Here is a 56,535-nt window from a genome sequence, read left to right as displayed (position 1 = left end):
GCCCATGTTCTGGAACATGTGCGGGGTGTCGACGAACTGGCTCACCGAGACCCAGGGCGAGCCCTCATGACCCATGGGCATGAACTGCATGGTCTGGCGATCCATGACCACGGCGGCCAGGCCGTGGCAACCGATGCCGCCCATGGCGCGCGAGCCTTCCGGCAGACGCGTGCTGGTGTTGTGCGGGCAGCCCGAGCAGAAATAGGCGGGGCGCACGGTGCCGGAGCCCAGGCTCAGCGCGCGCGACTCCAGCTCGCGATACTGCGCCAGCTGCGCGGCCACGCGCGCGTCGTGCAGGCCCAGCTGATCGAGCAGGGTGGCGATGGCGCGACGCGCCTGCGGCACGCTCAGCTCGCCGACGCTGGACAGCAGCGGCGCGCCCTGCAGGTCCTGCTTGCCGGCCAGGGCCGGGCGCTCGGCGGCATCGAGCGTGTACAGCGCGCGCGCGATCTGGTCTTCCATCACCGGACGCTTTTCTTCGATCACCAGCACCGCCTGGCTGCCGCGCGCGAAGTTGCGGATGCCCTGCGGGTCCATGGGCCAGATCAGGCCGGGCTTGTGCAGGCGCAGGCCCAGACGCGCGCAGGTGTCTTCATCCAGGCCCAGGTCGGAGAGTGCCTGGCGCACGTCGAGATAAGCCTTGCCGGCGCTGATGATGCTCAGCGTGCGGCGCTCGCCGTCGAAGATCGTGCGGTCGATGCCGTTGGCGCGCGCGAACGCGGTGGCGGCCGGCAGGCGCTTGTTGACCAGCCAGTCCTCTTCCACCAGCGGCGGCAGATTCGGACGCAGGTTCAAACCTTCCGGCGGCAGTTCGATGTCGGCGGGATTCACGTAGCGGCGGTAAGGGTCCGGCAGTTCCACCGTGCCCGAGAGGTCCAGGGTGTCGGTGATGGTCTTCAGACCCACGTAGCAGCCGCTGTAGCGCGACATCGCCCAGCCCAACAGGCCGAACTCGATGATCTCGCCGATGGTCGCCGGATACAGCACCGGCAGCATCGCGGCAATCAGGGTGTGCTCGGACTGATGCGCGCTGTCCGAGGACTTGCCGCCGTGATCGTCGCCGGCCACCGCCAGGAAGCCGCCCTTGGCCGAAGCGCCTTCGAAGTTGCCGAGCTTGAGCGATTCGCAGGCGCGGTCCACGCCGATGCCCTTGCCGTACCAGAGGCCGAACACGCCTTCGAATTCGGACTTGCCGAACCACTGCAGTTCCTGCGTGCCGCGGATGGCGCTCACCGCCAGTTCTTCATTGAGGCCGGCGCGGAAGCGGATGTTGTGCTCGTCCAGCAGCTTCTGTGCGCCCCAGAGATTGGAGTCGTACACGCCCAGCGGCGAGCCGCGGTAGCCGGAGATGTAGCCGGCAGTTTTCAGGCCGGCGGCGCGGTCGCGGCGTGCCTGATCCAGGGGCAGACGCACCAGCGCCTGGTTGGAATTCATGAAGACCCGTCCGCCGGCCTGCAGGTATTTGTCGTCGAGGGTGGTTACGGACTTGGTCATCGGGAAAATCGCTGTACAGAAATGGAGCCGGTGGACACGAGCCTCCGGCCTCGCCGGAAAAGCGAGCGCTGGACAGTCTGCCACGCGTGCCGGCGCGCAGATCGCGCGCTGGGGGTGCGATCAAAACCGCTGTCCGGTGCAGACAAACGCAGAAGACCGGCTCGGGCAGCCGAGCCGGTCTGGTCCTGGTGCGGCGCCGGCCTGAAGCGCCTTGTTCAGCGTGCGCGCGGCGGCAGCTTTTCCATGCCGAACTCGCAGTGCGGCGCGGTCTGCTGCACTTCGATCAGATTGCCTTCCGGATCGCGGCCGTAGATCGACTTCACATGGCCCACGTCGATCGGCGCCGGCTGGCTGAAACTCATGCCCAGGCCCTTGAGCCGGGTGTACTCGTGTTCGATGTCGGTGGCGTCCACGCAAAAATGCGTATAGCCCTTGTCGTAGGGATTCAGCGGCCTGGTGACATCCGGCGCCGGCGCCTTGTACTGGAACATCTCCAGGTAGCAGGTGCCGGCGCGCAGCATGGCGCCCCGCGCCGCCGAGCCCGGCACATCGACGATCTTGTCGATGAACTCGCTGTTCTCCCATTCGAAGGGTTCGCCCACCACTTCGAAGCCGAAGGCTTCCCTGTAGAACTTCACCATCTTGTTCATGTCGCGCACGTGGATGGCGACGTGATGAATGCCTCTGATCATATTTTTCTCCTCCGCCGGGATGAAAATCATCGAGTTACAGAATCAGCCCGGAGTCTAGCCAGCCGCCTTCGCGAGGCAGAAGGCCCTAGCCAGGGGAGGCAAGATGGCATGCCTGTGTGGTCATTCGGGGGCGCGGGAGCGCTGGGCATAATTCCGGTCATCGCCAGCGAAAGAACTGGAGGAGCCTGCTCCCATGTCGAAAATTCTGATTTCCCAAGCCCGCGTCTTCGACGGTAGCGGCGCTGCGCCCTTCGAAGCCGATGTGCTGGTCGAAGGCAATCGCATCCGCACCGTGTCGCGCAGCCGCCTCAATGCCGAGGGCGCGCAACTGATCGACGGCAGGAACAAGTTCCTCATGCCGGGCATGACCGAGGGTCACGCGCATCTGTCCTTCGAAGCGGTCACCGCCACCGAAGACCTCATCACGCCGCCGCCGGAAGAGCACACCCTGCTCACCGCGCGCGTCGCCAAGTCCCTGCTCGATGCCGGCTTCACCAGCGCCTGGGGCGCTTCGGAAGCCAAGCTGCGCCTGGGCGTGGCGGTGCGCAATGAAGTGGACGCCGGCCGCCTGCCGGGTCCGCGCATCCGCGCCGGCTCGCTGGAGATTTCCGTCACCGGCGGCATGGGCGACGAGAGCAAGCTGCACAATCCGCGCAAGGGGCCTTCGATCATCGTCGACGGCCCGGAAGAGATGCGCAAGGCCGTGCGCCTGTGCTGCCGCGAAGGCTGCGACAACATCAAGCTCGACGTCTCCGGCGATCCCTTCTATCCCAACACGCCGGCCCACACCACGCCGATGGCCTATGAGGAGATCCTCATGGCCGTGGAAACCGCGCACGCCTACGGACGCAAGGTCAACGCGCACACACGCAGCATCGCCGGCACCCAGGCCTGCCTCAAGGCCGGCGTCGATATGCTGTTCCACTGCGAGTACAGCGACGAGAAAACCCTCGACCTGTTCGAGGAAGCCAAGGACCGCGTGTTCGTGGTGCCCACGGTCAGCCTGTTCCACACCATCGTCAAGAACGAGGCGGCGGCCATCGGCCTCACGGCCGAAGTCGGCGGCTACATGGGCATTCCGGCGCTGCTGGAAGCCTCGGTGCAGACCCACACGGCGCTGCGCAAGCGCGGCATCCGGCATCTGATCGGCGGTGACTACGGCTTTGCCTGGAGCAAGAACGGCACCAATGCCCGCGATCTGCAGTTCTTCGTGGACTACTACGGCTACACCCCGGCCGAAGCCCTGCGCTGCGCCACCTACAACGGCGGTCTGGCGATGAGCCGCGGCGAAGACCGGCTGGGCCTGATCAAGGACGGCTATCTGGCCGACCTGCTGCTGATCGACGGCGATCCGCTCAGCGATCTGTCGATCCTGCTCAAGCCCGAGCGCATGCCGCTGATCATGAAGGACGGCCAGCTGTACAAGAACCAGGGCAGCGCTCGCTGAGCACGCGCGGCCCCGCAAGACTTTCAAGCATACGAATCGAGCTGGAGAAACGCCCATGAGCACCGACACTCTCGACAAAGGCCAGGCCCGCTGCCCGGGCGCGCCGAGCACCCAGGACATCATCGCCGCCGACAAGGTGACGGCGCCCGGCTGGGTCCGTTCCGAGTCCTACCAGTTCCTCGGCGACGCGGACATTCCCAAGAACCGCTACATCGATCCGGCGTTCGCCAAGCTGGAGTTCGAGACGCTGTGGAAGAAGACCTGGCAGTTCGCCTGCCGCGAAGAGCACATCCCCAATGTCGGCGACTACCACGTCTACGACCTGGGGCCGTACTCCTTCATCATCACCCGCGTCACCGACACCGAGATCCGCGCCTACTACAACGCCTGTCTGCATCGCGGCACCAAGCTGCGCGCCTCGGGCACCGAGGGCAGCACCGATGAATTCCGCTGCAGCTTCCACGGCTGGAGCTGGAACCTCGACGGCTCGCACAAGGAAACCGTCTGCCACTGGGACTTCCCGCATGTGAAGTCCAAGGACTTCGCGCTGCCGCAGGCGCGCGTGGAAACCCTGGGCGGCTTCGTGTTCATCAACATGGACGCCAAGGCGCCAAGCCTGGCCGAGTACCTGGGCCCCGAGGCGCTGGCGCACATCAAGGCCTGGAAGCTGGAAAACCGCTACGTGTACCTGCACGTCGCCAAGCGTCTGCCCTGCAACTGGAAGCTCGCCATCGAGGCCTTCCAGGAGGCGTATCACGTCATCGAGACGCACCCGCAGGTGGCGCCGTCCAATGGCGATGCCAACTCGCAGTACGACGTCTACGGCGAGCACGTGGACCGCTTCATCTCCACGCTGGGCGTGGTCAGCCCGCATCTGTACGGCAAGATCAGCGAGCAGGACATCCTCAACCAGTTCACGCTCGGCGACAGCAGCGCCCTGGGCGACACCAAGCTCACGGTCAAGGACGGCGGCAGCGCGCGCGCGGTGATGGCCGAGATGTTCCGCGGCATGTTCGAGAAGGCCACCAACACCGACCTGTCCAAGGTTTCGGATTCGGAGCTGCTGGACTGCTTCTCGTACACGGTGTTCCCCAACACCTTCCTGTTCCCCGGCATCTCGCTGCCGATGGTCTACCGCTTCCGTCCGGACCCGCGCGATCATCGCAAATGCCTTTACGAGGTGCTGTTCCTGCGTCCGGTGCCGGTGGACGGCAGCCGTCCGATGCCGGCCGAGGCGATCCGTCTGGAAGACCATCAGTCCTTCAAGGAAGCGGCGGGCATGGACCCGGGCTTCGGCGGCATTCTCGATCAGGACACCGACAATCTGGTGCTGCAGCAGGAAGGTCTGGAAGCCAGCGCCAAGAACGGTCTCACCCTGGGCAACTACCAGGAAATCCGCATCCGTCACTTCGAGCAGACGGTGGACAAGTACGTCGGCCGCAAGGCCTGAAGTTTTCAGAAGTGTGTTGCGGCGGACGCCGCAGCCGATGCGCAATGCTGCCGAGGCTGCGGTGCCCGTCCGTTGTTTGAGTGCTGAGCAGGCCGCCTGCGTGCGGTGTCGGCCAGGGACGAAAAATGCCGGAAGAGTCTGAGGCCAGCGACTTGTCGCCGGACATCAATTCTTGCCGCCGGCTTTCCTCCCATACTGCTTCAGCGCAGATCATCCGCAAAACGGGTCAGCAATCGTGTCGAGTTCCTACGCGCGTGTGGTGAAGAGCACCGAGATTCCCTCGGGTGGCAGGAAGGTGGTGGAGGTGGAAGGCAAGGCGATCGTGATCTGCCATGTCAACAACAACTTCTACGCCATTGCCAACCGTTGCTCGCACGCCGAGCGGCCGCTGGAGCGCGGGCGCCTGGGGCAGGGCTGGATCGCCTGTCCTTTCCACGGTGCGCGCTTCGAACTCGCCACCGGCAAGGCCATGAATCTGCCCGCCACCGAGCCGGTGGTGACGTATCCGCTGCGCATTGTCGAAGATTGGATCGAGGTGCTGGTCGAGGCCGCGCCGCCGTCCGGTGGCTGAGCAGAACACGGAGACAGGGATGAAGCCTGACAACACCGCGGACGCGCTGCGCATGGAGGTCCGCTCCTGGCTGCACGAGCATCTGCCGCGCCAGTGGCGCAAGGCCATGACCGGCTGCGATCAGGAAGCTTTCGTGCGCGCACAGCGCGAATGGTTCTACAAGCTGGCGGCCGCCGGCTACGCCACGCCGCACTGGCCGCAGGGCTGGCCCGGCGGCGGACGCCCGCTGGCCGAGCAGAAAATCATTTATGAAGAAGTGGCCCGCGCCGACGCGCCGCGCCTGATTCTGTATTTTGTCTCGCTGTATCACGCCGCCTGCACCATTCTCGAATGGGGCACGCAGGAGCAGAAGCAGCTGTACCTGCCGCGCATCCTCAAGGGCGAGGTCTGGTGCCAGGGCTTTTCCGAACCCAATGCCGGCTCGGATCTGGCTTCACTCAAGACCCGCGCGGAGCGCAAGGGCGACCGCTACGTGATCAATGGCCAGAAGACCTGGTCGACGATGGCGCAGTACGCCGACCGCTGCCTGCTACTGGCGCGCAGCGGCAAGTCCGATCCGCCGCAGGGCGGTTTGTCGTACTTCCTGCTCGATCTGCGCAGCAAGGGTGTTTCGGTGCGGCCCATCGCACAGATCACCGGCGACGACGAGTTTGCGGAAATCTTCTTCGACGATGTCGAGATTCCGGTGGAGAACCGCATCGGTGCCGATGGTGAAGGCTGGGCGGTGGCGCAGTCCACGCTGTCCTCCGAGCGCGGCCTGACGCTGGTGGAGCTGACGCAGCGCATGCGCTACGCGCTGCCGCGCATCGTCGCCACCATGCGCGAGCAGGGCCTGATCGACGATGGCGCGCGCCGTCGCGAACTCGGCGAGCTGATTCCCAAGGTGCACGCGGCCTGCGCGCTGGCCGACCGCTATCTGCTCAAGCGCATTTCCGGTGAGGAAGCGCCGGGCGATGCCTCCGTGGTCAAGCTCTACTACTCGCGCGTGTTGCGCGAGTTCGTGTCGCTGGGCATGCGCTGCGGCGGACTGTCGGCGCAGTTTCAGGAAGACTTCACGCGCGGCGGCGGACAGGAAACCGGCAACTGGCCGGTGGACTTCATGAACTCCTACAACTGGTCGATCGCCGGTGGTAGCGATGAAGTCCAGCGCAACATCATTTCCGAGCGTCTGCTGCGCATGCCGCGCGAGCCGCGCAACTGGCAACTGAGCGGTGAACGCTCATGAGCCAGGCGTTGAACGAGCTGCGCGATAGCGCGCGGCAGGTGCTGGGCAAGCTGGGCCTGGCTGCTGATGAGAACCAGACCTGGCCGCTGCTGGTGGAACTCGGCTGGCTGCTGGTGGCGCTGCCCGAGGACGACGGTGGACTGGAGCAGGGCCTGGCCGGCGCGGTGGCCTTCCATACCGAGCTGGGTCGTGGTCTTGCCGCCGCACCGTACGCCAGCGCGCTGCTGGCCATCGACGCCGTACAGCATGCCGAGTTCGCGCAGCGCCAGAGCTTTCTGGAACGTTTCACTGCTGCCGAGTATGTGGCCGCGCCCATGGCGGCTTCGCATCTGGACCTGCGCCGCGACGGCAGCCGTCTGCTGCTGACCGGCGGCGTCGCCGCGCTGGAGTCGGCGGATCGTGCCACGCATCTGCTGCTGAGCAGCCAGGACGACCGCTGTGTGGCGCTGGTGCCCACGCGGCAGCCGGGCCTGAGCCTGCGCGCGCGCAACACCTGGGATCCCAGCCGGCGTCTGTTCGAGGCGCAGTTGCAGGACGTGCCGCTGGACCCGGCGCTGCTGCTGGCGCAGGGCGAGGCAGCGCAGCTGCTGTGCCGTCGTCTGCGCAGCCTGCGCGAGCTGAGCCTGGCCGCCGACGCCGTGGGTGGCGCCGCCGCCGCCTTGACGATGACGGTCGAGTATCTGCAGACGCGTCGTCAGTTCGGCCGTCCGCTGGCGCTGTTCCAGGCGCTCAAGCATCGCTGCGCGGATCTCTGCGCACTCAGTGTCGCCGCCGAAGCGCAGCTGGCCGATACCGTGAGCCGCTACGAGACGCGGCTGGCCGAGCCCGATGGCGAGCTTGCCGCCAAGACCGCCAGGCAGCTGGCTTGCAGCGTCTACGCGCGCGTGGCCGAAGAGGCACTGCAGCTGCATGGCGGCATCGGCATGACCTCCGAGCACGCCTGCCATCGTTTCCTGAAGCGCGCCCTGCTCGATGAGCAGCTGGGTCTGCCGGCGGCGCAGGCGGCATGCGATATCGCCGGGGCTTTCATCGCCGCCTGCTGAAGAAGGGCGCCGGGTGAGGTTTCGCCCGGCGCCCGCCGCTGACAGCAGCCTGCATCATCACGCCGGTCATCGCCGGCAGGGCTTCTGATGCAACTTGCCGCTACGCGAAATCTCACTTGATTGCGGGGCTTTGAGCGCATCGCAGCGTGCTGCAGTGCATTGTCGCCCGCGCGGCGCTCTGTCTAACCTTGATTCCAACAGCGTCGGCTGCGCAATGCGCAGCGACAGACGCAACAAAAAACGCGAAACGCCGTTTCCGGCGTGGCGACGAAGGAAGAGGAGAGACGATGAGCAAGCGATACGCATCCTTGCCTGTGCTGGCAGTGGCCTTGCTGCTGCAGGCCGCACCCTTGCGCGCACAGACTGAAACAGCCGCCGAGACGCCCGCCGCTGCGGCTGAAACGCCTACTTCTCCCTGGCTGGAGGAGGTCGTGGTGACCGCCCGAAAGCGACAGGAGTCGATTCTCAAGGTGCCGGTGGTGGCCACCGCACTCTCCGAGGATCAGCTCACGCAGTTCGCCACCAACAGCCTCTATTCGGTGTCCGAGCGCGTGCCCGGCCTGCTGCTGGGCACCAACACTGCCTCGATCGGCACCCAGGTCTCGCTGCGCGGCATCGGCACCGGCACGCTCAATCCGACCATCGATCAGTCGGTGTCGCTGAACATGGATGGCGTGCAGATGACGCAGGGCACTGCCTACAAGTCGGCGATGTTCGATGCGCAGCAGATCGAAGTGCTGAAGGGCCCGCAGGCCTTGTTCTATGGCAAGAGCAGCCCCGGCGGCGTGATCTCGGTGCGCAGCGCCAATCCCGGCAATGCCTTCGAGATGCTGCTGCGTGGCGGCTATGAATTCGAAGCGCAGGACAAGCGCGGCGAGCTGATCCTCTCCGGTCCGGTGAGCGAGACCCTGGGCCTGCGTCTGGCTTCGATGTTCTCGCGCTCGCAGGGTTTCTTCCGCAATGATGCCGAGGCTGTTCCGGGCCTGGGCGGGCGCGATCCCCGATATCGCGACTTCGCGCCGAAGCAGGAATGGCTGCTGCGCGGCACGGCGGTGTGGAAGCCGCTGGACAGGTTCCAGGCGCAGCTCAAGGCCAACCTGACCGGCCTGGATATCGAGGGCGACGGCGGCGGGCAGCAGTACAAGTCCTGCCCCGATGGCACCGGCGCGCCGGCTGGCGTGCCGTTTCTGGGCGGTGAGGATTGCCGCTGGAACCGGCATCTGCGGCTGGTGGACATGGACCCGGCGGCCTTCATCGGCATCCGCAACAACGGCGTGCCTTTCAGCCATGTCTCGCAGCAGTTCGGTTCGCTGCAGCTGGACTACGATCTGACGAACGAGCTGCGTCTGAGCTCGGTGAGCGGCCTGTTCTCCACCTTCCAGTCGGTGATGATCAACGGCACCGACGCCACGGCCGCCGGCCCTGCCGTGGTGGCCGACACCGACTTCACGCGCGAGGACTTCACGCAGGAACTGCGTCTGAGCTCGTCCTTCTCGGGGCCGCTCAATTTCATGCTGGGCGGCTTCTATCAGGACGGCCGCATGAAGAACACCAATAACCTGCTGGGCAATACCGCGATCTTCGGCTCCGCTTACGCGCAGCTGCAGAAGGGCTATCACCTGATCGACATCGAATCCACCTCGGCCTTCGGTCAGTTGCTGTGGCGCGCGATTCCCACGCTGGAGCTGGCCGGCGGTCTGCGCTGGACCCAGGAGACGCGCAAGCAGACGCAGGTCAACCAGATCACCGGCAGCCCGGTGCGTACTGCGCTCGGCGATCCGAAGCTGGATTCCAACAACGTCTCGCCGGAATTCACCGCCACCTACACGCCGACGGATACCTTCACGCTGTTCGGCTCCTACAAGCAGGCCTACAAGTCCGGCTCCTTCGACACCGTGCAGATGATCGCAGCGGGTGGCAAGAGTTCGTTCGGCGACGAAGAGGTCAAGGGCGTGGAGGCCGGCATCAAGTCGCGCTTCTTCGACCACCGCCTGAGCCTGAATGTCGCGGCCTATCAGTATCGCTACAGCGATCTGCAGGTCGGTGCCAACGAGACCGACACCACCACCGGCCAGATTGCCATCCGCACGCTGAATGCGGCGTCCGCCAAGGTCTATGGCCTGGACATGGACGCCAGCTATGTGCCGCTGCTGATCAGCGGCCTGCGCCTCAACGCAGCGCTGAACTACAACCACGCGCGCTACGACCGCTTCGACAATGCGCAGTGCTGGGGCGGACAGACCATTTCCGAAGGCTGCAATCTGATTCCGGATCCCGATCCCACGCATATCGATCCAGGCACAGGTGCGCCGCTGTTTACCGCGCAGGATCTGTCCGGCCGCGAGCTGCTGCGCGCGCCGGACTGGTCGGCCAATTTCGGCTTCGAGTACGAGCGTCCGCTGAGCCGCGGCACCACGCTGAGCGTCGCCACCAGCACGCTGTATTCCTCGAAGTACTACACCAATGCCCTGCTGCGCCGCGACATGATTCAGGATGCCTATTTCAAGACCAGCGCCAGCCTCGCGCTGCGCGGTCCGAACGAAGGCTGGGAGCTGGCGCTGATCGGCAACAATCTGGGCAACAAGATCGTCACCGGTGCCTGCATCAACGGCAATCTCGCCAATGGCGTGCTGCTCGGCGGCCAGAACACCGGCGGTGCCAACCACGGTTCGGCGGGTGTCGACGAGCTGGCCTGCACCCCGGAACCGGGTCGCGAAGTCTGGCTGCGCCTGACCCTGCGGCCGAAGGCGCCGTAAGCAGGTGGCGGCGTGCAGCGTCGGCATCTACCGCCGGCGCTGCACGGATGCGCCAAATGTCGAAGGGCTCGCAGATGATGCCGGGATAGGCTGGGGTGGCGGGGGCTAGAATTTTTAAAAGCGGTATGCTGCGGCGGCCTTGCGCGTGTCACGGCCGCAGGCGCTCAAGAAGAGGAATGCGGCGTTCAATCCCCTGAATGGATCTGAGGGCTGCGACCGCAAGGTATTTCGGGGGCTTGATCAAAAAGTCCTGCTCCGCTCAACACCCATTTCGTATTTCGAGTCTTTCTCAAGGACCATGCCCATGTTCTCTGCAGTGTTGATCTCCAAGGATGAAAAAGGCCAGACCGTCGCGCTTTCCCAGATCGACGAGGCGCAGCTGCCGGAAGGCGATGTCAGCATCGACGTCGAATACTCGACGCTGAACTACAAGGACGGCCTGGCCATCACCGGCAAGTCGCCGGTGGTGCGCAAGTTCCCGATGGTGCCCGGCATCGACCTCGCCGGCGTGGTCACGCAGAGCAGCCACGCCGAGTTCGCCGTGGGTGATCGCGTGGTGCTCAATGGCTGGGGCGTGGGTGAGGGTCACTGGGGCGGTCTGGCGCAGAAGGCGCGTCTGAAGGGCGACTGGCTGGTGAAGCTGCCCAGCGCCTTCACCGCGCGACAGGCCATGGCCATCGGCACCGCCGGTTACACCGCCGCGCTGTGCGTGGAAGCGCTGGTCAACTTCGGCGTCAAGCCGGAAGCCGGCGAGGTGCTGGTCACCGGCGCCACCGGCGGCGTGGGCAGCGTGGCCGTGGCGCTGCTGGCCAAGGCCGGCTTCAAGGTGGCGGCCGCCACCGGCAAGGCCAGCGAAGGCGAGTACCTGCAGAAGCTGGGCGCCAGCACCATCATCGACCGCAACGAACTCTCGGCCGCCGGCAAGCCGCTGCAGAAGGAACGCTGGGCCGGCGTGGTCGATTCCGTGGGCAGCCACACCCTGGTCAATGCCTGCGCGCAGACCCGTTACGGCGGCGCCGTGGCGGCCTGCGGTCTGGCGCAGGGCATGGATTTCCCGGCCTCGGTGGCGCCCTTCATCCTGCGCGGCGTGGCGCTGCTGGGCATCGACTCGGTGATGGCGCCGCGCGCGCGTCGCCTGCCGGCCTGGGCGCGTCTGGCCAAGGATCTGGATCCGGCGGCGCTGGCGTTGATCGCCGGCACCGAGATCGGTCTGCAGGAAGCCATCGGCGTGGCCGGTGAGCTGATCGCCGGCAGGATCCGCGGTCGCGTCGTGGTCAACGTCAACCGTTAAACGCAGCACGCGGCCGCCTGCGGGCGGCCGCGGATTTTTCACGGCCCGCGCTCGCGACCGTTCATACACGTAGAGGAACGCTTGTTCATGTCCAACACCAAAACCTCGGATGCGGCCGTGCAGCTCGACCTGAGCGATCTCGACAAATGGGTCGGCAAGCCGGTGATCTTTGCCGAGCTCTGGGACCCGTGTAATGCCACCGACATCCGTCGCTGGGTGATGGCGATGGACTACGCCAATCCGATCCACTGGGATCAGGAGTTCGCGGCCCGCTCGCAGTTCGGCGGCATCGTCGCCCCGCAGTCCTTCGCGGTGGCCATGGACTATGGCCACGGCTGCCATCCGGCCTGCGTCGGCAAGATTCCCGGCTCGCATCTGATCTTCGGTGGCGAGGAATGGTGGTTCTTCGGCGCGCCGATCCGTCCCGGCGACAAGCTGTTCCAGAAGCGTCGCTTCGACGGCTATGACGTCAAGGACACCAGCTTCGCCGGTCCCACCATCTTCACGCGCGGTGACACCGAGCATCGCAACCAGAACGGCGTGCTGGTCGCGCGCGAACGCGCCACGGCCATCCGTTATCTGCGCGAGGAAGCCGCCAAGCGCGCGGTCTATGGCAAGGAAAAGGCCAATCCCAAGCGTTGGACCAAGGAAGAACTCGCCGAGATCCAGAAGCTGCGCTACCAGTGGATTCTGTCCAACCGTGAAGGCAAGTCGCCGGCCTATGGCGATGTGAAGGTGGGCGACAAGCTGCCGCGCCGCGTGATCGGCCCGCATACCATCACCACCTTCGTCACTGAATACCGCGCCTTCCGCCAGAACATCTGGGGCACCTGGCGCTGGAATGTGCCGGAAGGTGTTTACGATCCGGCCAAGGAAGACGCCGGCTTTGCCTCCGACATGACCTATGACCACGACGCGCGCAAGGTCGATCCGCGCATGGGTGACGGCCTGTATCACGGCCCCTCCAGCGGGCATCTGAATCTGGAGAAGGCCGAGAACATCGCCATGGGCGGCATGTACGGCTACGGCGCTTCGATGAACGCCTGGCATGTGGACTATGTCGCCTACTGGGCCGGCCACAACGGTTTCATCTGGCATTCCACCACGCAGTTCCGCAGCCCGGCCTTCGAAGGTGACATCACCTACATCGACGGCGAAGTGGTGGACAAGCAGGACCGCAGCGCCTACGGCTGCCCGGTGGCGGTGGTGCAGGTGAAGATGAGCACGCAGACCGGCGAGACCATTCTCAAGGGCACGGCGGAAGTGCAGCTGCCGTACTGAGATGAGCATGCAAGCCACGCCCTCCCTGTCCCTGGTGCACGGCATTGCGCTGAGCGAAGAGCCGGGCATCGGCGCCCTGACCATTCCCGCTTATCTGCGCGAGGTGGTGCAGCGCTACGGCGCGCGCGAGGCGCTGGTGATGCATCAGCACGGCGGCGTCGAGCGCTGGAGCTACGACACGCTGATGGCGAAGTCGATGGAAGTGGCCAAGGCCCTGATCGCCAGCGGCGTGGGCAAGGACAGCCGCGTCGGCATCCTGATGACCAACCGTCTGGAGTTTCTCTCCATGCTGTTCGGCACCGCGCTGGCCGGCGGTGTGGCGGTGGCGCTGAGCACCTTCTCCACCACAGCGGAGCTGGAATACCTGGTGCGCGCCTCCGGCGTCTCGGTGCTGGCCTTCGACGGCCGCGTGCTGAAGAAGGATTTCGGCGCGGCCCTGGCCGAGATCGAGCCGGCGCTGTTGCAGGCCAGGCCCGGCGAGATCCGCTCCGCGAAGTTTCCCTTCCTGCGTCATCTGCTGCGTCTGCCCTCGGTCACCAATCCGCTCAGCGATGAGGTGATCGCCGGCGAGGTGTTCGAGCCCTGGGCGGCGTTTCTCGCGCGCGGCCGCGACATCCCCGATGCGGTGGTCGAGGCGCGCGCCGATCTGGTCAAGCCTTCGGACGCCGGCGGTCTGTTCTTCTCCTCCGGCACCACCAGCCTGCCCAAGGGCATCCTGCATGCGCAGCGCGCCTTCGCCATCCAGTGGTGGCGCTGGCCGCGCGTGATGTCGGTCAAGGGCGCGGTGCGCAGCTGGACCGGCAATGGTTTTTTCTGGTCCGGCAATATCTCGATGATCGTCGGCGTGGCGCTGTCCACCGGCGGTGCGGCGGTGCTGCAGCCTTACTTCGAGCCGGATCAGGCGCTGCACCTGATGGAAGTGGAGAAGGTGAACTTCCTCTCCGGCCGTCCGCATCAGTGGGCGCGTCTGCAGGAGTGCCCGGGCTGGGCCACGGCTGATCTGTCCAGCCTGCACTACGTCACCAACTCGGAGCTGATGAAAGAGCATCCGACGGTGAACACCGACTGGCGCCTGCCGATGTCCTTCGGCACCAGCGAGACCATGACCATCAACACCTCGTACTCCGCCGACACCCCGGCCGAGCAGTACGCGGGCAGTGCCGGCGTGCCGCTGCCGGGCAACACGCTCAAGATCATCGATCCGGACAGCGGTGCGCTGCGTCCGCGCGGCGAGCGCGGCGAAATCTGCATCAAGGGCCCGACGCTGATGCTCGGCTATCTGGGCAAGGGCGCCGAGGACTGCTTCGACGAGGAAGGTTATTACCGCACCGGCGACGGCGGTTATGTCGATGCAGAGGGCCGCCTGTACTGGGAAGGCCGCCTCACCGAAATCATCCGCACCGGCGGCGCCAATGTCTCGCCGCTGGAAATCGACGCGCTGCTGTCCAGCTATCCCGGCGTGCGGCGCGCGCAGACCGTGGGCGTGCCGGACAGACTGCTCGGCGAGCTGGTGGTGTCCTGCGTGGTGCCGCAGGACGATGCGCGCCTGGAAGAAAGCACCATCCGCGACTTTCTGAAAGACAAGCTGGCCAGCTTCAAGGTGCCGCGTCGCGTGCTGATTCTGCGCGACGAAGAGGTGCAGGTCACCGGCAACGGCAAGGTCAAGCTCGCCGAGCTGAGAGCCCTGGCCGCGCAGCGCCTCGCCGGCTGAGGCGCGCCTCCCGGCCTTCAAAAAAGCGGCCGTATTTCCCGGGAGCGGCGCATGCGCGACTTCGACGAAACCTTCGACTTTGTCGTCGTCGGCAGTGGTGGCGGCTCGATGTGTGCGGCGCTGCTGATGCGTCAGGCCGGACAGCGCGTGGCGATACTGGAAAAGACCGAGCTGATCGGCGGCACCACGGCGCGTTCCGGCGGGGTGATGTGGATTCCGGACAACCCGTTCATGAAGCGCGACGGCGTGCCCGACAGCTTCGCGCAGGCCAGCCGCTACCTGGATGCGGTACTGGGCGAGCAGGCCGATGCGCCCGGCGCCTCGCCGCTGCGGCGCCGCGTGTATCTGCAGCAGGCGCCGCGCATGGTGGCGTTTCTGCTGCAGCAGGGCGTGAAGCTGGATCGCGTGCGCGAATGGCCGGATTACTACGACGAGCTGCCCGGCGGCTCGGTGCCGGGGCGCGCGGTGGTGGCGCAGCTGTTCGATCTCAATGAACTGGGCGAGTGGAAACATCGCCTGCGCGCCACCTTCATCCAGGCGCCGGTGCCGGCCTCGCTGGAGGAGATGCTGGAGCTGCCGGCTTACAAGCAATCCTGGCGGGTGAAGGCGCTGCTGCTCAAGCTGATCCTGCGCGCGGTCTGGGCGCGGCTCAGCGGCAAGCAGTGGGTGGCCGGCGGCGCGGCGCTGCAGGGCCGCATGCTGCAGGCGGCGCTGCGTGCCGGCGTGGAGATCCGCAGCAGCGCGCCGGTGAGCGAGCTGCTGCTCGATGCGCACGGCGCGGTCTGCGGCGTGCAGACGCTGAAGGACGGCCAACCCTGGCGCATCGGCGCGCGTCTGGGCGTGCTGGTCAATGCCGGCGGCTTTGCCCACAACCAGGCGATGCGCGACCAGTACACGCCCGGCACCTCGGTGCAATGGACCATGGCCGCGCCCGGTGACACCGGCGAGATGATCCGCGAGATGATGCGGCACGGCGCCGCCATCGCGCAGATGCAGGCGCGCGTCGGCAATCAGCAGACGCATCCACCCGGCAGCGAGCAGCAGGAATTCAAACCAGGCGCGCAGGCGCTCACCGCCGCGCCGCACGCGATCCTCGTCGATCAAAGCGGTCAGCGCTACATGAACGAAGGCGGCTCCTACATGGCCTATTGCCAGGGCATGCTGGCGCGCCACCGCCAGGTGCCGGCGGTGCCCAGCTGGGCGATCTTCGACAGTCAGTACCTGCGCAAATACATGCTCGCCGGCACCATGCCCGGCAGCAGGAAGCCGCAGCAGTGGTATGACACGGGCTATCTGAAAAAAGCCGACACGCTGGCCGCACTGGCCGCGCAGCTCAACCTGGACGCCGCCATGCTGGAAGCCACGGTGAGCCGTTTCAACGGCTTTGTCGCGAACAACCGCGACGAGGACTTCCATCGCGGCGAGCGCGCGTACGACCGCTGGCTGGGCGATCCCTTTCATCGTCCTTCGGAAACCCTGGGCCGCATCGCGCAGGCGCCGTTCTACGCGGTGCCGGTGCTGCCGGGTGATGTCGGTACTTACGGCGGCGTGGTCTGCGATGAGCATTCGCGCGTGCTGCGCGAGGACGGTTCGGTGATCGCAGGGCTTTATGCCACCGGCGTGTCCACGGCCTCGGTGATGGGGCTTGCTTATCCCGGCCCGGGTGCCAGCGTCGGGCCGTCCTTCGTCTGGGGCTATGTCGCGGCGCTGGATGCGCTGCAGCGGGCCCGCGAAGCCGGGCACACGCCATGAATACCGAGCAAAGCCCGCCGGCGCTGCCCGGCATCCGCCTGCTGATGACACTGACGATCCAGACGCATCCGCTGTGCAGGCTGGCGCAGACGCCGCTGGGGGATCGCGCGGTGTTCGAGGTTGGCGGCGGCTGCTTCAGCGGGCCGCAGCTGCGCGGCCGCGTCCTGCCCGCCGGTGGTGACTGGCTGATCCGCAGCGGCACGCGTGCGCTGCTGGACGTGCGCCTGGTGCTGGAAACCGAGGATGGCGTGCACATTCTCTGCCAGTACAGCGGCTGTGGTGCGCCGCGTGATGGCGCGCCGCGCGTGGAAGTGGGTGCGCGCTTCATCGCCCCCGGCCGGCGCCTACGACTGGCTCAATGCGCTTCAGGCCTTCGGTCTCGGGCAGGCGACGAGCGAAGGCGTGCGGTATCACCTTTACCGATTCGAATAGGACGGCATCATGCAAAAGCGCCATGTCGGACGCTCGGGTCTGCGCGTCGGCACCGTGGGCCTGGGCTGCAACAACTTCGGCTGGAAGATCGATCAGGCCGCCTCCAATGCGGTGGTGGCCCAGGCGCTCGATCTGGGTGTGGACCTGTTCGACGTCGCGGATCGTTACGGCACTTGCGGCGGCGAATCCGAGATCGTGCTGGGCAGGGCCCTGGGCGCGCGGCGCAAGGACATCGTGCTGCTGAGCAAGTTCGGGCTCGATCTCAACGACTACCGCGTGCGGCATGGCTCGCGCCGCTACGTGCTCAGCGCCGTGGAAGGCAGCCTGCAGCGGCTGAACACCGACTACCTGGACGTGTACATGGTCCACTGGCCGGACTACGACACGCCCATGGACGAGACCCTGCGCGCGCTCGATGATCTGGTGCGCAGCGGCAAGGTGCGCTACATCGCGGTGTCGAACCTGGAACCCTGGCGCATCGCCGATGCGGTGTGGATTTCCCGTCATGGCCGCCTGGAAACCTTCATCGCCGCGCAGCATGAGTACAACCTGCTCAAGCGCGATGCCGAAGCCGAGCTGATTCCGGCGCTGCAGCACTACGGCCTGGGCTTCATTCCCTATTACCCGCTGGCCAGCGGCCTGCTCAGCGGCAAGTACACCGATGGCAGCGGCGGCAAGGGCCGCTTGAGCGAGAACTTCCTGCGTACTGGCGATGTGTTTCTCACCGAGCGCAATCTGCGCATCGCCGGCGCGCTGCAGACCTTCTGCAGCGCGCGCGGCCGCAGCCTGCTGGAACTGGCAATCAGCTGGCTGGCCACGCGGCCCACGGTGGCCAGCGTGATCTGCGGCGCGACGCTGCCCGAGCAGGTGGCACAGAACGTCAAGGCCGCCGGCTGGCAGCTCAGTGCCGAGGAACTGGCCGAGGTGGATCGCATCAGCAAGCCTTGAACCGGAGCTGCGCCATGATTCGTGTGCTGCATCATGTTTCGCTGTCCACCACCGACATGGACCGCTTCGTGCGTTTCTACCGCGATCTGCTGGGCCTCAGGCTGGATCGCATCTCGCCGCCGCAGCACATCGCGCCGGGCCGCTGCACCTCCTGCTACTTCTACGATCCGGACGGCAATCTGCTGGAGCTGCAGCAGATTCATGCCGGCAGCCCGATCCGTCCGGCCTTGGGTCTGGCGGGCGGCAATTGAAGCTCTCGCGCCTCGGCTTGACGCTCTCCGGCTTTTGGCGTCACCATTCTGACGCAAAATAAAACCAGAGCCAGATCCCTGTGAACATCCTGTCCCCGATGTGCCGCCGCTGCGGTCTTTTCCTCTTGCTCGCGGTCTTGAGCCTTGCGGCCGGCGCCGCCGATACCGACACGCATCAGCTCGGCACCAAGTATTCGCCGCTGGCGCAGATCAATACGCAGAACGTGGCGCGGCTGCAGAAGGCCTGGGAGTTCCACACTGGCGAGGCGCCGCCCAAGGACGTGAAGGACGCGCTGATCGCCTTCGAAGACCAGCCGAGTCTGATCGAAGGCAATCTGGTGGTCTGCACCACTTCACGCCGCCTGATTGCGCTGGATCCGCAGACCGGCAAGCAGCGCTGGGTGTTCGATCCCAAGAGCCAGAAGGTGGGCATGCAGAAATGCCGCGGCATCACGCACTGGCAGGACCGGCGTGCCGAAGCAGGTGCGGCCTGCGCCTCGCGCATTTTCCTGGGCACCACCGACTACAGCCTGATCGCCCTCGACGCCAGAACCGGGCGCCGCTGCGAGGGCTTCGGCGAGCAGGGCGTGGTGAAGATGCAGATGGACAAGCCGGAGCTTTTCCGTGGCGAAGTGGTGGCCGCGTCCAATCCGGCGGTAGTGGGTGATGTGGTGGTGGTGGGCTCGGCGGTGGCCGACAACCAGCGCGTGGCCGCACCCAGCGGTCGCGTGCAGGCTTTCGATGCGCGCAGCGGCGCGCTGCGCTGGCGTTTCGATCCGGTGCCGCGTGAAGCCAGCGATCCGGCATCCGGCAGCTGGGCGCCGGGCTCGGCGGCGCAGCACGGCGCCGGCAATGTCTGGTCTTCGATGGCGGTGGATCAGGCGCTCGACATGGTGTACCTGCCCACCACCAGCCCTTCCGGTGATTTCTATGGCGGTGATCGCCTCGGCGACAACCGCTACACCTCGTCCATCGTTGCCTTGCAGGGCAGCACCGGCAAGGTGGTCTGGCATTTCCAGTTCGTGCATCACAATATCTTCGATTACGACACGCCGTCCGAGCCGCTGCTGATCGATCTGCCGCAGCCCGACGGCCGCGTGGTGCCGGCGCTGGTGCAGAACAACAAGACCGGCCTGATCTTCATGTTCAACCGCGCCACCGGCGAACCGCTGCAGCCGATCGCCGAACGCAGCGTGCCGCAGAGCACCATGAGCGGCGAAAAGGCAGCGCCCACGCAGCCATTTCCGGTGGGCATGCCCACGCTGACGCCGCAGAGTTTTTCGCCGGAGGATGTCTGGGGCTTCACGCCCATCGACAAATGGTTGTGCAAGCGCAAGGCACAGGGCTATCGCTACGGCACCATCTTCACCCCGCCCAGCGAGCAGGGCACCATCTTCTCGCCCTCGGTGGGCGGCGGTCCCAACTGGGGCGGCGGCGCCTATGACCCGGCCAGCCACATCATGGTGGTGCCTTCCAATCGCGTGCCCACCATCGTCACGCTGATTCCGCGCGCCAAGGCCAAGCTCGGCGCCTCGCAGGCGATTGAAAGCGGCGGTGCGATGAACTTCGCCGTGGCGGGCGCACCCTATGTCACGCGCGTGGAGCCGCTGCTCTCGGTGCTGGGTGCGCCCTGTTCGGCGCCGCCCTGGGCCGCGCTCACCGCCGTGGACCTGGTGAAACGCAAGATCGTCTGGGAAGTGCCGCTGGGCAGCATCGAAGCCATGATGCCCATGAAGCCGCCCAAGAGCCTGTTCGACGCCAATCTCGGCACACCCGGCGCGGGCGGCCCGCTGCTCACCGCCGGCGGTCTGGTGTTCATCGGCTACACGCTGGACAACCAGCTGCGCGCCTTCGATCTGAAAACCGGCAAGGTGCTCTGGCAGAGCGAGCTGCCGGCCGCGGGCACGGCGGTGCCGGTCAGCTATGAAGCCGGCGGCGAGCAGTACGTGGTGATCACGGCCGGTGGCCACACCATGTACCGCTCCAAGACCAGCGACGCGGTGGTGGCGTACAAGCTCAAGCGCTGAGCTTGTTCAAGGCCTCCAGTCTGGTGATCAGGTGAGGGCGCATGAAGTCGAGAAAGGCGCGCAGCTTCAGAGGCAGTGGCTTTTGCTGGCCGTGAATCAGGTGCACGGGTAACGGTGCTGCCTCGAACTTGCGCAGCACTACGGTCAGGGACTTGTCGAGCACCGGCGCTTGCACCTGATACGACAGCAAGCGCGCAAGACCCACGCCTGCAATGGCGGCATCGACAGCCGCCTCCGCAGTATTGACACTCAGGCGCGACTGCACCGGCACGCTGATCGCGGCTTTGCCGCCGCCGAACACCCAGTGGTCCTGTGGCGCTGAAAACAGCGTGAAGCTGATGCAGCTGTGTCGTGTCAGATCGCTCGGGCGTCTTGGTGTGCCGCGAGTCCTGAGATAAGCGGGGCTTGCGCAGACCACGCTGCGCACACTACCCACCCGCGTCGCCACCAGCGTGCTGTCGGGTAGCGCGCCGATGCGCACCGCCGCGTCCACGTGCTCGTCCCAGAAGCTGACGACGCGATCGCTGAGCATCAGGCGCACATTTACCTCGGGATAGGCACACAGAAACTCGCTGATCAGCGGCAGAACGTGCAGCCGCCCGAACACCAGCGGCGCGGCCACGATCAGTTCACCCCTGGGTGCCTGGTATTCGCCTGCCGCCGCGCGTTCGGCTTCGCCCACTTGTTCGAGGATATGACGGCAGGCTGCCAGATAGGCCTGACCGCTGTCGGTCAGATCGAGCTTGCGTGTGGACCGCGTCAGCAGGCGCGCGCCGATGTGCTTCTCCAGCTCCGAGAGCTTGCGGCTTACCGTCGCCAGCGGCATGTGCAGCCTGCGGCCCGCAGCGGACAGGCTGCCGGCTTCCACCACGGCGGTGAACACCGACATCGCTTCCAGGCGATTCATGAATTATTCCGAAAAATGGATGGATGCCTGTCGATATTGCGGTCTACTCGATGTTAATGAAAGGGCCTAATTTCACCGAGGTCGGCACCGGTGCCGCCGCTGCCAACACCCACAACCCGATCAGGAGTCGTCCATGAACAGCAGTACCTCCCAGCGCCTCGGTGCCGGCCTGGCGCTCGCCGCCAGCGCCTTGCTGCCCGTCGCCATGAGTGCCGCGCCAACGTCAGCTTCGGCGCCGGTGCACTACCGTCAGCTGGAGGTCGATGGCATCCGGATCGCCTATCGTGAAGCCGGCGATGCCAAGGCCCCCACGATCCTGCTGCTGCACGGGTTCCCCACCTCCTCCCACATGTTCCGCGAGCTGATCCCGCAGCTGGCGCTGCGCTATCACGTGGTGGCGCCTGATCTGCCGGGTTTCGGTTTCACGCAGGTGCCGGCGCAGCTGCATTTTGCGTATCGCTTCGACAATCTGGCGAAGGTGATCGATGGCTTCACCGAGCGCGCCGGGCTCACGCGCTACGCGATCTATGTCTTCGACTACGGCGCGCCGGTGGGCCTGCGTCTGGCGCTGGCGCATCCAGAGCGCATCAGCGCCATCATCTCGCAGAACGGTAATGCCTACGAGGAAGGCTTGAGCGAAGGTTGGAATCCGATTCAGGCTTACTGGCGTGAGCCCACGGCAGCGCATCGCGCGGCTTTGCGCGACTTCCTCAAGCCGGAATCCGTGCAGTGGCAGTACAGCTATGGTGTGTCGGATGCGAGTCTGCTGGCGCCCGAATCCTACGCACTGGACTCGGCCCTGCTGGCGCGTCCGGGCAATGACGAGGTGCAGCTCGATCTGTTCCTGGACTACGCCAGCAATGTGGCGCTGTATCCACGCTTCCAGGCTTACTTTCGCGAACACCAGCCGCCGCTGCTGGCGGTGTGGGGTCTGCACGATCCCTTCTTTCTGCCGCCGGGTGCGGAAGCCTTCAAGCGCGACAACCCCAAAGCCGAAGTGCATTTCTATGATACGGGCCACTTCGCGCTGGAAACCCATGGCCGCGAGATCGGCGCGGTGATCCTGGAGTTTCTGGGGCGACGTCTGCAGCCGCGCTGAGCGGGTTGCTCGTAGCGTAGCGCCGGCATGATTCGGCGCTACGCCGGGCTGACGGCATACCTCGCGCGCAGCGCTTTCTTGTCCGGCTTGCCTACCGCCGTCTGCGGAATGCTGTCCAGGAACTCCACCCGCTTCGGCGCCTGGAATGCGCCCTTGCGTGCCGCGACCAGGGCGCTGAGTTCATCGCCGCTCACGCTTTGGCCTGAGCGCAGCACCACCAGCGCCGTCACCGCCTCGCCCCATTTGGCATGCGGCACGCCGATCACGGCGGCCTGCGATACCGCCGGATGCTCGCAGAGGATGTCTTCCAGCTCGCGCGGATAAATGTTGAAGCCGCCGCTGACGATCATGTCCTTCACGCGATCCACGATGCGCAGGAAGCCGCCCGGATCGCGCACCGCCACATCGCCCGAATGCAGCCAGCCGCCGGCGAAGGCCTGCGCGCTCAGTTCGGGATTGTCGCGGTAACCATCCATCACCAGCGGCCCGCGCACGCAGATCTCGCCGGGCTCGCCATCGGGCACCGGCTGATGATCCGCATCCAGCAGCGCCACCTGTACCCAGGGCACCGGCCGTCCGCAGCTGGCCAGACGGCGCAGATCGTTCACATCGTGTTCGGCCTTGCGCAGCACGGTGACGCACATCGGCGCCTCGGCCTGGCCGTAGAACTGCGAGAACACCGGGCCGATTTTCTCGATGGCTTCCTTCAGGCGTGCCGGTGCAATCGCCGAGGCGCCGTAGAACACCGTCTCCAGGCTGGAGAGATCGAACTCGCCGAAGCGCGGATGATCCAGCAGCGCATAGATCATGGTCGGCACCAGCATCATGCAGTTGAGGCGGTGATCCTGGATGGCCTGCATCACCGCCACCGGCTCGAAGCCCGGCAGCACCAGCATGCTGCCGCCGCGCATCAGCGTGGGCAGAAACATCGCCGCGCCGGCGTGCGACAGCGGTGTGCAGGACAGCACGCGCGGCGGCGAGGGCCATTCCCATTCCGCCATCATGATCGACACCGTGGCCAGCCCGGTGCGCTGCGAACTGGCCAGGCTCTTGGGCTTGCCCGTGGTGCCGCCGGAATAACCCAGGCGGATCCAGTCCGTGGCCTGCACCTGTGGTGCCAGCAGCGGCCGCGGCGCAAAGCCATCGGCCAGCGCGCAGAGATCGATGGCCGGCGGCGAAGCGCCGAAACTCAGCAGCCGCATCTGCGGCGCCTGCTGCGCGAGTTCCGCCGCGCGCTGGCCATAGCGCTGCGCATCGAAGATCAGCACGTCCACCTGCGCATCCGTGATCACATGCGCATGATCGGCCAGGCCACCGAGCGGATGCAGGGGCACGTAGACGGCCGCCAGCAGCTGCACGGCATTGTTCGCCAGCAGTACCTCCGGCCGGTTGCTGGACAGCAGGCCCACGCGCGTGCCGCGTCCCACGCCCAGGCTGCGCAGGGCCTGCACATAACGGCTGCTGGCCTCACGCACCTCGCCGACGCTGAGGCTGCGGCCGTCGAGCAGATGCAGCAGCGGCCGGTCCGGCGTCTGGTTCAGGGCATTGACCAGCAGTTCCGGGACGTAGAGCGGGCGGTGCAGGTCGGGATGCATGCGGCTTTGACCGTAGGGAGATTGGGCGCCAGACGCTGTCTGATGGCGGGTGCGAGGCGGATGCAATGCGCCGGGATTGTAGCGCTGGCGCGCCTCGTCGCCCGGCGCGGCCTGCTATCGTGAAGCGTCGAGGCAAGGCAGTCTGCAGATGCCGACAAATTCCAGAGGAAGCCGAGCATGAGCATCGTCATCACCGCCTTCGAGCGTTCCCCCGACGGCGGCAAGGGACTGGCGCGCGACACGCGCCTGCGCTGGGCTCTGGAGGAGGTGGGCTGTCCGTATGAGGTGCGCCTGCTGTCATTCCAGGCGATGAAGGAACCGGCGCATCTGGCCCTGCATCCCTTCGGCCAGATTCCCACCTACGAGGAAGGCGGGCTGGTCTTGTTCGAGAGCGGCGCCATCGTGCTGCACCTCGCCGAGCAGCACGCCGGTCTGCTGCCCGCCGAAGCCAAGGCGCGCGCCCGCGCCATCAGCTGGATGTTCGCTGCACTCAACACCGTGGAGCCGCCGATTCTGGAACTGGCGAACGCGCGACTGCTGGAGCGCGACGCGCCCTGGCAGCAGGCACGTCTGCCGCTGGTGGCCGAGCGCGTGCGCGTCCGTCTGCGGCAGCTGAGCGCAAGCCTGGGCGATGGCGAGTGGCTGGATGCGGACTTCAGCGCCGGTGATCTGCTGATGGTCTCGGTGCTGCTGAGACTGCGAGCCTCCGGCCTGCTCGACGAGTTTCCGGCCCTGGCCGCTTACGTCGCGCGCGGCGAAGCGCGGCCTGCTTACCAGCGGGCTTTTGCGGCGCAGTTGGCGGTCGCGACAGGCCATTGAGAGGCCATGGCGCGTGCAATCCCGGCGCAGCCGTCCACGTTCAGCAGTTGCGGAATCGCGGCCGGCGTGGAGGAGAAGGGCGTCTTGAGCTTGACCGCGACACTGCGCTCGCAGCCGGCCGCGCTCCTCATCCTGTGCCTGCGCGAACACGATGATGCCGGCGACAGGGCACAGCGCATGCAGTCTGCCGAACTCGCCGACTGCGGCCATGGCCTGCATCGGGCTTGCGCTGGGCGTGGATGCTCGCTCCAGGATGCATCAGTCGTAGGAAAGCCCCTTGGCGACGCGTTCGGCCATCTGCAGCACCGTGGTCTGCATCACCGAGGCCTTGGGCCAGCCGCCGTGTATGGCGTACTGGAAAACGAATTCGTTCATTTCCGCCACGCTGGCATTGCCGCTGGCCATGGCTGCCCAGCTGTGGGTGCGGATCGGCGCCGTGGAAGCGGAATCTGCCGCTGCCACCAGGGTGATCCAGCGTCGCGCGCGCTGGTCCAGGCCAGGCCGCGACCAGATCTCGCCGAACAAGAAGCCGACGATGCCGATCTCGAAAAAGGGCACGCCCGGTGGCGGCGCATTGAAACGCATCGCTTCGATGAAGCTCGCGCTGCCGGCGGCATGGCGCGCCTCGGCACTGCAGGGCTGCGTCTGGATCGGCGCGTACCCGGCGGGCGTCAGGCCCAGCTGCCCGGCCACACGCGTCAGCGCCGCGTCCAGGCTCATGCCGCGTGACCAGCCGGCATAGGCGGCGAAGTGCAGCGCCGCTTCGCGCAGCTCGGCGAGCGTGAGCGCCTGCGACTGCAGCGCGCCGCGCAGATACTGTTCGATGATCTCGGCAGAGGCCGGCTCGCAGGCGGCGCTGCAGATCGCAATCAGATAGCGCGCGCGCCGGTCCAGGCCGGGCCGCGACCAGATCTCGCCGAACACGAAGTCGCGCGTCGCGGCCTGCAGCGGTGTGGCCGGCGCCGTCGCCGGCGTGGCGAGCAGCTGTGCCTGCAGGGCGGCGCCTTGCTGCGCGCGCTGCTGCGGATCGAGTGGGCCGCTCACTTTGCGCCCTGCAGCTGGTCGGCCCAGCCGCCGCAACGGCGGAATTTCTGCGCGGCATCGATCAGCACATGACGCAGCCCGGTGCTGATCTCGCCGCTGGCGGGGTGGACATGCGCGTGCGGCGCGCCGCTGCCCAGGCCATCACAGCGGCTGCCGGCGATGACGCTGTGACGCGGAATCAGTTCCCGGCCTTGCAAAGGGAAACTCATGGGCAGCTCCTGGCTGAGGGCTCTGGCATTTGCCGGCGCGCGATGCTTGCCTCGGCATTCTAGGCGGCGGCGCCGGCGCTGCCGTGCCGCAATGACCCGCGTTCGACACAAGGTCCGTTTCGCGACGCGTGCCGCGCTTTTGCCGCACCGGCGCCTGCGCCAAGCTGGGGGCTTGAAGACGGAGAGACGCAATGCTGGAAGGCGAGCATTTTCAAAACGGCTACATCACCCGCGACATCGACAAGGCCATCGCGGCGTTTCAAACGCGCGCCGGTATCGGCAGCGTGCGCAGCTTCGAGGCGTCGGTGCAGGTGCGCACGCCGCAGGGCGAGGGTGCGCTGGTTTCGCGCCTGGCCTTCATCTGGGTGGGCAAGCTGCAGTACGAGCTGATCCAGCCGGTCTGCGGACCGAATTCGGTTTATTGCGAGGCGCTGCCCGCCGACCACAGCCTGCGCCTTCATCACATCTGCATGCGCGTGCCGGACTGGGAAGGTTTTCGCGCGCGCGTGGCCCGGGCGCGCTATCCGGTGGTGCTGGAAGGCGGCAGCGAGCTGCTCAAATTCCTCTATCTGGATGCCCGCGAGTTTCTCGGTCACTACCTGGAATACACCTGGATGGTGCCGGAGCGCTGGAAAGCGATGGGTGGCCCTTAGCAGGGTGAGGCAAAGCGGGTGTTGTCTCATCCTGGCAGCCGTCACCTCGCGGTGACGGCTGCCAGGGTGCCGGCCAGGGCGAGCGCCGCTTCAGGCGTCCGCCCCGTCGCTGCTCAGAAGCTCAGGCGCACGCGGCCGCCGAGCATGCGCGGCTCGCCGAGAATCTGCGTGGAAATGCCCTGCTGCCAGGAATCGATCACGGAGGCGCGGTAGTACTGGTCGAGCAGGTTGGTGGCAAAGAAGGCGATATCCACCGGCTTGCCGCCCACGCCGTCCCAGGACAGATTCAGATTGAACAGACCATAGCTGGGCACCGTGCCATTGGGGCCGTTGGTGCTGGAGCTCACGAACATGTCGCTCTGATAGGTGTAGGTGGTGCTGGCAGTGACCGCGCCCAGGCTGGCATCCAGCGGCAGGGTGTAGGCCGCGGTGGCGCTGAGCTTGTGTTTGGTGGTGTAGGGCAGGGGCTCACCTTCCGCAGCGGGAGGCTGCGCGACGAAGCCGGGCGCCGTGAAGTCGTCGATCTTTTCCAGCTTGGTGTTGAGATAAGCGTAGCTCAGCGACAGGCGCAGGGCCTTGACCGGCAGCAGCACGGATTCCACTTCCGCGCCATAGGTGCGCGAGGCACCGGCGTTGATGATGGAGGCATTGCCGGCCACGGAGTTGTCCACGCTTCTGAAGCCGTACTGCAGCTGCTGATCCTTCAGCTTGTTGTAGAACAGCGAGACGTTGAAATTGCCGCGGATCGCGCCGTCGAACGAGGTCTTGGAACCGAGTTCGAAGGAGTCGACCTGCTCCGGATCGAAGGTGCGATAGCCGGGCACGGCATAGGGAATGACGCTGCCCATGCGATAGCCGCGCGCATACTTGCCGTACAGCATCCAGTCCGGCTGCAGCTTGTAGTCCGCGCCCAGCAGCCAGGTCGGTGCGCTGCTGTCCTTTTTCTGGTCATTGCGGCACACGGAGGTGCTGCTGACGATCGTGCCTTGCCGGTCGGTGCAGTCCAGGGTCGGCGTGTCGTTGCTGCCCGCGAAGCGCCAGCGTGCCATCTCCGCCCAGCCGGTGGACTGGTCCTTGGTGTAGCGCAGGCCGGCGGTGAGTTTCAGCGCCTCGCTCAGCTTGAAGTCGGCCTGGCCGTAGATGCCGATGTTGCGGTACTCGATGCCGCCGACCTGCCAGCCCAGACTGCCGACCAGTGTGGTTCCCGGCTGCTGTCTTTGCAGCTGGCTGACAAAGTCGCCAATCGGATCGGAGCAGACCTGGTTCTGGTAGTCGCTGCAGTTGTTGAGCAGCGAAGAGGACGAACCATTGGGATGGAGTTCGCGGCTGGCCTCGTAATAGAAGCCGGTCTGCCAGTTGATGCGATTGTCGCTGGTGTGGCCCAGCAGCTGGACTTCCTCGGTGGCCGTCCACTGGTCGATGGAGTGCAGGCCCTTGGGCGTGTTGTTCGGAAACAGCGAGAACGGGATGCCGGCGTAGGCGCCGGTCGGCACGGTGACGGTGCCGCCCTGACCATTGGACACCGTGACGGTGCTGGGGATCAGCAGATTGGTGCCGTAGGTATTGTTGTTGTTGTCGATCTTGAGCTGCGCGTAGCTGGCGATGTTCTTCAGCGTCAGGCCGTCGTTGATCGTCCAGGTGGTGGTGTTGATGCCCTGCAGGCTGCGATTGGTCACCCGCGCATTGGGATCGTCGTTTTCCACCGCATACTTGTCTGCGGCCTGCTCGCGCGCCAGCTGGTCGCTGACCGCACCATTGAAGACCGGAATGACGGACAGTCCGCTGGCGGGATTGAATGCGAAGATCCGCGGCAGCTGGCCGTTGGTGTCGGACAGGCTGGCCGAGAGAATCGTGTAGTTCTCCAGCCTGGGTGCGAGGTCCACCACCAGGCTGGCGCGGCCGGCGGTGTAGTCGAGGTCGGCGAAGTCCTTGGGACCGACCCCGGAGATATTCTTCAGATAGCCGTCACGGCGATTGCGGTCCACGCCCAGGCGCAAGCGGATGCGGTCATTGACCGGCACGTTCACGATCGCCGTGGTGTGCGCCAGGTTGTCATCACCCAGCGACTGCTCGACATAGCCTTCGAACTGCGCGCCCGGTTTCCTGGGCACCAGCAGCACCGCGCCGCCGGTGGTGTTGCGGCCGAACAGCGTGCCCTGCGGGCCTTTGAGCACCTGCACGTTCTGCAGGTCGAAGAAAGCACCGGGACCGGCGCCATCGCCGCCAGGGGTGTTGCCGCCGCCGCGAGGCGAGACCACATCGGCGAAGTACATGCCCACGGAGGCAGTGGTGCGCAGCTCCTGGCTGAAGCCGCGGATCGCCAGCGAGGTGCTGTCGGTGCCGAAGCGCGGGTTGGCCTGCAGGGAAGGCGTGTAGCCGGCGAGGTCGCGGGCGCTGCTCACGTTGCGGTCGGTCAGCTGGCTCTGATCGAAAACCGTCATGGAGATCGGCACGTCCTGCAGCCGCTCCTGAATGCGGCGGGCGGTCACCAGAACCTCTTCAATTTCCGCGCCCGCCACCGGCGCCGCTTCGGCTGCGGCTGGCGCTTGCGCCGCGGCCTCGGCAGCATCCTGCGCGTGAGCCGGCAAGGCCGATCCCGATCCCAGCACCATCGCGGTACAAAAAGTGGACCGATACAGTTTCTGCTTCATCACTTTCATCCTCCGTTATAGTCGAACTTGCATGTCGTTCGTGATGCATCGCGACCGCGGTCCTTTGCGGGACGCGGAAGGGCATTGCTTCGGAGCGGGGCCGGTGCCGCGCTTCGCGGCTTCTCTCTCTGGCCGGCAGCTTGGCCGAGCCGGCTGTCTTTTCAAAAGCGAATTCGATGTCGAAATCAAGACATCCAGGCGGCGCCATGGCCAGATTCAGCGGGTGAAACGCCGGGCCCTTGCCGCTGTCATCAGCGGGATGTTTTTTGTCGCGGGAAGTTAAATTTTTCCGCTGCTGCTAGCCGGGAAATGTGGCGGCGCGCGCGGCTGGGCCAGCGCTGCTGCCGGGCTGCGGCCCGGAAACCGGCGGGGACCGCCGCAGGGTGGCGCGCCGCGCCGGCCTCAGCCTTCGCGCGGCGGCGTCAGCTTCTTCGAGGCGGCGGTGAGCTGGGCAAACTTTTCCGGACGCATGATGCCGTTGAGGCTCATGCGCAGCATTTCCGCGGAGAAACGCTTGGCCATCTGCTGACGATCCTTGGCGCTGCGCGCGTGGGCGCGCACCCACACCGGCCAGAGCAGGGTGCTGGTCAGGATCAGTACCGAATGGACTTCGCAATCGATGCCGGGCTGGGCGTACTCGGACTTGGCGAAATCTTCCAGGCGGGTGTTGAACTGCTTCCAGAAGGCATCGTTGGCGGGGCGGTTGGAGGTGAGCATCTCGAACAGCCAGACGCGGCCGAGTTCGGGATTCTCCATCGCAAAGCCGACCAGGTGATCGATCACGTCCTGTGCGGCCAGCAGGCCGCTCTGCTCGGCGCGGCTGCCGAACACTTCCTCGGTCAGGCGCTGGCTGACCCAGGCGGTGGTGGCGTCGAGCAGCTGCTCGCGGGTCTGGAAATGCTGGTAGGCGGTGCCGCGGTTGACCTTGGCCAGCTTGGCCACCTGGGATACGCTGACGCCCTCGGGACCATCCTTGGCCAGCAGGATGCCGGCGGCTTCCAGGATGGCGATCCGCGTGCCGTCCGGATCGCGTTTGCGACGACCCTTTTTCTTGCTCGCGAACTTGTCACCTTCCAAGGCGCCTTCCCCTAAGCCGATCAGCGGCGAAGTGTAATCCATCCCAGGCGCAGCTGCGCAACATTGTTGATCAGTAACGGCGCCGGCGAAGCAGACCGGGGAATCCTGGCGCGATGTCACGGTGGCCGGTATTGACCTGGATCAATGCCCTGACCGCCAGGCATTCGGCAGGGTATGGCCTTCATGCGCCTAGAACACCCTGACAGCGTTGCAAGCGACCCCATGAACGGCCTTGCCAGAAACAGCGAGGAGCACCAGCAGTTGCTCTCGTTCATCGATCACTATGCGCTGGCCGTCGGGCAGGGCAATTCGCGCCGGGAGCTGATTGCGCTGCTCAAGCAGGTTTCCGACTACGAGCGCGTGCACCGCAAGGAAGAGGAAGCCCTGATGGAGCGCCTGCAGTACCCGGGGCTGGCCGCGCATCGTCAGGAGCACGACCGCCTCATGGCGCGCATCGCCGAGCTGCTGCTGCGCGTGCGCAATGCGGACGAACCCGCCGTCCGTGAGACCGAAGGTCTGCTCAAGACCAGCTTCATGGAACATCTGGCCGGTCCGGACGCCGAATTCCACCTCTTTTTGAGCCAGCGGCGCGGCGGCGCCCTGCGCGATTGATCCTCATGCCGCACCGTTCGGCAGTCCATCCGCAAAGGGGTGGAAACAAGCTGACCGGTGCGGCTGTTGGGGTGGCAATCGTGTTACCGCAGGCCGGCAGGAGCAGCGCCGGCGTCCATTCTCTTTCTGAAAAGAAAACATCAACTTATATCGATATTCCGGGGCTCCGAGAGGCTGGCCTGTTAATTGCCATTGTTGGCCCGGGAAGTGTCATTGGCAGTCCACCCGGCCAACGACAGTAGGCCAAAACAAACCAACCGAGGAGAAGCACGTTGGAAACCTTTTATGAGGTAATGCGTCGCCAGGGCATCACGCGGCGCAGCTTTCTGAAATTCTGCTCCCTGACCGCCACCTCGCTCGGCCTTGGACCGAGTTTTGTGCCGCAGATTGCCAACGCCATGGAAACCAAGCCGCGCACGCCGGTGCTCTGGCTGCATGGCCTGGAATGCACCTGCTGCTCGGAATCCTTCATCCGCTCCGCCCACCCGCTGGCCAAGGATGCGGTGCTGTCGATGATCTCGCTGGACTATGACGACACGCTGATGGCCGCCGCCGGTCACCAGGCCGAGGCGATCCTCGACGAGATCATGACCAAGTACAAGGGCAACTACATCCTGGCGGTCGAGGGCAACCCGCCGCTCAACCAGGATGGCATGAGCTGCATCATCGGCGGCAAGCCCTTCGTCGATCAGCTCAAGCGTGTCGCCGCCGACTGCAAGGCGATCATTTCCTGGGGCTCCTGCGCCTCCTGGGGCTGCGTGCAGGCCGCGCGCCCGAATCCCACGCAGGCCACGCCGGTGCACAAGGTGATCAGCGACAAGCCGATCATCAAGGTGCCGGGCTGCCCGCCGATCGCCGAAGTGATGACCGGCGTGATCACCTACATGCTGACCTTCGACCGCATCCCCGAGCTGGACCGCCAGGGCCGTCCGAAGATGTTCTACAGCCAGCGCATTCACGACAAGTGCTACCGCCGTCCGCATTTCGACGCCGGCCAGTTCGTCGAGAGTTTCGACGACGAGAACGCGCGCAAGGGTTACTGCCTGTACAAGGTCGGCTGCAAGGGCCCGACCACTTACAACGCCTGCTCGACCACGCGCTGGAACGAGGGCACGAGTTTCCCGATTCAGGCCGGTCACGGCTGCATCGGCTGTTCCGAGGAAGGTTTCTGGGACAAGGGTTCGTTCTACGACCGTCTCACCGACATCCACCAGTTCGGCATCGAAAGCAATGCCGACAAGGTGGGCGGCGCTGCCGTCGGTGCGGTGGGTGCCGCGGTTGCGGCGCATGCCGCCGTTAGCGCGCTCAAGCGTGCGGCCGAGCGCTCGGACAAGCCCAAGGCTTGAAGCGCGCCTACTTCCTACTCTTAGAGAGAACAGATAAGTCATGGGATACGAAACACAGGGTTTCAAACTCGACGACAGCGGTCGTCGCATCGTGGTGGATCCGGTCACGCGCATCGAAGGTCATATGCGCTGCGAGGTGAACGTTGATTCCAACAATGTGATCCGCAACGCGGTGTCCACCGGCACCATGTGGCGCGGCCTGGAAGTGATTCTCAAGGGTCGCGATCCGCGCGACGCCTGGGCCTTCGTCGAACGCATCTGCGGCGTGTGCACGGGTTGCCACGCGCTGACCTCGGTGCGTGCGGTGGAGGATGCGCTCGGCATCAAGATTCCGAAGAATGCGCATCTGATCCGCGAGATGATGGCCAAGACGCTGCAGGTGCACGACCACGCGGTGCACTTCTACCACCTGCACGCCCTGGACTGGGTCGACGTGGTTTCCGCGCTGAAGGCCGATCCGAAGAAGACCTCCGAGCTGCAGCAGCTGGTCTCGCCCAGCCATCCGCTGTCCTCGCCGGGCTATTTCCGCGATGTGCAGAACCGCCTGAAGAAGTTCGTGGAAAGCGGTCAGCTGGGTCCGTTCATGAACGGCTACTGGGGCAGCAAGGCTTATGTGCTGCCGCCCGAAGCCAATCTGATGGCGGTGACGCACTATCTGGAAGCCCTGGACCTGCAGAAGGACTGGGTGAAGATCCACACCATCTTCGGCGGCAAGAACCCGCATCCGAATTATCTGGTCGGCGGTGTGCCGTGCGCCATCAATCTCGACGGCGACATGGCAGCGGGCGCGCCGATCAACATGGAGCGCCTGAATTTCGTCAAGGCGCGCATCGACGAGATCATCGAGTTCAACAAGAACGTCTACATTCCGGACGTGCTGGCGATCGGCACCCTGTACAAGCAGGCCGGCTGGCTGTACGGCGGCGGCCTGTCGGCCACCAACGTCAGCGACTACGGCACCTATGAGAAGGTCGCCTACGATCACAGCACCTGCCAGCTGCCCGGCGGCGCCATCATCGATGGCAACTGGGACGAGATCCATCCGATCGATCCGCGTGATCCGGAACAGGTGCAGGAGTTCGTGGCGCATAGCTGGTACAAATACGCCGACGAATCCAAGGGCCTGCATCCCTGGGATGGCGTCACCGAGCCGAACTACGAGCTGGGTTCCAAGACCAAGGGTTCGCGCACCAACATCGAGAACATCGACGAAAGCGCGAAGTACTCCTGGATCAAGTCGCCGCGCTGGCGCGGTCATGCCATGGAAGTGGGGCCGCTGTCCCGCTACATCCTGGGCTATGCACACGCCACGAAGGGCAACAAGTACTGCCAGCGCGTCAAGGAGCAGGTCGATTTCTCGGCGATGATGATCAACAGCGCGATTCCCAAGGCGCTGGGCATTCCCGAGACCTCCTACACCGTCAAGCAGCTGCTGCCGACCACCATCGGCCGCACGCTCGCCCGCGCGCTGGAAGGCCAGTATTGCGGCGAGATGATGCTGGACGACTGGAACGAACTGGTCGCCAACATCCGCGCCGGAGACCGCGCCACCGCCAATGTCGAGAAGTGGGACCCGAGCACCTGGCCGTCCGAGGCCAAGGGCGTGGGTACCGTGGCGGCGCCGCGCGGCATGCTCGGACATTGGGTCAAGATCAAGGACGGCAAGATCGAAAACTACCAGTGCGTGGTGCCCACCACCTGGAACGGCAGCCCGCGTGACACCAAGGGTCAGATCGGTGCTTTCGAGGCCTCGCTGATGAACACGCCGATGGTCAATCCGGAACAGCCGGTGGAGATTCTGCGCACCCTGCACTCCTTCGATCCCTGCCTGGCTTGTTCCACGCACGTCATGAGCGAAGACGGCAAGGAATTGACCACGGTCAAGGTACGCTGAGGCGCGTGCTGTTGATATCCAAAACAATGGGGAGAAACGCATGAACGCTACCTCTTCGGCATCGCTGGCTGATGCCACTGGTACTGACGAGTCGGCCGTTGAACACGGCCGAAGCGTCAAGTCGGTGTACGTGTACGAGGCGCCGGTGCGGTTGTGGCACTGGCTCAATGCCCTGGCCATCGTCGTGCTGTGCATCACCGGCTATCTGATCGGCTCGCCGCTGCCCTCCGTGGGCGGCGAGGCCAGCAGCCACTTCATCATGGGTTACATCCGCTTCGCGCACTTCGCTTCGGCGTATGTGTTCGCGGTGGGCTTGCTGGGTCGCATCTACTGGGCCTTTGCCGGCAATCATCACGCTCGCGAGCTGTTCACGGTGCCGGTGTTCACCGGTGCTTACTGGCGCGAACTGGGCCTGATGCTGCGCTGGTATCTGTTCCTGGCGCCGCGACCGAGCCGTTATGTGGGCCACAACCCGCTGGCGCGCTTCGTGATGTTCTTCGTGTTCTTCCTCACTGCGCTGGTGATGGTGTTCACCGGCTTCGCGCTATACGGCGAAGGCCTGCAGGCCGGCTCCTGGGCCGACCGCCTGTTCGGCTGGGTGGTGCCGCTGCTGGGCCAGCCTCAGGACGTGCACACCGTGCATCACCTGGGCATGTGGGTGATCGGCTGCTTCGTGATCTTCCACGTCTACGCTGCGGTGCGTGAAGACATCATGGGGCGTCAAAGCATCATCAGCACCATGGTTTCGGGTTACCGCACCTTCAAGGACTGAGCTGTCATCATGATGAAGCCGCAACTTCCCCAACGTCATCACCGGACCGGCGTGCCCACGCGTACGCCGGTTCATCCGGGCCATCTGCTGGAGAAGTTGTTTCTGGTGCCTTTGGGAATGAACCAGACCGAGGCGGCGAGCCGCCTCGGTGTTTCCCGGCGCCGACTGCATGAGGTGGTGCGCGGTCGTCGCGCACTCACGCCGGACACCGCCGCGCGCTGCGCGCTGCATTTCGGTGCCGACGCGCAGTTCTGGCTGGTGCTGCAGGCGCAACACGACGCTTTTCTGGCGACCCGCCGTCTGCAGTCCGCGCGCAGCTGATCGCTGCGCTATCTCCTTAGCCTGAAGTCGAGAACATGTCCGAGACTATCCCGAATCAGCGCCAAAACGACTGTAACGAGGCCCGTGGCGATGATGACATCATCGTGCTGGGCATTGGCAATTTGCTGTGGGCCGACGAGGGCTTTGGCGTGCGCTGCGTCGAAGCCCTGCAACGCGATTATGAGTTTTCGCCGTCGGTGCAGATCATCGATGGCGGCACGCAAGGCCTGTATCTGATTCATCACGTGCAGGCCGCGCGTCGTCTGCTGATCTTTGATGCCATCGACTATGGCCTGGAGCCCGGCACGCTGCGGCTGATCCGTGATGAGGAAGTGCCGCAGTATCTGGGCGCCAAGAAGATGAGCCTGCATCAGACCGGTTTTCAGGAGGTGCTGGCGCTGGCCCAGCTCACCGGCCATTTCCCGGAGAGCGTGGTGCTGGTCGGCTGTCAGCCTGAAGAACTGGAGGACTACGGCGGCAGCCTGCGCGATGTGGTGCGTGCGGCGATGCCGCGAGCGCTGGCCATGGGCGTGGAGGCATTGCAGCAATGGGGCTGCAAGGTCACGCCGCGACAGACGCCGCTGGCCCTGGAGGAGGCGGTGACGCCGCCGTATCTGGCCATGACGCGCTACGAGCAGGAGCGTCCCAGCGCCGAGGTGGCCTGTCGCGTGGGCGATGACCGCTTTCTGGTCAGTCCCGAGGAGAGCCGCTGATGTGCGTCGGTATTCCCATGCGCGTGCTCAGCAGCGCCGATGGCATGGCCGAGTGCGAAGGTCGCGGCGAACGTCGTCGCGTGCGGATGGCGCTCGTCGGCGAGGTGCCGGTCGGCGAGCAGGTGCTGGTGTTTCTCGATTCGGCCATCGAGCGGCTGGATGCGGCGCGCGCCGCTGAAATCGAGGCGGCGCTGGATCTGCTGCAGGCGGCCCTGCATGGCGAGCACTCGTCAGCCGCGCCACCCTTTTCCTTGCCTTCGGCCATGGACGCCGGCTCGCTGGCTGCGCTGACCGGTGCGGCGGAATCCGCCAAACACTAAATACACAGGAGAGAGAAATTTATGAACCTCAATGACAACTCCGCGATGTTTGCATCGACGGCCAACCACCAGGCCCCGCTGTTGCCGGCGGCGATGCAACGTCTGGCCGAAAGTGAGAACTGCTGCTGGGTCAGCACCGCCACGCTCGCCGAGTTTCTCGCACAGCCCGGCGATGCCGCGCTGCTGATCTGGAGTGATCCGGTGAAGTTTCCGGAGTGCATCGATGTCGCGGTGGTGCTGCCGGAGTTGCGCAGTGCATTGAGCGAAGGCGGAACGTCGCGCTTCCGTGTCGGCGTCGTGGCGCGTGGCGACGAGTTCGCCGTGGGGGATCGCTTCGGCGCGCTGCGTCGTCCTTCGCTGGTCTTTCTGCGCGACGGCCAGTACGTCGCCACCATTCCCGGCATGCGCGACTGGGACGTGTTCCTGAACGAGGCGCGCGCCGCCTTGCAGGCGCCGCCCACGCGCCCGCCCTCCATTGCCATGCCCGCCCGCGCCGCGACGGTGAACTGAGTCTCCAGCCGTAATCAAGGACCCTAATACGCATGAACAGCAACAGCCCTGGCACCAAGCCCTTTCCGATTCCTGTCCGCACCATTGGTCCGGGCAGCCAGTCCGAGGAGGAAGAGCTGCAGTACATGAGCATGCCCAAGGGCATGAACACCTATCAGTCACCGATCCTGCCCGAGCGTGAGCAGATCGGTGAACTGCATCAGGCACAGGCAGCGCTACGTGCTGTGGCCGCCGCAGTGCAGCGTGCCCTGGCGGTGCCGCCCGAAGCCATGGCTTCGGTCTGCGAGCGCGTTGATCTGAGCGATCTGGATGAAGCCAACCGGCGCCTGGTCAACCAGGTGCTCGGTGAGGGCGAGGTCGGTGCCCGTATCGACGGCGAGGCGCCGGTGAAGGTGCAGGAATCGCTGTTCGCCGGCATCTGGCGCGTGGCGGAATTCGATGCGCAGCAGCGCCTGCTGCGCGACTACGTGGAGATCGCCGCCGCGCCGGCCCTGCTGGCAGAGCGCGCGCGACCGACCCAGGATCTGAGCCTGACGCCGCCCTCGGCGCAGAATCTGCCGCCGATGGTCATGAACGCACCGGCGATTCTCACCGAGGTTCTGGAGAAGTCGCAGCGCTGGCAGCCCGGCATGCCGGTGCATGTCATCAATCTCACGCTGCTGCCGCTGTCGCCGCAGGACATCGCGTATCTGGATGAGCGCCTGGGCGTTGCCGGCGTCAACATCCTTTCGCGCGGTTACGGCAACTGCCGTGTCAGCAGCACGCAACTGCCGCAGTGCTGGCGCGTGGTGTACTACAACTCGCAGGACGCGGTGATTCTCGACACCATCGAAATCACCTCGATGCCGGAAGCGGTGCGTGCGGCGCCCGAGGATCTGAGCGATTCCGCCGAGCGCTTCGCCGAGGTGCTGGAGTGGGTTGCGGGCAGCACGCACTGAACGCTTCGACATGAGCACGCCGCAAGCACGCTTCGAAGGCTCCTATCTGGGCGACGCCGCCCGCCTGCCGGATGACGCGCGGCTGGAGTGCAAGATCTGCTGGTGGGTCTACGATCCGCAGCAGGGCGATCCGGTCTGGCAGATCCAGCCGGGCACGCCGTTCACTGCGCTGCCATCGCACTGGCGTTGTCCGCAGTGCGATGGCGACGCGGCGCAGTTCATGGTGCTGGACGAGCCCGCCGCATGAATCGTCCAGGGCCTGCTGAGCTGGCGCGGCGCGGCGAGGAACTGGCGAACGTGTTTCGCGAGATCGCCGCGACGCGCATGGCCGGCATGCCCCTGCTCAATCCGGCCCTGCAGGTCGAGGCCATCGGCTTCGCGCCATGCTCCGGCGCTGACGAGGATGCTGTGCTGGGCATCCTGCTCACGCCCTGGTGCATGAATCTGATCTATCTGGCACAGGACGAGTCCGTTCTGGCCGCGCCGGGCGCCTCGCGCCTGCATGAGCTGGGCGCTGAGCACTACAGCTTCATCGGCGCGCATGAGCCGGCGTTCGGCGCTTACGAGATGTGCTCGCTGTATTCACCGGTTTTCGAATTCTCCGCGCAGGAAGTGGCGCGTGCGGTGGCGCTGGAAGTGCTGCGTTGTCTGCGCCAGCCGCAGGAAGAGATCGAACAGCCATCGCGTCGCCGCCTGCTGCTCGGCGGTGGCGTGGCGACACGGCCATGACCGCCGCGCAGCCCCTGCTGCCGCTGGCCGGACGCCTGCGGCTGCGCGCGGGCGTGGCCCCGGAGCGGATCGATGCGCGGCCGCTGTTTGCACAGGCCTTGTTCCAGGGCATGCCCGCGGATTCGGTGCCCAAGCTGGCGGGTCGGCTCTATGCGCTGTGCGGTGGCGCGCATGAAATGGCCGCGCGTCTGGCGCTGGCGGCGGCGCGCGGCGAGACGCCGCGCCGCAGCGACGCGGCCGCGCTGCGCGAGCTGCAGCAGCAGGCGCTGAGCGAGCATCTTCGGCATCTCTGGCTGGACTGGCCGCGGCATCTGCTGGGGCATCACGCTGCGCCCGAAGAGCTGCGCGTGCTGGCACAGCTGCGTCAGCACGGCGTCGCGGGGCTGCAGGAAGTGCTGCCGCACGAGCTGTACGGCATGCCGGCGCGCGAGTGGGTGCAGCGTCGTCGCGAGCACCAGCTGGATCAATGGCTGGCGCAGGCCGCCAGTCTGCCGGCGCGCTGTCTGCGGGCGGTGGCCGACCTCGCGCAAACCCTGCAGCTGACGCGGGTGCCCAGCCTGGAGGCGCTGCGTTCGCCTGCGGACCTGCGGCGCATTGCCGAGGCCGCGCTGGCGCGCGCCGATTTCGTGCTGACACCGGAGTTTGCCGGGCGCGCCCGCGAGACCGGCTGTTCGCCGCGTCTGCAGCGCATCGGCCGGCCACGCGCCGGTGATGTCCACGCGCGCCTGCTGGATCGCCTGGAGGAAATCGCGCTGCTGTTGCTCGACGAGCCGCTGCTGCGGGTGCGCGCCCTGAATCTCGGCGCCGGACGCGGCATGGCCTGCGTGGACACCGCACGCGGCATGCTGATTCACGCGCTGACTCTGGACGGTGCCGAACGGGTCGGGCTGTACCGCGTGATTGCGCCCACGGAATGGAATTTTCATCCGCGCGGCGCCTTCACGGCCGCCTTCGCGCGGCAGGGCGCCGCCAGCGATCGGCGTGGCGGAACCCTGCTGGCGCTGGCGTATGATCCCTGCATCGAGTTCGAAGTGCAGACGCAAAAGGACGCGGCATGAGCAAGGCCTTGTCAGCCGGCGCATGGAGAGCAGAGCATGCATGAGATGAGTCTGGCGGGCGGAGTGCTGCAGCTGGTTGAAGACACCTTGCGCGCGCAGCCGCCCGTGCGCCTGCGGGCCATCACCGTGGATGTGGGCGCGCTCGCGGGCGTGGACCTGGCGGCGCTGCGCTTCGCGCTGGAGGCGCTGCGTGCGGGTACGGTGCTGCAGGACGCGCAGATCGAGATCCAGGAGCTGCCGGCCAGTGCCTGGTGTCTGGATTGCGCGCAGTCGGTTGAAATCAGCTCGCGTCTGGATGACTGTCCGCGCTGTGGCGGCCGGCATCTGCAGCCGCTGGCGGGCAGCGAGCTGCGGCTGCGTGAATTGATAGTCGATGATCTGGTGAGCGAGTCGCTCTGAGCGGCTGCTGTTCGCCGCCTCGCGGCGACGTGAGCGGCGGCGCGTGAAATCCCGGCCCTGGCTGGCGGATCATCGCGGTCGCCTGTGCTGGCGTGAATTGCGGTGCGTCGTTCCGGATTGATTGCGGGACGGGGGATAAGGAAAACAGGAGAGAGAGCTATGTGTGTCGTCTGTGGTTGCTCCGGTGACGGTAATGCGCGTCTGGCTCCGCCGCCTCATCTTCAAGCGCAGGAGCCCGTGCGCAGCGCGAGTCCTGCGGTATCCGCCTGCGGTGATCTGCATTACGGTGCCGGCAGCGCGCGCGTCTCGGTGCCGGGCATGAGCGCCTCGCGTGCGATCCGTATCGAAGCCGATGTGCTGGGCGCCAATCAGAAGCTTGCCGACCGCAATCGCGCGCAGCTGGCGGCGCAGCGCGTGCTGGCGCTGAACCTGGTGTCCAGCCCCGGCTCGGGCAAGACCACGCTGCTGTGCGCCACCATCAATGCCCTGCGCGAACGCGCGCCGCAGCTGCCGGTGGCGGTGATCGAAGGCGATCAGCAGACCAGCCACGACGCGGATCGTATCCGTGCCACCGGTGCGCCGGCGATTCAGGTCAACACCGGCAAGGGCTGCCATCTGGACGCCGAGATGGTGGGGCAGGCCTTGGCGCGCCTGCCGGCGCTGGACGAGGGCGTCCTGTTCGTGGAGAACGTGGGCAATCTGGTCTGCCCCGCGATGTGGGATCTGGGCGAGGCCGCCAAGGTCGCCATCCTTTCGGTCACCGAAGGCGAGGACAAGCCGCTCAAGTATCCGGACATGTTCGCCGCCGCCAGGCTGATGATCATCAACAAGGTGGATCTGCTGCCGCATCTGGATTTCGATGTCGAGCGCTGCATCGCCTACGCGCGGCAGGTGAATCCGCGCATTCAGGTGCTGCGGGTGTCGGCGCGCAGCCGCGAAGGCTTCGAGGGCTGGCTGGACTGGCTGGCACAGGAGCGTGAACGCGCCGCGGCCCAGGCCCGGCAACAGGCCGCCGCTTCGGCACAGGACTTCACGAACCTGCAATGGCAGGCGATCTGAAGCCCGCAGGCACCGCCATGCCCTCCGTGCTGGTGGTGGACGACGAACCCCATTCCGTGGACGCGCTGCGGCGCGCCCTGGAGGAGGATTTCGACGTCTACACCGCCTGCTCGGTGGACGCGGCGCTGAGCCTGCTCGACCAGCGCGAGACCCAGACCGGCAACGATGCGCCGGTGGACGTGATTCTCTGCGACCAGCGCATGCCCGGCGGCAGCGGCATCGAGTTCTTCAAGCGCGTGCGGCAGACCTGGCCCGACGTGGTGCGGGTGCTGATCTCCGGCTACACCGACGCCGAGGACATCATCGCCGGCATCAATGACGCCGGCATCTACCAGTACGTGCTCAAGCCCTGGCTGCCCGAGCAGCTGCTCAAGCTGGTGGGCGAGGCGGTGGAGGCGCGGCATCTGCAGAACGATGTGCGGCGCATCGAGCTGGAGCTGCGCGCCGGCAGCGAGCCGCTGCGCCGCCGCGCGCGACAGCGGCAGGCCGAGGTCAAGCTGCATCACGAGTTCTCGCGACTGGTGCGCGCGCCGGACAGCCCGCTGGCCGAAGTCTGCCGTCTGGCGCAGCTGGTGGCGCGCTATGACCTCGCGGTGCTGCTGCAGGGCGAGTCCGGCACCGGCAAGGAACTGCTGGCGCGCGCCATTCACTACGCCAGCCCGCGCACCACCGGCCCGTTCGTGATGGAAAACTGCGCGGCGCTGCCCGACAACCTGCTGGAGTCGGAACTGTTCGGCCACAAGCGCGGTTCCTTCACCGGCGCGTTTCAGGATCACATCGGTCTGTTCCAGCGCGCCAACGGCGGCACCATCTTCCTGGACGAGATCGGCGACACCTCGCCGACCTTCCAGGTCAAGCTGCTGCGCGTGCTGCAGGAGGGCGAGCTGCGGCCGGTAGGCGGCAGTCAGGCGATTGCGGTCGATGTCCGCGTGATCGCCGCCACGCATCGTGATCTGGAAGCCGAGGTGCGCGCCGGCCGTTTCCGCGAAGACCTCTACTACCGGCTCGCGGCGTTTCCGCTGGTGGTGCCGGCGCTGCGCGAGCGCAGCATGGATCTGCCGGTGCTGGCCGAATCGATTCTGCAGCAGGCCGCGCAGGATCTGGCCAAGCCGGCCAAGGGCTTCAGCGAGGAGGCCATGGCCTGTCTGCTGGCCTATCCCTGGCCGGGCAACATCCGCGAGCTGCGCAATGAAATCTATCGCGCGCTGACGCTGGGCCAGGAACTGGTCATCGGCGCCGAAGTCTTGTCACCGCGCGTGCTGCGCGGCCGGCTCAGCACCGACTCGGCGGAACCGGTGGCCCTGAATCTGCCGCAGGGCGGCAGCCTGCAGGAGCGGCTCAGCGCCATGGAGGCGGTGATTCTCAAGGAAACCCTGCTGCGCTGCCGCTGGAACAAGACGCAGGCGGCCGCCGAGCTGGGCCTGTCGCGCGTGGGCCTGCGCCAGAAGCTGCAGCGGCTGGGACTGGAACGCCGCTGATTTTCCCCGGGGTGGGGCGGCAGGCTGACGCGATTGACTTCATGCGTCGGCGTGCTAGTGTGCTAAGCAAATATACAAACTGAAAAGGCAAGCATCGTGAACGCGCATCCTGGCCTGGGGGGATTGCTGCTCGTCGTCGATGACGAGCCACAGGTGCGGGCCGCGCTGGTGCGCTGTCTCCAGGAGCAATACGAAGTCCTTTCCGCTGCCTCCGGCAGCGAGGCCCTGAGTCTGCTGGGCAAGCATCCGGTCGATCTGATTCTCAGTGACCAGCGCATGCCGGACATGAGCGGCGTGGACTTCTTCGCACGCACCCGCATCTCCCATCCCGAGGTGCTGCGCATCCTCATCACCGGCTATTCCGAGCCGGAAGACATGATCCGCTCGATCAACGAGGCGGCGGTCTACCAGTTCGTGGCCAAGCCCTGGCAGCCCGATCATCTGCTGCTGATCGTCAAGCGTGCGCTGGAAGGCCGCGAGCTGGCGCGGCGCCATCGCCTGCTGAGCCGCGAGCTGAAGTTTGCCGACGATGTGCTGCGCCGCGAAACCGAGGGCATCGTCAAGCTGCTGCAGGAAACCTATCGCTTCGACCGCCTGATTTTCGCCAGCGACGGCATGGCGCAGGCCTGCAATCTGGCGCGCAAGGCGGCGGTCACCGATCTGCCGGTGCTGATTCACGGCGAGACCGGCACCGGCAAGGAACTGATGGCGCGCGCCGTGCATTTCTTCAGCCAGCGCAGCGACTATCCCTTCCTGGCGCAGAACTGCGGCGCGCTGCCGGACGAGCTGCTGCACTCGGAGCTGTTCGGACACAAGCGCGGCTCCTTCACCGGCGCCATCGGTGATCGCCTCGGCCTGTTTCCGGCTGCCGACGGCGGCACGGTGTTCCTGGATGAAATCTCCGAGGTCTCGCCGTCCTTCCAGGTCAGCCTGCTGCGCTTCCTGCAGGAAGGCGAGGTCAAGCCGCTGGGCACCAACGACACCCGCCACTGCAATGTGCGCATCATCGCCGCCTCCAACCGGCCGCTGAAAGAGCTGGTCCAGCAGGGCAAGTTCCGCCAGGACCTGTATTTCCGCCTGCGTGGTTTCGAGGTGGACATTCCGCCGCTGCGTGAACGTCCCGATGACATCCCGGTGCTGGCCGAATACGCCGCCGAAAAATATGCCGAAGCCATCGGTCGCAAGATCGCCGGCATCTCGCAGGAAGTGATGCGGCGGCTCAAGGCGCATCCTTTTCCCGGCAATGTGCGCGAGCTGGAGAACGAGGTGCGGCGCATGGTGGCGCTGGCGGAAGAGGGGGAGTTTCTGTCGGTGCGGCATATGTCGCCGGAGTTCGTGCGTCTGGCGCCGAACAAGGAAACCTCCGCCGCAGTATTTCTGCGCGGCAAGGAGACGCTCAAGCAGAAGGTCGAGTCGCTGGAAGCGGAGCTGGTGACGCAATCGCTGTTGCGGCACAAGTGGAACCACAGCCGCGCCGCGCGCGAGCTGGGCCTGTCGCGCGTGGGCCTGGCCAACAAGATCAAGCGCTATCAGCTCGATGAACGGCAGATGGAAGGCGGTGGCTCATGACTCGCGACGATCCGCAGCAGGACGGCAACAAGGTAAGGACGTTTCCGCAGTCGCGGACCCGGCCGCCGGCCACGCCCGGTGGCTTCAAGGATCTGGGCATCACGCCTCTGGCGCGGCAGCTGGGTTTGAGCGCCGAGCAGACCAATGGCCACTGGTGCAGCCGCTGCCAGGGCATCTGGTTTGGCTACACCCTCGAAGCGCAATGTCCGGTCTGCGGCAACCGCAACGGCTGAGCTGGCAGGCTGATGCAAACGCTCGGTGCTGAGTGTTTGCTTCGATAAAGACGCGGCTTTCCGCACTCCCGAAAAACCAGGCGCGTAGAAGCGTCTGATCTGTGCTCGCACGTCCATGTGCCGGGCGTGCGCGACCGTGTCTGCGCTGCGGATCTTGATCCCGTGAAGCTTACAAAACCTGCAAGCTTGCTTTGCAGGTCCGAGCATTTGCTAAGCAGCTTTACATGCCGATCGTCGAATTTCTGCGAAGCGATTCGCTACGCAGCTGAAATCGCTAAATAAAAAAGAACGACTCGCATTGGCATTGGCCTTGCTCCTCTCCTGGCCAGGTACCCGGCTGCATTGCTCGCAAGAAGCGGCGTCGAGTCTGCAGATCGGGATGCGCGGTCGATAAAGACATCACGATGTGAGGAGAAATACGCAATGGCAAATCTGCTCTGGCTGCAGGGCGGTGCTTGTTCCGGCAACACCATGTCGTTCCTCAATGCCGAAGAACCCAGCGCCTGCGATCTGGTCACTGACTTCGGTATCAACATTCTCTGGCATCCCTCGCTGGGTGTGGAACTCGGCGACAATCTTCAGAAGCTGCTGCGCGACTGCGTATCCGGCGCGATTGCGCTGGATATCTTTGTCTTCGAAGGTACGGTGGTGAACGCGCCCAATGGCACCGGCGAGTGGAACCGCTTCGCCGGCCGGCCGATGAAGCAGTGGGTGAAAGAGCTGTCCGCCGCCGCCGGCTATACCGTGGCGATCGGCGATTGCGCCACCTGGGGCGGCATTCCTGCCACCGCACCGAATCCTTCCGACTCGCAAGGCCTGCAGTTTCTCAAGCGCGCGCAAGGCGGCTTCCTGGGCGCCGGCTACAAGTCCAAGGCCGGTCTGCCGGTGATCAATGTGCCGGGCTGCCCTGCGCATCCGGACTGGATCAGCCAGATCGTGGTGGCGGTGGCGACGGGACGCGGCGGCGATCTGGCGCTGGATGATCTGCAGCGGCCGAAGACCTTCTTCCAGAGCTTCACGCAGACCGGCTGCACCCGCAACATGCACTTCGCCTACAAGGTCTCCGCCACGGAATTCGGACAGCGCAAAGGCTGCCTGTTCTACGACCTGGGCTGCCGCGGACCGATGACGCACTCGCCCTGCAATCGCATTCTCTGGAACCGTCAATCCTCCAAGACCCGCGCCGGCATGCCCTGCATGGGCTGCACGGAGCCGGAGTTCCCGTTCTTCGATCTGGCGCCGGGCACGGTGTTCAAGACCCAGACCGTGATGGGCGTGCCCAAGGACTTGCCCAAGGGCGTGGACAAGAAGGGCTACATCGCCCTGACCGGTGCGGCGAAGAACGCGGCACCGAAGTGGGCGGAAGAAGATCTGTTCGTGGTTTGAAGCCGCATCACAAAACGATTACTCGGGATAGCGTGAGGAGAATGACATGGCAGTGCAAACCCTGGACATCTCGCCCGTCGGGCGTGTGGAAGGCGATCTGGATGTTCGTGTCGATATCGAGAACGGCGTCGTCACCAACGCCTGGACGCAGGCGGAACTGTTCCGTGGCTTTGAAATCATCCTGCGTGACAAGGACCCGCAGGCCGGACTGGTGGTCACGCCGCGCGCCTGCGGCATCTGCGGGGCTTCGCATCTGACTTGCGCGGCCTGGGCTCTGGATACCGCCTGGCAGACCGAGGTGCCGCGCAATGCGATTCTGGCGCGCAATCTCGGGCAGCTGGTGGAATCGATCCAGAGCCAGCCGCGCTACTTCTACGGTCTGTATGCGATCGACCTCACCAACAAGAAGTATCGCAACAGCCCGTTCTACGAAGAAGCGGTGAAGCGCTTCGCGCCGTTCACCGGCAGTTCTTACGAGGCCGGCGTCACCATCTCCGGCAAGCCGGTGGAGATCTACGCGCTGCTGGGCGGACAGTGGCCGCATTCCTCGTACATGGTGCCGGGCGGCGTGATGTGCGCGCCGACGCTCACCGACATCACGCGCGCCTGGTCGCTGCTGGAGTACTTCAAGAAGAACTGGCTGGAGTCGATCTGGCTGGGCTGCAGCCTGGAGCGCTACGAGCAGATCAAGACCTACGATGACTTCATGGTCTGGCTCGATGAACGTCCCGAGCATGCCAATTCCGATCTGGGCTTCTACTGGCGCATGGGCCTGGATGTCGGTCTGCACCAGTACGGCGGCGGCGTCGGCAAGTACGTGTCCTGGGGTTATCTGCCGCACGAGGACAAGTACCAGAAGCCGACCATCGACAGCCGCAACGCCGCGCTGATCATGAAGAGCGGTGTCTACGACGGTGCCACCGACACCCACGTGCTGATGGATCAGAAGTTCCTGCGCGAGAACACCACGCATGCCTGGTATGACGAGGGCGGCGCCGATGTGCATCCCTTCGACCGTACCACGCGGCCGGTGCAGAAGAACGACATCGATCACGCCGGCAAGTATTCCTGGGCCACCAGCGTGCGCCACACCGATGTCGGCCGACTGGAGGCGGGGCCGTTCGCGCGCCAGCTGATCGCCGGTGGCCGCCATGGCGAATCCTGGCAGCACTACGACGGTCTGGTGCTGGACATGTACAAGAAGATGGGCGGGCCCAACCTGCACCTGCGGCAGATCGCGCGCATGCACGAAACCATCAAGCTCTACCGTCAGGCCGAGCACTGCCTGCGCGAATTCCGCCTCAACGATCCCTGGTACATCAAGCCCAAGGAGCGCGATGGCCGCGGCTGGGGTGCGACGGAAGCGATCCGCGGTGCACTCTGTCACTGGATCGATGTGCAGAACGGCAAGATCAAGAACTACCAGATCATCGCGCCGACCACCTGGAACGTCGGACCGCGCGACGGCGCGCAGGCGCGCGGTCCCATCGAGGAAGCGCTGGTCGGCACCCCCATCGCCGATACCAGCGACCCGGTCGAAGTGGGCCATGTCGCGCGCTCCTTCGACTCCTGTCTGGTGTGCACGGTGCATGCACACGACCGCAAGACCGGCAAGGAGCTGGCGCGCTTTCGCACCGCCTGAGTCGGGTCTGATGCGACAGCCGCGGCGCCTGCGGGCGCTGCGGTTGTCGCCCGTTTTTGAGCGCGCGGGACAAAGGATTCAGGCATGCACAGCGATCAGGAGCAGAAGTTGCGCGAGAAGATCGGCCGGATGCTGGCCGACGGTCTGCAAACCCAGACGGAGCCCTTTCCGGAAAACGACACACAGTTTGGCCAGTTGCTCACCCAGCTGCGCGATATCGATGCCAAGGATCTGAAAGCCAAGCTGGTGCTTTCAGGGTTTACCAACAGTCCCTATGGCGAGGACCGCATGCGTTGCCAGGAGTGCATGTATTACCTGGTGCATCGCAAGTGGTGCGATCTGCCGGAGCTGGCCTTGCCGGTCGAGCCCGACTGGTGGTGCCGGCTCTGGCGAATCTGAAACAGGGCTAGTGTCGTGAGTCAGAAGTTCCTTGATGAAGTCGCCGAGGATTTTTCGTGGCTGGCAAGGCACGCCGACGAGGCATAGTGGTGACTATGGCGAGGAGGCGCAACGCCGCCAGACGCGAAAAAGACCGGCGAATTCGCATGCGAATTTCTGACTCACGACACTAGAAGCCTCACGCGCCTCGCATGGCGCGGCGCAAAAACACATCGAAGAGGAGAGTCAGTGAACATACAGCACAAGTGCAGGACGGGTCTGGTGGCGGCGCTGGCAACGCTGGCGCTGGGCGGCGGCGGGCTGGCGCAGGCGGCGGATTCCCATCTGCTGCTGCACGCCGGGATCGGCTACCTGGTGTCGGATGCCAAGTCCGATGGTCCGCTGGATCTGGACGTGGGCGATCAGCCGGCGCTGGAAATGGACGCCACTTACTTCGTGACGCCGGCCATCGGTGTGAACCTGCTGGCGGCCTTCGTGACGCCGGAAGTGAAGTCTGCGGGCGCATCCTTGGGGTCGATCGGGCTGGTGCCGCCGATGCTGGTGGGGCAGTTCCATTTTGGTTCCGCCGGCAGTCCGATCCGTCCCTACCTGGGCGCCGGCATCAACTACAACCTTTTCCACGACAAGACCGGCAGCCTCGACTCGCTGCGCGTGAAGGTCGATGACAGCATCGGTCTCGTGGGGCAGGTCGGCGCCAACATGAATCTGTCCCGAGGCCTGACGCTGAACGCCGATGTGCGCTATCTGAAGTTCGACAGCGACGTGACGGTGGGGGCCAATCAGGCGCTGAACGACAAGCTCAAGTATCAGGGCTTCCTGATCAACCTGGGCCTGGGTTTCTGGTTGTAAGGTGTTGAGACGGGCGATGCTGACCATCATCGGTTGCGGCAATCTCAATCGCTGTGATGACGGCATCGGCGTTCTGGTCGCGCAGGCGCTGCAAACGCGCCTGCGCGACGATTTTCGCCAACGGGTGCGGATCTTCGATGCCGGCACCGGCGGTATGGACGTGATGTTCCAGGCCCGTGGTGCGCATCGCCTGATCATCGTCGATGCCGCGCGCAGCGGCGCCGAGCCGGGTGCGGTGTTCCAGGTGCCGGGCGAGGAGTTGAGCGGGCATCCGGAGCCTGGTTACAGCCTGCACGACTTTCGCTGGGACCATGCCTTGTACGCGGGCCGGCGCATCTTCCGTGAAGCCTTCCCGCAGGAAGTCAGCGTCTATCTGATCGAGTCCGCCTGTCTGGAGCTGGGCGTGCAGATTTCAGAACCCGTGAAGGTGGCGGGCTTGAAAGTGGTGGCGATGATCGAGCGGGAGATCGCGGCGTATGCCGGCGCCTGAGATGCTGCAGGTGCTGGTGCGCGCCGGCAATCTCTATCTGAGCGCCGCCTTGTGCCAGCGTTATCTGCCGCAGCTCGGCGCGGTGGCCCTGCTGCGCCGCGAACCTTATGTGCTGCTCCTGCCTTTGCTGCCGGAAGCGGGCGGGCTGCTGCTCAAGCAGCGCAACGCCGCCGGTGATCGCGTGCTGCATGCTCAGGAATTCTTTCGCGAGCACGGCTATGCCGAGCGCGACGAGCCGCAATCCTTGCCGGTGCATTGGGATTCGACGCAGGCCGCCTTGTGCATGCCGGAGCCCGCACGTCGCGCGGCCTGAAGCGCGCGGACCTCACGCTGCAGTCCTCGTTGCTGCAAGCCTGCTTTGCGCAGCGCCGTCGCTGACGCAAAGCCGGTTTCCGCCTGATGGCGCACACGCCATCGGCCTTGAGACGTATCCGGCTGAATTTGCTTCATAAAGAAATTTCGATGGCGATGGCATCGGCCTTGCTCATACAGGCCGCGCGGCGCGCGCAAGGCGCAGTCCGCGAGCCATAAATCCAAATCGAACGATGGAGAGAGAGCGCATGCTTGAGCACAAGCGGCTGTGTGCGGGAATTTTCGGGGCGGTGACCATGATCGGTGCAGGCGCGGTGCAGGCAGCGGACTCCAAGCTGTTGCTGCATGCCGGTGTCGCTTATCTGGTATCGGATGCCAAGTCCGATGGTCCGCTGGATCTCGATGTGGGCGATCAGCCGGCGGTGGAAGTGGATGCCACTTACTTCGTGACGCCGGCCATCGGCGTGAATCTGCTGGCGGCCTTCGTGACGCCGGAAGTGAAGTCGGCCGGGGCGTCCCTGGGTTCGGTCGGCCTGGTGCCGCCGATGCTGGTGGGGCAGTTTCATTTTGGCTCGGCCGGCAGCGCGATCCGTCCCTACGTGGGCGCGGGCCTCAACTACAATTTTTTCCACGACGAGACCGGCAGCCTCGACTCGCTGCACGTGAAGGTGGATAACAGCGTGGGCCTCGTGGGGCAGGTCGGTGCCAACATGAATCTGGCCGGTGGCCAGACGCTCAATGCCGACGTGCGGTATCTGAAATTCGACAGCGACGTCTCGGTGGGCGCCAACCACGCCCTGGACGACAAGCTGAAGTATCAGGGCTTCCTGATCAATCTGGGTCTGGGTTTCTGGCTGTAGCGGGGTCTGCAGGGCCTGTCCGCAGCGGGGCAGGCCCTGCCGTTTTATTCCGCGGAAAAATCCACCAGCTGTGTGCCCTCGGCGACCTGCTCGCCCAGCGCGCAGTGAAAGCCACGCAAGAGCCCGCGCGCCGGTGCCTTGAGCGTGTGCTCCATCTTCATCGCTTCCATCACCAGCAGCGGCGCACCGGCCTCGACCGTGGCGCCCGGCTCGCAGAGCAGGGCGATGATCTTGCCGGGCATGGGCGCCGCCAGGCCACCCTGATCCTGTTCGTGCTCGCCGGCGTGGCGCAGCGGATCGTTCAACTTCAATTGCAGGCTGCGGCCATCGGCGAACAGATGAATCTGTTCCTGATGTTCCAGCAGCTGCGCCGAGCCGGTGCGCGTGCCGATGCGGTAACTCAGCGCCTGTTCGCCGTCGTCGCGAAGCTGCGCGTCCAGACCGTCGATGCGCAGCCCCTGCGCGTATTGCAGGCGCACAGGCTGTTCCTGCTCACCGATGAGGAAGCGCAGTTCGCGCTGCAGCGTGGCATTGAGCCGCCAGCCGTCGCCCAGCGCCCAGGGGCTGTGCGGGTCCAGCGTTGCGGCGGCTTGCGCGCGCAGCTGGGCGGCTTCGCGGGTCTGCTGCCAGAGCGCGGCCAGCTGCGCACCGGCTTGCGCATCGAACGCATCCCGCTGCAAGAGCACGGGCAGCTCGCGTTCGATCAGGCCGGTGTCCACCGTGCCGGCGTGGAACTGCGCATGATCGATCAGGCGCGCGAGAAAGTGCAGATTGTGCTGCAGACCCACGATCTGCGTCTGGCCCAGGGCCGCGAGCATGCGCTCGACGGCCTGCGCGCGATCCTCGCCCCAGACGATCAGCTTGGCCAGCATCGGATCGTAGTGCGGGCTGATTTCATCGCCCTGCTCGATGCCGCTGTCCAGACGCACGGCCTCGGTCTGCGGCGGCGTGGCGAAGTGCTGCAGGCGGCCGATGCTGGGCAGGAAGTTCTTGACCGGGTCTTCGGCGTAGATGCGCACTTCGATGGCATGGCCGCGCAGGGGAATCTGTTCCTGCGTGAGCGGCAAGGGTTCGCCTGCCGCGACGCGCAGCTGCCATTCCACCAGGTCCTGCCCGGTGATCATCTCGGTGACCGGATGCTCCACCTGCAGGCGCGTGTTCATCTCCATGAAGTAGAACGCGCTGCTGCCGGCCTCCGCGATGAACTCCACGGTGCCGGCGCCGACATAGTTCACGGCGCGCGCGGCCTCGCAGGCGGCGCGGCCCATGGCGGCGCGCTGCTCGGCACTCATGTGCGGAGCCGGGGCTTCTTCCACCACCTTCTGGTGGCGGCGCTGCGCCGAGCAGTCACGCTCGTGCAGATGCACGATATGGCCCTGGGTGTCGCCGAACACCTGGATCTCGATGTGACGCGGCTGCTGCAGGTATTTCTCCAGCAGCACGCGCGCATCGCCGAAGCTGGCCTGCGCCTCGCGCTGGCAGGAGGCGAGCAGGGCGGCGAAGTCTTCGTCGCGCGTCACTACGCGCATGCCCTTGCCGCCGCCGCCGGCCGAGGCCTTGATCAGCACCGGATAGCCGATCTGCCGTGCTTGTGCCTGCAGGAAGGCCGCGTCCTGTTCATCGCCGTGATAGCCCGGCACCAGGGGAACGCCGGAAGCCTGCATCAGCTGCTTGGCCGCCGACTTGCTGCCCATGGCGCGGATCGCCGCAACCGGCGGGCCGATGAAGACGATGCCGGCTTCGGCGCAGGCCTGCGCGAAGGCCTCGTTCTCGGAAAGAAAACCGTAGCCCGGATGAATCGCCTGGGCGCCGCTGGCCTTGGCCGCCGCGATCACCTTGGCGATGTGGAGATAACTCTCGCGCGTCGGCGCGGGGCCCACGCAATGCGCCTCGTCGGCCAGGCGCACGTGGCGCGCGCCGGCATCGGCTTCGGAATAGATGGCAATGCTGCGGATGCCCAGACGGCGGCAGGTCTTGATCACGCGACAGGCGATCTCGCCGCGATTGGCGATGAGCACGCTGGAGAAAAGCGTCATGGCGGCGTCTCTTACATGCGGAACAGGCCGAAGCGCGTGGGCGCAATCGGCGCATTGAGGGCGGCGGACAGGCCCAGGGCCAGGGTGCGGCGGGTCTGTGCCGGATCGACGATGCCGTCGTCCCAGAGGCGCGCAGTGGCGTAGTAAGGGCTGCCCTGCTGTTCGAACTGTGTGCGGATCGGTGCCTTGAAGGCGTCCTCGTCCTCGGCGCTCCAGGTTTTCTTCTGCGCTTCCAGGCCGTCGCGGCGGATGGTGGCCAGCACATTGGCAGCCTGCTCGCCGCCCATCACCGAGATCTTCGAGTTCGGCCAGCTCCACAGGAAGCGCGGCGAGTAGGCGCGGCCGCACATGCCGTAGTTGCCGGCCCCGTAGGAGCCGCCGATCAGCACCGTGAACTTAGGCACCTGCACGGTGGCCACCGCCGTCACCAGCTTGGCGCCGTCCTTGGCGATGCCGCCGTTTTCATACTTGCGGCCGACCATGAAGCCGGAGATGTTCTGCAGGAACAGCAGCGGAATGCCGCGCTGTCCGCAGAGCTGCACGAAGTGCGCACCCTTCTGCGCCGACTCGGAGAACAGGATGCCGTTGTTGGCGACGATACCGACCGGATAACCATGGATATGCGCAAAGCCGCAGACCAGGGTGCTGCCGTAGCGGGTCTTGAACTCGTCCAGACGCGAACCGTCCACCAGACGCGCGATCACCTCGCGCACGTCATAGGGCTTGCGCACATCGGCGGGAATCACGCCATAGAGTTCGCCGGGATCGTAGCGAGGTGCCTCTGGCGTCTGCAGCTGCAGCTGCGGCTGCTTGACGCGATTGAGCGTGCCCACCACCTGACGCACCAGGGCCAGGGCATGGTGATCGTTTTCGGCGAAGTGATCGGCGACGCCGGAGATGCGCGTGTGCACATCGGCGCCGCCCAGGTCTTCGGCGCTCACCACTTCGCCGGTGGCGGCCTTCACCAGCGGCGGGCCGCCGAGGAAGATGGTGCCCTGGTTCTTGACGATGATGGTCTCGTCGCTCATCGCCGGCACGTAGGCGCCGCCGGCGGTGCAGGAGCCCATCACGCAGGCGATCTGCGGGATGCCCTGCGCGGAGAGATTGGCCTGGTTGTAGAAGATGCGGCCGAAGTGTTCCTTGTCCGGAAACACCTCGTCCTGCATCGGCAGGAAGGCGCCGCCGGAGTCCACCAGATACACGCAGGGCAGGTTGTTCTCGCGCGCAATCTCCTGCGCGCGCAGATGCTTCTTCACCGTCACCGGGTAATAGGTGCCGCCCTTGACCGTGGCGTCATTGGCCACGATCAGGCATTCACGGCCGGCAATCAGGCCGATGCCGGTGACGATGCCGGCGGAAGGCACTTCACCGCCGTACAGGCCATCGGCGGCCAGTGCGGACAGCTCCAGAAAGGCGCTGCCCCGGTCCACCAGGGTGTCGATGCGCTCGCGGGCCAGCAGCTTGCCGCGCGCGGTGTGCTTGCTGCGCGCCGCTTCCGAGCCGCCCTGCGCGGCGCGCGCGGTCTTCTCGCGCAGCTCGGCCACCAGCTTTTCCATCAGCGCGGCATTGGCGCGGAATTCCTCGCTGCCGCTGCGCAGCTGCGATGCGATCAGGCTCATGTCAGCGCGTCTCGTTGAACAGTTCGCGGCCGATCAGCATGCGGCGGATTTCCGAGGTGCCGGCGCCGATCTCGTAGAGCTTGGCGTCGCGCCACAGGCGGCCGGTGGCGTAATCGTTGATGTAGCCATTGCCGCCCAGGATCTGGATCGCCTGTCCCGCCATCCAGGTGGCTTTCTCGGCGGAGTAGAGAATCGCGCCGGCGGCGTCCTTGCGCGTGGTTTCGCCACGGTCGCAGGCCTTGGCCACCGCGTAGACATAGGAGCGGCACACCGACAGGCCCACGTACATGTCGGCGAGCTTGCCCTGCATCAGCTGGAACTCGCCGATGGCCTGACCGAACTGCTTGCGCTCATGCACATACGGCACGGCGATATCCAGGCAGGCCTGCATCAGGCCCAGCGGACCGCCGGAGAGCACCACGCGCTCGAAGTCCAGGCCGGACATCAGCACATTGACGCCGCGCCCCACCGCGCCCAGCACGTTTTCCTCCGGCACCTCGCAGTCGGCGAACACCAGCTCGCAGGTGTTGGAACCGCGCATGCCCAGCTTGTCCAGCTTCTGCGCCATGGAGAAACCCTTGAAGCCTTTTTCGATGATGAAGGCGGTGATGCCGCGCGGGCCGGCCGCCGGATCGGTCTTGGCGTAGACGATCAGGGTGTCGGCATCGGGGCCGTTGGTGATCCACATCTTGTTGCCGTTGAGCACATAGCGGTCGCCCTTCTTGTCGGCGCGCAGCTTCATGCTCACCACGTCGGAACCGGCGCCCGGCTCGCTCATCGCCAGCGCGCCGATGTGCTCGCCGCTGATCAGCCTGGGCAGATACTTGCGCTTCTGTGCCTCGTTGCCGTTCTTGCGCAGCTGATTGACGCAGAGATTGGAGTGCGCGCCGTAGGACAGGCCCACCGAGCCCGAGGCGCGGGAGATTTCCTCCACGGCCACCACGTGCGCCAGATAGCCCAGATTGGTGCCGCCGTAGTCCTCTTCGACGGTCAGGCCCAGCACGCCCAGTTCACCCAGCTTGCGCCACAGCGGCAGCGGGAACTGATTGCTGCTGTCGATCTGCGCGGCCAGCGGTGCGATCTCGCGCTGTGCGAACTGGCGGACGGTCTCACGCAGCAGATCGATTTCCTCGCCCAGGGCGAAGTTCATGGATGCGGCAAACGACATGGACGGCTCTCCTTGCCGGCGCAGCGTTGGCGGTTGCGGCGTCGCCGGCTCTAGAATTCGAGGGAAGATGACGAGCGGCATTCTAGGGCCGCCGGCAACAAAAGTGAATAGACTTTCACAAATTTAAAGGATGTTCAGTTCATGGCCTATAAACGCTCGGCGCTGATGCAGGAGCGGCTCGCGGACAACCGCGAGCGCATCGTGCGCGCAGCGCGCAAGCTGATTGGCGCCGGCGGCTTGCGCGAAGCCTCGATCAACGCGGTGGCGGCACAGGCGGGTTTGTCCACCGGCGCCCTGTATCGCTATTTCCCGTCCAAGGCGGAGCTGTTCGTCGAAGTGCTCAACGACGCAGTCCGCAACGAGGTGGCGATACTCGATGCCATCGTCGACGGCGAGGGCAGTGCCGCGCAGCGCCTGCGTGCGGCGGTGCGCTCCTTTGCCGAGCGCGCGCTGGAAGGCCCGCATCTGGCGTATGCCTTCATCGCCGAGCCGGCCGATGCCGAGGTCGACGCCGCGCGTATCCTCTGCCGTCAGCAGTTCGGCAATGTCTTCAAGCGCGTGTTGCGCGAGGGCATCGCCAGGGGCGAGTTTCCGGCGCAGGCCCTGGATGTGAGCGCGGCCTGCATCGTCGGCGCCTACACCGAGGCCCTGGTGCGGCCCACCGCAACGCAGACGCGGCGCGGTGCCGGTGATGCCAGGCTGGTGGCGGAGATCGTCGAGTTCTGCGCCCGCGCCGTGGGCGCGCCGCTGGATGCGGGCGGGAGCGGCAAGCATCACGCAAAGACGCAAAGAACGCCGAAGCGCAAAACCGCGTGAAGCAGCTTGTGGAAGCGCGGTGCCCTTTTGTGCCTGTTCGTGAATCTTTCATCCAGGATGGGCGCGTTGTTTGTGAGCCGCGACGGCTCTTAGAATGCCGGTCAGTCTCTTTCCGGTGAAGGTTTTTCCATGGCGGCCCCCAAGCGTCTGTATCGCGTCAGCTTCATGAACAAGGGACAGGTGTACGAGATCTATGCCCGCGAGGTCAGCCATGGCGCGATGCTGGGTTTCGTGGAGATCGGCAAGCTGGTGTTCGGCGAGCAGAGCACCCTGGTGGTGGACACCAGCGAGGAAAAGCTCAAGCAGGAGTTTGCCGGTGTGGAACGCTTCTACGTGCCGGTGCACGCCGTGGTCCGTATCGACGAGGTGAACAAGCAGGGTCCCTCGCGCATCGTCGAAGGCGAGGGTGGTTCGGGTTCATCCAAGGTCACGCCGCTGCCGTTCTACACCTTTGGTGGCGACGGCAAGAAGTGAACCGGCCATGTCGCGTGCGCGGCCTCAGAGGGTCGGGCCGGGGTTCAATCAAGAATGACCGTCGCGCCATGGATGGCAGCAGCTCATGATGCGTTTCGCGATGCTCGG

The 56,535-nt window shown here is 65.6% G+C and carries 53 protein-coding genes and 1 pseudogene (1 of these 54 cut by a window edge); 43 read left to right on the top strand and 11 right to left on the bottom strand.

Translation table 11 applies throughout. The features are described from left to right. A protein-coding gene (locus tag BMY12_RS09400; protein WP_093285013.1) for an indolepyruvate ferredoxin oxidoreductase family protein crosses the window boundary here: on the bottom strand, nt 1–1,494 show its beginning. 1,992 nt of this gene lie to the left of the window's left edge; the window shows 1,494 of its 3,486 coding nt (coding positions 1–1,494); the start codon lies at nt 1,492–1,494; its stop codon lies beyond the left edge, outside the window. Nucleotides 1,495–1,709: 215 nt separating this feature from the next. Next, nucleotides 1,710–2,186 carry a VOC family protein gene (locus BMY12_RS09395; RefSeq protein ID WP_093285140.1) on the bottom strand — a complete coding sequence of 159 codons (477 nt, stop codon included), beginning with the start codon at nt 2,184–2,186 and terminating at the stop codon, nt 1,710–1,712. A 193-nt stretch (nt 2,187–2,379) separates the two neighbouring features. Here BMY12_RS09395 and BMY12_RS09390 point away from each other — a divergent pair, with 193 nt between their 5' ends. The 14 genes and pseudogenes from BMY12_RS09390 to BMY12_RS09325 all read left to right on the top strand — a co-directional run bounded on the left by BMY12_RS09390 (nt 2,380) and on the right by BMY12_RS09325 (nt 20,371). Beyond that, a complete protein-coding gene (locus BMY12_RS09390) occupies nt 2,380–3,633 on the top strand; it encodes a metal-dependent hydrolase family protein (RefSeq protein ID WP_093285010.1) in 1,254 nt (417 codons plus the stop codon). Between the two features lie 55 nt (nt 3,634–3,688). Then, on the top strand, nt 3,689–5,083 hold the full coding sequence (locus BMY12_RS09385; RefSeq protein WP_093285008.1) for an aromatic ring-hydroxylating oxygenase subunit alpha: 1,395 nt from the start codon (nt 3,689–3,691) through the stop codon (nt 5,081–5,083). A 235-nt stretch (nt 5,084–5,318) separates the two neighbouring features. After that, nucleotides 5,319–5,654, top strand: a complete 336-nt coding sequence (locus tag BMY12_RS09380; RefSeq protein WP_218140142.1) for a Rieske (2Fe-2S) protein — start codon at nt 5,319–5,321, stop codon at nt 5,652–5,654. Between the two features lie 19 nt (nt 5,655–5,673). Continuing rightward, entirely contained in the window at nt 5,674–6,879 is a 1,206-nt protein-coding gene (locus tag BMY12_RS09375) for an acyl-CoA dehydrogenase family protein (RefSeq protein WP_093285005.1), read from the top strand. Further along, entirely contained in the window at nt 6,876–7,922 is a 1,047-nt protein-coding gene (locus BMY12_RS09370) for an acyl-CoA dehydrogenase family protein (RefSeq protein ID WP_093285002.1), read from the top strand. The genes BMY12_RS09375 and BMY12_RS09370 overlap by 4 nt, the downstream gene beginning before the upstream one ends. A gap of 287 nt (nt 7,923–8,209) precedes the next feature. Then, a complete protein-coding gene (locus BMY12_RS09365; protein WP_093284998.1) occupies nt 8,210–10,678 on the top strand; it encodes a TonB-dependent receptor in 2,469 nt (822 codons plus the stop codon). A gap of 304 nt (nt 10,679–10,982) precedes the next feature. Then, nucleotides 10,983–11,969 (top strand): acrylyl-CoA reductase (NADPH), encoded by a 987-nt coding sequence (gene acuI / locus BMY12_RS09360; RefSeq protein WP_093284995.1) that lies wholly within the window; start codon nt 10,983–10,985, stop codon nt 11,967–11,969. Nucleotides 11,970–12,056: 87 nt separating this feature from the next. Beyond that, the gene (locus tag BMY12_RS09355) at nt 12,057–13,250 is read left to right on the top strand and encodes an FAS1-like dehydratase domain-containing protein (RefSeq protein WP_093284993.1); all 1,194 of its coding nucleotides are present in this window, start codon (nt 12,057–12,059) and stop codon (nt 13,248–13,250) included. A 7-nt stretch (nt 13,251–13,257) separates the two neighbouring features. Beyond that, complete coding sequence (locus BMY12_RS09350; protein WP_093285135.1) at nt 13,258–14,961, top strand: class I adenylate-forming enzyme family protein; 1,704 nt, start codon at nt 13,258–13,260, stop codon at nt 14,959–14,961. Nucleotides 14,962–15,012: 51 nt separating this feature from the next. Then, entirely contained in the window at nt 15,013–16,713 is a 1,701-nt protein-coding gene (locus BMY12_RS09345; RefSeq protein WP_093284990.1) for an FAD-dependent oxidoreductase, read from the top strand. After that, nucleotides 16,710–16,979 (top strand): annotated as a pseudogene (locus tag BMY12_RS20890) (DUF3237 family protein); the annotation flags it as partial. The gene BMY12_RS09345 and the pseudogene BMY12_RS20890, both read left to right, overlap by 4 nt. Nucleotides 16,980–17,154: 175 nt before the next feature. Further along, nucleotides 17,155–18,093, top strand: coding sequence for an aldo/keto reductase (locus BMY12_RS09335; protein WP_093284987.1), 939 nt, complete (start codon nt 17,155–17,157; stop codon nt 18,091–18,093). 14 nt (nt 18,094–18,107) lie between these two features. Continuing rightward, nucleotides 18,108–18,344 carry a VOC family protein gene (locus BMY12_RS09330; protein ID WP_093284985.1) on the top strand — a complete coding sequence of 79 codons (237 nt, stop codon included), beginning with the start codon at nt 18,108–18,110 and terminating at the stop codon, nt 18,342–18,344. 80 nt (nt 18,345–18,424) lie between these two features. After that, nucleotides 18,425–20,371, top strand: a complete 1,947-nt coding sequence (locus BMY12_RS09325) for a pyrroloquinoline quinone-dependent dehydrogenase (protein WP_143068905.1) — start codon at nt 18,425–18,427, stop codon at nt 20,369–20,371. Here the strand turns inward: BMY12_RS09325 and BMY12_RS09320 are convergent. Continuing rightward, complete coding sequence (locus BMY12_RS09320) at nt 20,361–21,278, bottom strand: LysR family transcriptional regulator (protein ID WP_093284980.1); 918 nt, start codon at nt 21,276–21,278, stop codon at nt 20,361–20,363. The genes BMY12_RS09325 and BMY12_RS09320 overlap by 11 nt on opposite strands. 205 nt (nt 21,279–21,483) lie before the next feature. Between BMY12_RS09320 and BMY12_RS09315 the strand changes: the two genes are divergently transcribed. Then, nucleotides 21,484–22,377, top strand: coding sequence for an alpha/beta fold hydrolase (locus BMY12_RS09315; protein WP_177188924.1), 894 nt, complete (start codon nt 21,484–21,486; stop codon nt 22,375–22,377). 38 nt (nt 22,378–22,415) lie between these two features. Here the strand turns inward: BMY12_RS09315 and BMY12_RS09310 are convergent, their stop codons facing one another. Next, on the bottom strand, nt 22,416–23,972 hold the full coding sequence (locus BMY12_RS09310) for an AMP-binding protein (RefSeq protein ID WP_093284974.1): 1,557 nt from the start codon (nt 23,970–23,972) through the stop codon (nt 22,416–22,418). Between the two features lie 177 nt (nt 23,973–24,149). Between BMY12_RS09310 and BMY12_RS09305 the strand changes: the two genes are divergently transcribed. Beyond that, nucleotides 24,150–24,791, top strand: a complete 642-nt coding sequence (locus tag BMY12_RS09305; RefSeq protein ID WP_093284972.1) for a glutathione S-transferase family protein — start codon at nt 24,150–24,152, stop codon at nt 24,789–24,791. Nucleotides 24,792–25,049: 258 nt separating this feature from the next. Here BMY12_RS09305 and BMY12_RS09300 read toward each other — a convergent pair whose 3' ends face one another. Both BMY12_RS09300 and BMY12_RS09295 read right to left on the bottom strand, forming a co-directional pair. Continuing rightward, nucleotides 25,050–25,835 (bottom strand): carboxymuconolactone decarboxylase family protein, encoded by a 786-nt coding sequence (locus BMY12_RS09300; protein WP_177188923.1) that lies wholly within the window; start codon nt 25,833–25,835, stop codon nt 25,050–25,052. After that, nucleotides 25,832–26,044 (bottom strand): hypothetical protein, encoded by a 213-nt coding sequence (locus tag BMY12_RS09295; RefSeq protein ID WP_143068904.1) that lies wholly within the window; start codon nt 26,042–26,044, stop codon nt 25,832–25,834. The genes BMY12_RS09300 and BMY12_RS09295 overlap by 4 nt, the downstream gene beginning before the upstream one ends. A gap of 191 nt (nt 26,045–26,235) precedes the next feature. Between BMY12_RS09295 and BMY12_RS09290 the strand changes: the two genes are divergently transcribed. Beyond that, a complete protein-coding gene (locus BMY12_RS09290) occupies nt 26,236–26,697 on the top strand; it encodes a VOC family protein (protein ID WP_093284967.1) in 462 nt (153 codons plus the stop codon). Between the two features lie 113 nt (nt 26,698–26,810). Here BMY12_RS09290 and BMY12_RS09285 read toward each other — a convergent pair whose 3' ends face one another. Further along, a complete protein-coding gene (locus BMY12_RS09285; protein WP_177188922.1) occupies nt 26,811–29,348 on the bottom strand; it encodes a TonB-dependent receptor in 2,538 nt (845 codons plus the stop codon). 402 nt (nt 29,349–29,750) lie between these two features. Continuing rightward, nucleotides 29,751–30,467, bottom strand: a complete 717-nt coding sequence (locus tag BMY12_RS09275; protein WP_093284957.1) for a TetR/AcrR family transcriptional regulator — start codon at nt 30,465–30,467, stop codon at nt 29,751–29,753. A gap of 180 nt (nt 30,468–30,647) precedes the next feature. Between BMY12_RS09275 and BMY12_RS09270 the strand changes: the two genes are divergently transcribed. The 24 genes from BMY12_RS09270 to BMY12_RS09155 all read left to right on the top strand — a co-directional run bounded on the left by BMY12_RS09270 (nt 30,648) and on the right by BMY12_RS09155 (nt 50,314). After that, nucleotides 30,648–31,037, top strand: a complete 390-nt coding sequence (locus tag BMY12_RS09270; protein ID WP_177188921.1) for a bacteriohemerythrin — start codon at nt 30,648–30,650, stop codon at nt 31,035–31,037. A 272-nt stretch (nt 31,038–31,309) separates the two neighbouring features. Continuing rightward, nucleotides 31,310–32,383, top strand: coding sequence for a hydrogenase small subunit (locus BMY12_RS09265; protein WP_093284953.1), 1,074 nt, complete (start codon nt 31,310–31,312; stop codon nt 32,381–32,383). Nucleotides 32,384–32,423: 40 nt separating this feature from the next. Next, entirely contained in the window at nt 32,424–34,277 is a 1,854-nt protein-coding gene (locus BMY12_RS09260) for a nickel-dependent hydrogenase large subunit (protein ID WP_093284950.1), read from the top strand. Nucleotides 34,278–34,317: 40 nt separating this feature from the next. Then, the gene (cybH, locus tag BMY12_RS09255; protein ID WP_093284947.1) at nt 34,318–35,049 is read left to right on the top strand and encodes a Ni/Fe-hydrogenase, b-type cytochrome subunit; all 732 of its coding nucleotides are present in this window, start codon (nt 34,318–34,320) and stop codon (nt 35,047–35,049) included. A gap of 9 nt (nt 35,050–35,058) precedes the next feature. Beyond that, the gene (locus tag BMY12_RS09250; protein WP_218140141.1) at nt 35,059–35,370 is read left to right on the top strand and encodes a HigA family addiction module antitoxin; all 312 of its coding nucleotides are present in this window, start codon (nt 35,059–35,061) and stop codon (nt 35,368–35,370) included. Between the two features lie 35 nt (nt 35,371–35,405). Then, nucleotides 35,406–36,083 (top strand): HyaD/HybD family hydrogenase maturation endopeptidase, encoded by a 678-nt coding sequence (locus BMY12_RS09245; RefSeq protein WP_093284944.1) that lies wholly within the window; start codon nt 35,406–35,408, stop codon nt 36,081–36,083. After that, nucleotides 36,083–36,403 (top strand): HypC/HybG/HupF family hydrogenase formation chaperone, encoded by a 321-nt coding sequence (locus tag BMY12_RS09240; RefSeq protein WP_093284941.1) that lies wholly within the window; start codon nt 36,083–36,085, stop codon nt 36,401–36,403. Before BMY12_RS09245 ends, BMY12_RS09240 begins: the two co-directional genes overlap by 1 nt. A 21-nt stretch (nt 36,404–36,424) precedes the next feature. Beyond that, entirely contained in the window at nt 36,425–36,913 is a 489-nt protein-coding gene (locus tag BMY12_RS09235; RefSeq protein WP_218140140.1) for a thioredoxin domain-containing protein, read from the top strand. Between the two features lie 32 nt (nt 36,914–36,945). Next, the gene (locus tag BMY12_RS09230) at nt 36,946–37,851 is read left to right on the top strand and encodes a hydrogenase expression/formation protein (RefSeq protein ID WP_093284939.1); all 906 of its coding nucleotides are present in this window, start codon (nt 36,946–36,948) and stop codon (nt 37,849–37,851) included. A gap of 10 nt (nt 37,852–37,861) precedes the next feature. Then, nucleotides 37,862–38,098, top strand: coding sequence for a rubredoxin (locus tag BMY12_RS09225; protein ID WP_093284936.1), 237 nt, complete (start codon nt 37,862–37,864; stop codon nt 38,096–38,098). Further along, nucleotides 38,095–38,580 carry a [NiFe]-hydrogenase assembly chaperone HybE gene (gene hybE / locus BMY12_RS09220; protein ID WP_093284934.1) on the top strand — a complete coding sequence of 162 codons (486 nt, stop codon included), beginning with the start codon at nt 38,095–38,097 and terminating at the stop codon, nt 38,578–38,580. The genes BMY12_RS09225 and hybE overlap by 4 nt, the downstream gene beginning before the upstream one ends. Continuing rightward, the gene (locus BMY12_RS09215) at nt 38,577–39,638 is read left to right on the top strand and encodes a hypothetical protein (protein WP_093284931.1); all 1,062 of its coding nucleotides are present in this window, start codon (nt 38,577–38,579) and stop codon (nt 39,636–39,638) included. Before hybE ends, BMY12_RS09215 begins: the two co-directional genes overlap by 4 nt. A gap of 36 nt (nt 39,639–39,674) precedes the next feature. After that, nucleotides 39,675–40,037 (top strand): hydrogenase maturation nickel metallochaperone HypA/HybF, encoded by a 363-nt coding sequence (locus tag BMY12_RS09210; protein WP_093284929.1) that lies wholly within the window; start codon nt 39,675–39,677, stop codon nt 40,035–40,037. Between the two features lie 159 nt (nt 40,038–40,196). Continuing rightward, the gene (gene hypB, locus BMY12_RS09205) at nt 40,197–41,096 is read left to right on the top strand and encodes a hydrogenase nickel incorporation protein HypB (RefSeq protein WP_093284926.1); all 900 of its coding nucleotides are present in this window, start codon (nt 40,197–40,199) and stop codon (nt 41,094–41,096) included. Then, a complete protein-coding gene (locus tag BMY12_RS09200; protein WP_093284924.1) occupies nt 41,081–42,574 on the top strand; it encodes a sigma-54-dependent transcriptional regulator in 1,494 nt (497 codons plus the stop codon). Before hypB ends, BMY12_RS09200 begins: the two co-directional genes overlap by 16 nt. A 96-nt stretch (nt 42,575–42,670) precedes the next feature. Then, on the top strand, nt 42,671–44,143 hold the full coding sequence (locus BMY12_RS09195) for a sigma-54-dependent transcriptional regulator (RefSeq protein WP_218140139.1): 1,473 nt from the start codon (nt 42,671–42,673) through the stop codon (nt 44,141–44,143). Beyond that, nucleotides 44,140–44,376, top strand: a complete 237-nt coding sequence (locus BMY12_RS09190) for a hypothetical protein (RefSeq protein ID WP_093284921.1) — start codon at nt 44,140–44,142, stop codon at nt 44,374–44,376. Before BMY12_RS09195 ends, BMY12_RS09190 begins: the two co-directional genes overlap by 4 nt. Nucleotides 44,377–44,799: 423 nt before the next feature. Further along, a complete protein-coding gene (locus BMY12_RS09185; RefSeq protein WP_093284918.1) occupies nt 44,800–45,762 on the top strand; it encodes an NADH-quinone oxidoreductase subunit B family protein in 963 nt (320 codons plus the stop codon). Between the two features lie 46 nt (nt 45,763–45,808). Further along, nucleotides 45,809–47,404, top strand: a complete 1,596-nt coding sequence (locus BMY12_RS09180) for a nickel-dependent hydrogenase large subunit (protein WP_093284915.1) — start codon at nt 45,809–45,811, stop codon at nt 47,402–47,404. Nucleotides 47,405–47,488: 84 nt separating this feature from the next. Beyond that, nucleotides 47,489–47,803, top strand: coding sequence for a hypothetical protein (locus BMY12_RS09175; RefSeq protein WP_093284912.1), 315 nt, complete (start codon nt 47,489–47,491; stop codon nt 47,801–47,803). 228 nt (nt 47,804–48,031) lie between these two features. Continuing rightward, entirely contained in the window at nt 48,032–48,652 is a 621-nt protein-coding gene (locus tag BMY12_RS09170; protein WP_177188920.1) for an OmpW/AlkL family protein, read from the top strand. Between the two features lie 16 nt (nt 48,653–48,668). Further along, a complete protein-coding gene (locus tag BMY12_RS09165; RefSeq protein ID WP_093284907.1) occupies nt 48,669–49,142 on the top strand; it encodes a hydrogenase maturation protease in 474 nt (157 codons plus the stop codon). Further along, complete coding sequence (locus BMY12_RS09160) at nt 49,129–49,455, top strand: hypothetical protein (protein ID WP_143068903.1); 327 nt, start codon at nt 49,129–49,131, stop codon at nt 49,453–49,455. The genes BMY12_RS09165 and BMY12_RS09160 overlap by 14 nt, the downstream gene beginning before the upstream one ends. Nucleotides 49,456–49,702: 247 nt before the next feature. Beyond that, on the top strand, nt 49,703–50,314 hold the full coding sequence (locus tag BMY12_RS09155; RefSeq protein WP_177188919.1) for an OmpW/AlkL family protein: 612 nt from the start codon (nt 49,703–49,705) through the stop codon (nt 50,312–50,314). A 44-nt stretch (nt 50,315–50,358) separates the two neighbouring features. Here the strand turns inward: BMY12_RS09155 and BMY12_RS09150 are convergent, their stop codons facing one another. The 3 genes from BMY12_RS09150 to BMY12_RS09140 are packed head-to-tail and all read right to left on the bottom strand — an operon-like array spanning nt 50,359 to nt 55,137. Continuing rightward, the gene (locus tag BMY12_RS09150; RefSeq protein ID WP_093284899.1) at nt 50,359–52,350 is read right to left on the bottom strand and encodes an acetyl/propionyl/methylcrotonyl-CoA carboxylase subunit alpha; all 1,992 of its coding nucleotides are present in this window, start codon (nt 52,348–52,350) and stop codon (nt 50,359–50,361) included. Between the two features lie 11 nt (nt 52,351–52,361). Continuing rightward, nucleotides 52,362–53,969, bottom strand: a complete 1,608-nt coding sequence (locus BMY12_RS09145; protein ID WP_093284896.1) for a carboxyl transferase domain-containing protein — start codon at nt 53,967–53,969, stop codon at nt 52,362–52,364. 1 nt (nt 53,970) lies between these two features. Next, nucleotides 53,971–55,137 carry an isovaleryl-CoA dehydrogenase gene (locus BMY12_RS09140; protein ID WP_093284894.1) on the bottom strand — a complete coding sequence of 389 codons (1,167 nt, stop codon included), beginning with the start codon at nt 55,135–55,137 and terminating at the stop codon, nt 53,971–53,973. A gap of 141 nt (nt 55,138–55,278) precedes the next feature. Between BMY12_RS09140 and BMY12_RS09135 the strand changes: the two genes are divergently transcribed. Further along, a complete protein-coding gene (locus tag BMY12_RS09135) occupies nt 55,279–55,953 on the top strand; it encodes a TetR/AcrR family transcriptional regulator (protein ID WP_093284891.1) in 675 nt (224 codons plus the stop codon). Nucleotides 55,954–56,082: 129 nt separating this feature from the next. Beyond that, on the top strand, nt 56,083–56,427 hold the full coding sequence (locus tag BMY12_RS09130; protein WP_093284889.1) for a DUF1820 family protein: 345 nt from the start codon (nt 56,083–56,085) through the stop codon (nt 56,425–56,427). Nucleotides 56,428–56,535: the final 108 nt, after the last annotated feature.

Origin of the sequence: Solimonas aquatica, assembly GCF_900111015.1 — a bacterium.
Taxonomy (GTDB): domain Bacteria; phylum Pseudomonadota; class Gammaproteobacteria; order Nevskiales; family Nevskiaceae; genus Solimonas; species Solimonas aquatica.
The sequence above is the reverse complement of the archived record's forward strand: the minus strand, read 5'-3'. Positions and strand labels throughout refer to the sequence as shown.

Excerpts from the sequence above, each read along its gene's own strand:
- BMY12_RS09240 (WP_093284941.1), top strand. The coding sequence starts at position 36,083 with ATGTGCGTCGGTATTCCCATGCGCGTGCTCAGCAGCGCCGATGGCATG.
- BMY12_RS09345 (WP_093284990.1), top strand. The coding sequence starts at position 15,013 with ATGCGCGACTTCGACGAAACCTTCGACTTTGTCGTCGTCGGCAGTGGT.
- BMY12_RS09365 (WP_093284998.1), top strand. The coding sequence starts at position 8,210 with ATGAGCAAGCGATACGCATCCTTGCCTGTGCTGGCAGTGGCCTTGCTG.
- BMY12_RS09295 (WP_143068904.1), bottom strand. The coding sequence starts at position 26,044 with ATGAGTTTCCCTTTGCAAGGCCGGGAACTGATTCCGCGTCACAGCGTC.
- BMY12_RS09260 (WP_093284950.1), top strand. The coding sequence starts at position 32,424 with ATGGGATACGAAACACAGGGTTTCAAACTCGACGACAGCGGTCGTCGC.
- BMY12_RS09135 (WP_093284891.1), top strand. The coding sequence starts at position 55,279 with ATGGCCTATAAACGCTCGGCGCTGATGCAGGAGCGGCTCGCGGACAAC.
- BMY12_RS09245 (WP_093284944.1), top strand. The coding sequence starts at position 35,406 with ATGTCCGAGACTATCCCGAATCAGCGCCAAAACGACTGTAACGAGGCC.
- hybE (WP_093284934.1), top strand. The coding sequence starts at position 38,095 with ATGAATCGTCCAGGGCCTGCTGAGCTGGCGCGGCGCGGCGAGGAACTG.
- BMY12_RS09155 (WP_177188919.1), top strand. The coding sequence starts at position 49,703 with ATGCTTGAGCACAAGCGGCTGTGTGCGGGAATTTTCGGGGCGGTGACC.
- BMY12_RS09180 (WP_093284915.1), top strand. The coding sequence starts at position 45,809 with ATGGCAGTGCAAACCCTGGACATCTCGCCCGTCGGGCGTGTGGAAGGC.
- BMY12_RS09370 (WP_093285002.1), top strand. The coding sequence starts at position 6,876 with ATGAGCCAGGCGTTGAACGAGCTGCGCGATAGCGCGCGGCAGGTGCTG.
- BMY12_RS09130 (WP_093284889.1), top strand. The coding sequence starts at position 56,083 with ATGGCGGCCCCCAAGCGTCTGTATCGCGTCAGCTTCATGAACAAGGGA.
- BMY12_RS09270 (WP_177188921.1), top strand. The coding sequence starts at position 30,648 with ATGAACGGCCTTGCCAGAAACAGCGAGGAGCACCAGCAGTTGCTCTCG.
- BMY12_RS09190 (WP_093284921.1), top strand. The coding sequence starts at position 44,140 with ATGACTCGCGACGATCCGCAGCAGGACGGCAACAAGGTAAGGACGTTT.
- BMY12_RS09375 (WP_093285005.1), top strand. The coding sequence starts at position 5,674 with ATGAAGCCTGACAACACCGCGGACGCGCTGCGCATGGAGGTCCGCTCC.
- BMY12_RS09250 (WP_218140141.1), top strand. The coding sequence starts at position 35,059 with ATGATGAAGCCGCAACTTCCCCAACGTCATCACCGGACCGGCGTGCCC.
- BMY12_RS09275 (WP_093284957.1), bottom strand. The coding sequence starts at position 30,467 with ATGGATTACACTTCGCCGCTGATCGGCTTAGGGGAAGGCGCCTTGGAA.
- BMY12_RS09225 (WP_093284936.1), top strand. The coding sequence starts at position 37,862 with ATGAGCACGCCGCAAGCACGCTTCGAAGGCTCCTATCTGGGCGACGCC.
- BMY12_RS09200 (WP_093284924.1), top strand. The coding sequence starts at position 41,081 with ATGGCAGGCGATCTGAAGCCCGCAGGCACCGCCATGCCCTCCGTGCTG.
- BMY12_RS09175 (WP_093284912.1), top strand. The coding sequence starts at position 47,489 with ATGCACAGCGATCAGGAGCAGAAGTTGCGCGAGAAGATCGGCCGGATG.
- BMY12_RS09385 (WP_093285008.1), top strand. The coding sequence starts at position 3,689 with ATGAGCACCGACACTCTCGACAAAGGCCAGGCCCGCTGCCCGGGCGCG.
- BMY12_RS09310 (WP_093284974.1), bottom strand. The coding sequence starts at position 23,972 with ATGCATCCCGACCTGCACCGCCCGCTCTACGTCCCGGAACTGCTGGTC.
- BMY12_RS09210 (WP_093284929.1), top strand. The coding sequence starts at position 39,675 with ATGCATGAGATGAGTCTGGCGGGCGGAGTGCTGCAGCTGGTTGAAGAC.
- BMY12_RS09330 (WP_093284985.1), top strand. The coding sequence starts at position 18,108 with ATGATTCGTGTGCTGCATCATGTTTCGCTGTCCACCACCGACATGGAC.
- BMY12_RS09350 (WP_093285135.1), top strand. The coding sequence starts at position 13,258 with ATGCAAGCCACGCCCTCCCTGTCCCTGGTGCACGGCATTGCGCTGAGC.
- BMY12_RS09140 (WP_093284894.1), bottom strand. The coding sequence starts at position 55,137 with ATGTCGTTTGCCGCATCCATGAACTTCGCCCTGGGCGAGGAAATCGAT.
- BMY12_RS09320 (WP_093284980.1), bottom strand. The coding sequence starts at position 21,278 with ATGAATCGCCTGGAAGCGATGTCGGTGTTCACCGCCGTGGTGGAAGCC.
- BMY12_RS09215 (WP_093284931.1), top strand. The coding sequence starts at position 38,577 with ATGACCGCCGCGCAGCCCCTGCTGCCGCTGGCCGGACGCCTGCGGCTG.
- BMY12_RS09235 (WP_218140140.1), top strand. The coding sequence starts at position 36,425 with ATGAACCTCAATGACAACTCCGCGATGTTTGCATCGACGGCCAACCAC.
- hypB (WP_093284926.1), top strand. The coding sequence starts at position 40,197 with ATGTGTGTCGTCTGTGGTTGCTCCGGTGACGGTAATGCGCGTCTGGCT.
- BMY12_RS09165 (WP_093284907.1), top strand. The coding sequence starts at position 48,669 with ATGCTGACCATCATCGGTTGCGGCAATCTCAATCGCTGTGATGACGGC.
- BMY12_RS09395 (WP_093285140.1), bottom strand. The coding sequence starts at position 2,186 with ATGATCAGAGGCATTCATCACGTCGCCATCCACGTGCGCGACATGAAC.
- BMY12_RS09290 (WP_093284967.1), top strand. The coding sequence starts at position 26,236 with ATGCTGGAAGGCGAGCATTTTCAAAACGGCTACATCACCCGCGACATC.
- BMY12_RS09285 (WP_177188922.1), bottom strand. The coding sequence starts at position 29,348 with ATGAAGCAGAAACTGTATCGGTCCACTTTTTGTACCGCGATGGTGCTG.
- BMY12_RS09355 (WP_093284993.1), top strand. The coding sequence starts at position 12,057 with ATGTCCAACACCAAAACCTCGGATGCGGCCGTGCAGCTCGACCTGAGC.
- BMY12_RS09305 (WP_093284972.1), top strand. The coding sequence starts at position 24,150 with ATGAGCATCGTCATCACCGCCTTCGAGCGTTCCCCCGACGGCGGCAAG.
- BMY12_RS09145 (WP_093284896.1), bottom strand. The coding sequence starts at position 53,969 with ATGAGCCTGATCGCATCGCAGCTGCGCAGCGGCAGCGAGGAATTCCGC.
- cybH (WP_093284947.1), top strand. The coding sequence starts at position 34,318 with ATGAACGCTACCTCTTCGGCATCGCTGGCTGATGCCACTGGTACTGAC.
- acuI (WP_093284995.1), top strand. The coding sequence starts at position 10,983 with ATGTTCTCTGCAGTGTTGATCTCCAAGGATGAAAAAGGCCAGACCGTC.
- BMY12_RS09335 (WP_093284987.1), top strand. The coding sequence starts at position 17,155 with ATGCAAAAGCGCCATGTCGGACGCTCGGGTCTGCGCGTCGGCACCGTG.
- BMY12_RS09150 (WP_093284899.1), bottom strand. The coding sequence starts at position 52,350 with ATGACGCTTTTCTCCAGCGTGCTCATCGCCAATCGCGGCGAGATCGCC.
- BMY12_RS09390 (WP_093285010.1), top strand. The coding sequence starts at position 2,380 with ATGTCGAAAATTCTGATTTCCCAAGCCCGCGTCTTCGACGGTAGCGGC.
- BMY12_RS09160 (WP_143068903.1), top strand. The coding sequence starts at position 49,129 with ATGCCGGCGCCTGAGATGCTGCAGGTGCTGGTGCGCGCCGGCAATCTC.
- BMY12_RS09185 (WP_093284918.1), top strand. The coding sequence starts at position 44,800 with ATGGCAAATCTGCTCTGGCTGCAGGGCGGTGCTTGTTCCGGCAACACC.
- BMY12_RS09315 (WP_177188924.1), top strand. The coding sequence starts at position 21,484 with ATGAGTGCCGCGCCAACGTCAGCTTCGGCGCCGGTGCACTACCGTCAG.
- BMY12_RS09230 (WP_093284939.1), top strand. The coding sequence starts at position 36,946 with ATGAACAGCAACAGCCCTGGCACCAAGCCCTTTCCGATTCCTGTCCGC.